We start from the raw sequence: 56,349 nt of genomic DNA on the forward strand, positions 1-56,349 counted from the left end.
CAAGCGGGACTGGTACTGGTGGCGGCCGCCGCGCGAGCGTGCCGAGCCGGGCGCGCCTGCTGCTGGAATGCCCGGTGCAGAACCCAACAACTGGGGCTCTGCCTTCTCCGGGCCCGCCTGGGAGTACGACCCGGAGACGGGGGAGTATTACCTGCACCTGTTCTCCAGGAAGCAGCCGGACCTCAACTGGGAAAACCCGGAGGTGCGGGCCGCCGTGTACGACATGATGAACTGGTGGCTGGACCGCGGCGTGGACGGCTTCCGGATGGATGTCATCAACTTTATCTCCAAGGAGCAGTCGCTGCCGGACGGTCCGCAGGCCGAAGGCATGCTCTACGGCGACGGCGGCCCGCACTTCATCTGCGGACCGCGCATCCACGAGTTCCTCCAGGAGATGCACCAGGAGGTCTTCGCGGGCCGGGACAAGGACCTGCTCACCGTCGGCGAGATGCCGGGCGTCACCGTAGGGGACGCCGCCCTCTTTACCGATCCCGGCCGCGGGGAGGTGGACATGGTGTTCCAGTTCGAGCACGTGGCCCTCGACCAGGAGGGCGGCAACAAGTGGCGGCCCAGGAAGCTGCTGCTCACCGACCTCAAGAAGTCCCTGGGCCGCTGGCAGGAAGGGCTCGCGGAGCGCGGCTGGAACAGCCTCTACTGGGGCAACCACGACCAGGCCCGCGCCGTTTCCCGGTTCGGCGACGACGGCCAGTACCGTGAGCTGTCGGCGAAGATGCTGGCCGCCGTCCTGCACCTGCACCGCGGCACGCCGTACGTCTACCAGGGCGAAGAGTTGGGCATGACCAACATGGCGTTCGGCGCCATCAGCGACTACCGCGACATCGAAGTCCTCAACCACAACCGCGAAGCCACCACGCATCTGGGCCACACCGACGCGGAGGTTCTCGCTGCGCTGGCGCCGCTGAACCGGGACAACGCCCGGACACCCGTGCAGTGGGACGCCAGCCGGCATGGCGGCTTCACCACCGGGGCGCCCTGGATCGCCGTGAACCCCAACGCCAACACCATCAACGCAGCCGCCCAGGTTGACGACCCCGACTCCGTTTTCAGCTTCTACCGCAAGGTGATCGCGTTCCGGCACGCGGACCCCGTTGTGGCGTACGGGGATTTCAGCATGCTGCTGCCCGACGACGAACACGTCTACGCGTTCAAGCGCTCGCTTCCGGAAGCGGAACTGCTGGTGCTGGGCAACTTTTCGGGGACCGCCCGGACGGCCGGGCTCGACGACGGCTGGCTTAGCGGCGGCGGCTTGAACGGCCGGGCAACCGCGGAGCTGGTGCTGGGCAACTATCCGCCGGACGCCGGCGAACTGCAGCCGTTGGAACTGCGCCCGTGGGAGGTGAAGGTGTTCCGCCGGAACCTTTAGGTCCGAAGGGCCTGGCGCCCTTAGGGTGCCAGGCGGTCGCCGGGCCGGTGGACGCGGAACCAGCGGTAGCCGTACCGTCCCAGCTCAACGGTGAACCCGCCGTCGGCCTCCAACGGTACGTTCCCGGCGTCGAACAGATCCAGCAGGATGGCGTCCCGGAAAGCCCGCGGCGGACTGTCCCCGGATCCGACGTTCGCGGCGACCTTGACCGGCGCCTCGCCGAAGTTGTGCAGCAGCACCACCGTGGCCTCCGCCGAGCTGCAGCGGTGCGCAAACACGGTCGGCTCCGGCTGCTCAAGGACGGCGAACTCGCCCCAGCCCAGCTCCGGTGATTCCCGGTACCGCTGGATCAGCGTGACCATGAAGTTCCACAGCGACTCCGGGTCCCGTTTGGCGCTGGCAGCGTTGACCTTTTCGGGACCGTACTCCCCGCGGGCCAGCGGGACCACCAGCTCGGACACCTTCGCGCTGGAGAAGCCGCCGTTCTTCTCGCCGTTCCACTGCATGGGTGTGCGGACGGCGGCGCGGCCCTTCTGCCGCAGGTCCTCGCCCATGCCGATTTCCTCGCCGTAGAAGAGCACCGGCGTGCCCGGCAGGGAAAACATCAGGGAGTAGACCATCCGGATCCGGTCGGCGTCGCCGTCCAGCATCGGAGGCAGCCTGCGCCGCAGTCCACGGCCGTAGAGCTGCATGTTCTTGTCCGGTCCGAAGGCGGCGAAGACCTCCTCCCGCTCGCCGTCGCTGAGCTTGTCCAGGGTGAGCTCGTCATGGTTGCGCACGAACATTGCCCAGTGGTTGTCCGGATGCAGCTGCGGGCGCGTCTTCAGCGTCTCGGCCAGCGGGCGGGCGTCCTGCCTGGCGAGCGACAGGTAGATGTGCTGCATGGACATGAAGTCGAACTGCATGTTCAGCTCGTTGCCGTCGGCGCCGCCGAAATACTCCAGTTGGTCCTTGTACGGCAGGTTCACCTCGCCCAGCAGCACCGCCCCGCCGTTGCGCCGGTTGACGAAGCTGCGCAGGGCCCTGAGATAGTCATGCGGGTCGATGGCGGCCGCCTCGTCCTTGGGCGCCCCACGGGTCTCCAGGAAAAACGGCACCGCATCCAACCGGAACCCGTCGAGCCCGAGCTCCAGCCAGAGGCCCATAGCCTTGGCGATCTCGTTGCGGACCTTGGGGTTGATCACGTTGAGGTCCGGCTGGTGCTCCATGAACATGTGCAGGTACCACTCGCCGGTGGCATCGTCCTGGGTCCAGATGGAGGTCTGCTCGCCCGGGAACACCACCTCGGAGGACGTGTCCGGCGGCGGATCGCTCCGCCAGACGTAGTAGTCCCGGTACGGGTTGTCCACCGATTTGCGGGCCTCGACGAACCAGGGGTGCTGGTTGGAGGTGTGGTTGACCACGAAGTCCGCGATCACCCGGATGCCGCGGTCCTTCGCGGTGCGGATGAACTCCACAAAGTCGCCCAGCGTGCCCAGCCGCCGGTCGACGTCGAAGAAGTCCGTCACGTCGTAGCCGTCGTCCCGGTCCGGTGACGGATAGAAGGGCATCAGCCAGATGCAGTTCACGCCCAGCGCCGCCAGATAGTCCACGCGCTGGGTCAGGCCGCTGAAATCACCGGTGCCGTCGCCGTCGTGGTCAAAGAAGGTTTCCACGTCCAGGCAGTAGACGACGGCGGTCTTCCACCACAGGTCCGATGTCTCTGCGATGTTCATGCCACCGGCACCTTCCGCAGCTGCGGCAGGACGCTGTCCGCGAAGGCGTCGATGAACGGCGCCTGGTCCTGCCCCACGAAGTGCAGGTACAGCTCGTCGAAGCCGAGTTCCAGGTACTCACCCAGCCACTCCACATGGCGGTCCAGGCTGGCGGAGACGTTCACCGATTTCCGGACCTGGGCCTCCCCGACGTCGGTGCTCACGCCGTCGAAGTGCGCCGCCGTCGGCAGGTCCCAGGGAACGGGCGGGGCGAAGACGTTCGAACGCCACTGGTCCAGGGCAAGGGCGACGGCGTCCTCCTCCCGGGGAGCCCAGGACAGGTGGATCTGCAGTACGGCCTTCCCCTGGCCGCCCTCGGATCGGTACGCCGCCAGCATTTCTTTGAGCTTTTCGGCGGGCTGGTTCACTGTCACCAGGCCGTCAGCCCAGCCGGCAGCCCGGCGGGCCGTTTCCACACTAATGGCCGGTGCGATCAGGGGCGGCGGGGGCGATGGCACATCCCAGATCCGCGCTTGCTCCACGGTGACGAGGCCGTGGTGGGTGACTTCCTCGCCGGCGTGCAGGCGGCGGATGACGTCCACGCACTCCTCCAGCCGCTGCTGCCGTGTCTCCTTCTGCGGCCAGGGGTCGCCGGTGACGTGCTCGTTCATGTTCTCGCCGCTGCCCGGGGCCATCCAGAACCTGCCCGGAAACATGGACGCCAGCGTGGCCGAGGCGTGGGCAATGATGGCCGGGTGGTACCGCTGTCCCGGTGCGGTGACCACGCCGAAGCGCAGGTTGGTGCTGGCCAGGGCAGCCCCGAGCCAGGACCACGCGAAGCCCGAGTGCCCCTGCCGCGCCGACCACGGTTCGATGTGGTCCGAGCACATGGCGGCGTCGAAGCCCGCCTCCTCGGCGAGCCGGACGTCCTTCAGGAGCTGGCCGGGGCTGATCTGTTCGTGCGATGCGTGGAAACCGATAGCTGCCATCGTTAATGTCTACCGGCGAGGCGGGGGCCATGTCGAGGGTGGTGGCTGGTCGCGGTGGATGGGCCGAGGGCGGCCAAGGGGGTGGCGCCGGGGACGGGTGCCGGGCAAGAATGGGGCCTATGCAGCTGCCGGTCATGCCCCCCGTCGCCCCCATGCTGGCCAAATCGGTCGGCGCCATCCCCGAAGGCCGCCTGAGCTACGAGCCGAAGTGGGACGGATTCCGCTCCATCATCTTCCGCGACGGCGATGACGTGGAGATCGGTAGCCGCAACGAGAAGCCGATGACGCGCTACTTCCCCGAACTCGTGGAGGCGCTGAAGGCCAACCTGCCGCCCAAATGCGTGCTCGACGGCGAGATTGTCCTGGTGGGCTCCTCCGGTGACCGGCTGGACTTCGACGCCCTGCAGCAGCGGATCCATCCCGCCGCCAGCAGGGTCAAGATGCTCTCCGAGCAGACGCCGGCGAAGTTCGTGGCCTTCGATTTGCTGGCCCTCGGCGATGAGGACTTCAGCGGCCGTCCCTTCGCCGAGCGGCGCGCCGCCCTGGAACAGGCCTTCGCCTCCGCCAGCGCCCCAGTCCACCTGACCGCCGCCACGCAGGACCCGGAGCTGGCCGGAAAGTGGTTCCACCAGTTCGAGGGCGCCGGCCTGGACGGGATCATTGCCAAGCCGCTGGACGGGCCGTACCAGCCGGACAAGCGCGTGATGTTTAAGATCAAGCACGAACGGACCGCCGACTGCGTCCTGGCCGGCTACCGCGTGCACAAGAGCGGTCCGGACGCGATCGGCTCGCTGCTGCTGGGCCTGTACAGGCCCGACGGCGAACTCGCCAGCGTTGGGGTCGTGGGGGCATTTCCGATGAAGCGGCGCAAGGAGCTTTTCGAGGAACTGCAGCCCCTGGTCACCAGCTTCGACGAGCACCCGTGGGCCTGGGCCAAGCAGGAGGACGGCACCCGGACACCCCGCAACGCGGAGGGCAGCCGCTGGAGCGCGGGCAAGGACCTGTCCTTCACGCCGCTGCGGCCGGAACGGGTGCTGGAAGTGAAGTACGACCACATGGAAGGCGAGCGGTTCCGCCACACCGCCCAGTTCGTGCGCTGGCGGCCGGACCGGAATCCGGAATCCTGCACCTATGAACAGCTCGAGGAACCAGTGAAGTTCGACCTCGCCGAAGTGCTTGCCACCTAAAACGGCTTAAAGCCCGACGGCGGTCCGCCCGTTCAGAAAAGGGGTGGACCGCCGTCGTAATTCTGGTTGTTACTTGAGCCCGAGCTCCTTGGTGGGAACCTTGAAGGTTTCCTTGGCCGTCAGGGCCGAGATGGCGGCGACGCCGCAGATGACCGCGGTGAAGATGCTGATCTGCACCCAGCCGCCGGGCTTGATGCCGCCCATGGCCGCGACGATGGCCGGAGCGAAACCGGCCATCAGGAAGCCGAGCTGCGTGCCGATGGCCAGGCCGGAGAAACGCACCTTGGTGCTGAACATCTCGGCGTAGAAGGACGGCCAGACGGCGTTCGCTGCGGCATAGCCGCAGGAGAAGAAGGCGATGGCGGCCAGGAACATCAGCGGAACGTTGCCCGATTCGAGGCTCAGCAGGAACAGCGGGGCAAGGGCCGCGCTGGACAGTGCGCCGTAGATGTAGACCGGCTTCCGGCCGATCCGGTCGGCCAGCTTGCCGAAGAGCGGCTGGGTGCCCAGGGCCACGAGGTTGGCGCCCACCACGAGCCAGAGGGTGGTGGTGCCGTCCACGCCGGCGACGGTCTTGGCGTAGCTGATGGCGAGGGTGCCGAACACCGTGGAGACGGCGGAGATGAAGGCGCAGCAGATGACGCGGAGGACGTCGCGCCAGTGGGCCTTGAGCAAATCTGCCACGGGCAGCTTGGCGATCTGCGCCGACTTCTGGGCGGCTTCGAAGGCCGGCGGCTCGTGCAGGGTGCGGCGGATGAAGAACGCGACCATCACAACCACGGCGCTGAGCCAGAAGGGGATGCGCCAGCCGATGCCGTACTTGATCTCGTCCGGGAGGGCGAGGACCGGAATGAAGACGAGGGCCGCCAGGATCTGGCCGCCCTGGGTGCCGGTGAGGGTCCACGAGGTGAAGAAGGAGCGCTGGTTGTCCGGAGCGTGCTCCAGGGTCATGGAGGATGCGCCGGCCTGTTCACCGGCCGCGGAGAGGCCCTGGCAGAGGCGGGCCAGCACCAGCAGCGCCGGAGCCCACCAGCCCACCGTGTTGAAGTCCGGCAGGCAGCCGATCAGGAAGGTGGAGGCACCCATGAGGACCAGGGTGAACATGAGGACCTTGCGCCGGCCCACCCGGTCGCCGAAGTGGCCCAGGATGACGGCGCCGACGGGCCGCGCGACGTAAGCAAAGCCGAAGGTCGCAAAGGACATGATGGCGGCATTGGCGTCTGCGTTCGGGAAAAACACGTGCGGGAAGATCAGCGCGGCTGCCGAGCCGAAGATAAAGAAGTCGTAATACTCGACGGCGCTGCCGAGGAAACTGGCAAGGGCTGCCTTCTTCGGTGTCCCGGCCGGGGCAGCAGTGCCCGCCGTAGTGGACTGGGTGGTCTGGCTCATGGGTGTTCCTTCAGGGGGACGACGTTGTCGCGGGACAGATCAGGGTCGCGGCCGCAGTCCTTTTGGGGGAGGGGCGGCTGGAGGTCCTTGGAAAGACCCGGACTCAGTAGCCACATGGTGAGAGCTACTTGCGCGATACAGCAATGATGGCTGTGAGGGCAGTCACCTGTCAACAAACTTGCTCGCGATCTAGAAATAGCTCTCACATTATGGCAACATCAGACTATGAGTGTGAAGGAAGCCACAGGCGAAGACGCCTCCCCGGATACCCCCGCCGCGGCCGCAAATACCCCCGCCGAAGAAGTGAAGCCCGCCAAGGGGGAATCCCGCACCGACATGGTGGGCAAGGCGCTGGGCTTGCTGGTCCTGCTGGGGGATGAGCCCCGCGGCGCCAGCGCGGCCGAGATTTCCCGCCGCGCGGACCTCCCCTTCAGCACCACCTACCGGCTCCTCGGCTCGCTTACCCGCGACGGTTTTGTGGACTACGAGCCGGACGGGCGCCGCTACCACCTTGGCCTGCGCATCTTCCAGTTGGGCCAGCGGGTCTCCAACCACCACGGCTTTGCCGGCACGGCGCTGCCCATCCTGCGCCGCGTCACCGAGGAGACGGGGGAGGCCACCATCCTGTCCGTCCGTGACGGCATCCACCACCTCACCGTAAACAAGGTGGACGGCCCGCAGACGTTCCGCGTCACCAGCGACCCCGGCTTCCTCGGCGCACTCCACACCACCTCCGTCGGCAAGGCGCTCGTCGCCTTCGCCGAGGACGAGGACCGGGAAAAGCTGCTTGAGGAGCTTCCGCTGGAGCCGCTGACCGCCCTGTCCATCACCGACCGGGACGCCTTCCGCGCGGAGATTGAGAAGGTTCGGCGGCAGGGGTACGCGGTCATGGATGAGGAAAACGAGCTGGGCATGCGTGCCGTGGCGGTGCCCGTCTTCAATTCCCAGGGCGTCGCCTTTGCGTCCCTGGCCACGGCCGTTCCGGTGTTCCGGCTCAGTATGGAGGCGCTGGTGGCGCTGGTTCCCCTGCTGCAGGCGGCCGCCGTCGAGCTTTCCGCACGGCTGCCCCAGCGCTAAGACGCACCAGGAACAGGTGCCCCACACACCCCTTGTTCGTATGCAGAACAAGAGTGCATAATATGAACTTCTGCTGTACTGTTATCCGTATCACCCGGCCAGCACGGGGCGCAGCAGGCGCCCGAGCCGGCAGAGTGCCGTTGTCAAAGGAGCCGCACGCATGAGCAATCGAACCGAGTCCTACCTGATAGGACTTGTGGGGGACGGCGTGATGCCGTCGCTCTCGCCCTCCATGCACGAGCGCGAAGGCGACGTCCAGGGCGTCCGCTACCTGTACCGGCCCATCGACCTGCACGAGCTCGACATGCCGGCCACCGCCGTCGGCGACCTGCTGCAAAGCGCCTACCGGATGGGCTTCAACGGGCTGAACATCACGCACCCGTGCAAGCAGCTGGTCCTCGAGCACCTCGACGAGATCGCCCCCGACGCCGAACGGCTGGGCGCCGTCAATACCGTGGTGATCCAGGACGGCCGGTTCATCGGCCACAACACCGACTTTTCCGGCTTTGCCGCCGCCCTTGCCTCCGGACTTCCGGACGCCAAGCTGGACCGCGTGGTGCAGCTGGGAGCGGGCGGCGCCGGATCCGCGGTCGCCTACGCCCTGCTCACCGCCGGCGTGCAGACGCTGGAGCTCGTGGACATGGATCCGGCGCGCTGCGCCGAACGCGCCGCCGAACTGGCCGGCTTCTTCCCGGACCGCACCGTCACCGCGCGCACGACGGCGGAGCTGCCGCTGCTGATGGCCGCCGCCGACGGGCTGGTGCACTGCACCCCCGTGGGCATGGCCGCCCACCCCGGCACCCCGCTGGACATGGCGCTCGTCGAGCCCCGGCACTGGGTGGCGGACATCGTCTACCGCCCGATCGAAACCGAGCTGGTCCGCGAGTCGCGCGCCAAGGGCTGCCAGGTGCTCGACGGCGGACGCATGGCCGTGGGCCAGGCCGCCGACGCCTTCCGGATCTTCACCGGACTCGAGCCAAACGTCGAACGGATGCGCGCCCACTTCCTGGATCTCATCGCCGCGGAAGAGGTGGCCGTCTGATGCGCACCGGAATCGCCACCGTCTGCCTCTCCGGCACGCTGAAGGAAAAGATGCGGGCCTGCGCCATCGCGGGCTTCGACGGCATCGAAATCTTCGAGCAGGACCTGGTCACCTCCTCGCTCAGCCCCGAAGACGTCCGCAAAATGGCCGCTGACCTGGGCCTCACGTTGGACCTTTACCAGCCCTTCCGGGATTTCGACAGCGTGACCGAGGACCTGCTCGCCGCCAACCTCCGCCGGGCCGAGGCCAAGTTCCGGCTCATGTCCCGGCTGGGCATGGACACCATCCTGGTCTGCACCAACGTCGCCACCGCCACCATCGACGACGACGACCTCCGCGCCGCGCAGCTCGCCGCCCTCGCAGGCCTCGCTGGCGAGCATGGCGTCAAGGTTGCCTACGAGGCGCTCGCGTGGGGCAAGTACGTCAACGACTACGAGCACGCCCACCGCCTCGTGGAGAAGGTGGACCATCCCAACCTCGGCACCTGCCTGGACTCCTTCCACATCCTGTCCCGGGACTGGAACACCGCGCCGATCGAGAGCATCAGCGCGGACAAGATCTTCTTCGTGCAGGTGGCCGACGCCCCCAAGCTCTCCATGGACGTGCTCTCCTGGAGCCGGCACTACCGTGTCTTCCCGGGCGAGGGCCAGTTCGAGCTCGCCAAGTTCATGGGCCACGTGGTCCGCGCCGGCTACACCGGACCGGTGTCGCTTGAGGTCTTCAACGACGTCTTCCGCCAGTCCGACGTCGAACGCACCGCCGTCGACGCGATGCGCTCGCTGATTTGGTTGGAGGAGCAGAGCGCCAAGTGGCTGGACACGAACGCGCCGGGCGTCAACAGAGGTGCCACAGGCGCTGTGGCTGGTGGTCCTTCAGCCCCTGGCCGCCGTCGTTATCCCATGGAACTGGCCACCCTCCCGCAGGTGGCAGAGCCCGCCGGCTTCAACTTCGCCGAAGTCAAGGCGGCGGACACCGGAGTGCTGGAAAAGGTACTCGGCCAGCTCGGCTTCGAGTTCAACGGACGGCACCGCACCAAGGACGTCCAGCTGTGGACCATGGGGCACGCCCGCGTAATCATCAACGAACAGGCCCCCGCGGCGGCTGAACCCGCCATTGCCGCCTTGGGGTTTGACGTGGACTCTCCGGTGATTGCCTCCGCCCGGGCCCAGCAGCTCAAGGCTCCCGTAGTTCCCCGGAAGAGCCAGGCCAACGAGGAAGTGTTCCAGGGCTTCGCCGCCCCCGACTCCACCGAGATCTTCCTGTGCCAGGGCAACCCGGACGGGACGGCTGCTTGGACTGCTGAATTCGGGCAGGGGTTGGAGGTTCCGTCCGGCGCCCGGACCGCGGTGATCGACCACGTGAACCTGGCCCAGCCGTGGCAGCACTTCGATGAGGCCGTCCTCTTCTACACGAGCGCCCTGGCGCTGGAGCCGCAGCCGTACGCCGAGGTCGCCAGCCCCAGCGGGCTGGTCCGGTCGCAGGTCATGCAGACCTCCGACCGGGACGTGCGCCTCGTCCTGAACCTGGCCCCGGTCATCCAGCAGGACGGCGCGGACGCGGGGACCGCCCCGCGGAAGACGTACCAGGAGCACATCGCCTTCGCGGTGGATGACCTGGTCGCAACAGCCCGCGCCGCCCGCGACCGCGGACTGGCCTTCCTGCAGATCCCGGAGAACTATTACGAGGACCTGGACGCCCGCTTCGGTCTCGAGTCCGGTTTCCTGGACACGCTCCGGGACCTCAACCTGCTGTACGACCGCGACGCCGACGGCGAGTTCCTGCACTTCTACACCGCCACGGTGGGCAGCGTGTTCTTCGAAATGGTGGAACGCCGCGGCAACTACGACGGCTACGGGGCGCCCAATGCGCCGGTGCGCCACGCCGTCCAGTACGACCACCTGCACCAACTGACCAAGTAACCAACCGCTGCCCAGTCCACAAAGATCGCCCAACCACAGATTGAAAGGAGGCTGCTGTGCCTGAAGACGTGAATCTCGCAACGTACAACGCCGACGCGCTGACCGAGGACCTGTCGGACGCAGTACCCGCAACCCCGGCCGCCCCGACGGCCGTCCCCGCTGAAGCGCCGCGCGTGGAAACCCAGCAGGATCTCACCGCGGAGATCAAGGCCATCGGAGACGCCTACGCCCGGGCGCTGAAGGACGGTGCAGCGCCGGAAACCCAGCCGCGCCTGGACTTCGCGCCGTACCGCAGCAGCCTCCTGCGCCACCCCACCAAGAACCTGCACCACGCGGACCCGGAAACCATTGAACTGTACTCCCCGGCGTTCGGCCACCAGGACGTCCACGCCCTGGAATCGGATCTGACCATCCAGCACAACGGGGAACCTCAGGGCGAACGCATCATCGTCGCCGGCCGCGTGCTCGACGGCGACGGCCGCCCGGTAGCCGGCCAGCTGGTGGAGATCTGGCAGGCCAACTCCTCCGGCCGCTACATCCACAAGCGCGACCAGCACCCCGCACCGCTGGACCCCAACTTCACCGGTGTGGGCCGCTGCATCACCGGCCCGGACGGCTCCTACCGCTTCACCACCATCAAGCCGGGCGCCTACCCGTGGAAGAACCACGTCAACGCCTGGCGTCCCGCGCACATCCACTTCTCGCTGTTCGGCCAGGAGTTCACGCAGCGGATCGTCACGCAGATGTACTTCCCGGGCGACCAGCTGTTCCCGCTGGACCCGATCTACCAGTCGATCGTGGACCAGGATGCCCGCGACCGCCTCGTGGCCACCTACGACCACGATCTGACCCAGCCCGAATGGGCGCTGGGCTATAGATGGGACATCGTCCTGACGGGCTCCAAACGGACCTGGACCGAGAACGAGGCGCTGGGCGCGGAAGGTGACGACCATGAGTAACTCCACCAAGCTGGTTCCCACCCCCGGCCAGACCGTAGGCCCGTTCTACGGCTACGCCCTGCCCTACGACAAGGACCGCGAGCTGCTGGCCCCCGGATCTGCGGGCTCCATCCGCCTCCAGGGCACCGTCTACGACGGCGCCGGACACACGATCCCGGACGCCATCCTCGAAATCTGGCAGCCGGACGCCGAGGGCAACGTCGTGCACAAAACCGGTTCATTGGTCCGGGACGGTTACACCTTCACCGGCTTCGGCCGCAGCGCCGTGGGCAACACCGGCGTCTATACCTTCACCACGGTGAACCCGGGCCCCACCGAACACGGCGCAGCAGCGTTCATCTCCGTCGCCGTCTTTGCCCGCGGCCTGATGAACCGCCTGTTCACCCGCGTTTACCTGCCGGAGAACGAGGAAGCGCTGGCGAAGGACCCGCTGCTGTCCTCGCTTGACCCCGAGCGCCGCAAGACGCTGATCGCACGCCGCGACGCCGATGGCGGGCTCACGTGGGACATCCGACTTCAGGGTGAGGGCGAAACCGTCTTCCTCGACTTCGAGGGAACCGGAACCAGGGGCGCCGCAAAGTGACCGGCTTCCAGGCAGCGGGCACCGGCGGTGGCCTTCACGGGGGTGCCGCGCTCCACGGCGATGCTGGACTGAACGGCGACGTTGGCCTGCTCAGTCCTGTGTCGGCGTCGCCCCTGGTGGCCGCGCTGGCCGGTGACCGGGCCGTCCTCGCGGCGATTCTCGCCGTCGAGGCCGGCTGGGCCGCAGTGCTGGAGCAGCACGACCTCGCTCCCGCCGGTTCCGCTGCAATGGTGGCCCACGCTGCCGATGCCTCCCGGTACGATCTTGCCGGTATTTCCCGGCGGGCGCAGGGCGGCGGAAACCCGGTCATCCCGCTGCTGGCCGACCTCCGGGCCCAGGTCAAGGCGCTGGACACTGGGGGTGTGGGCGCAGCAAAAGCCGTTCACACGTCGCTGACCAGCCAGGACGTGCTGGACACGGCCCTGATGCTGGTAGCCCGCAACACCGTCGCGGCGCTGCTCGCCGACGTGAAAGGCACGACGAGGGCGCTCTCCCGCTTGGCGCAGCGGTATGCAGACACGCTGTGCGTCGGCAGGAGCCTGACCCAGCACTCGCTGCCCTTCACGTTCGGGCTTCGGGCGGCGCAGTGGTTCCATGGGCTGGCGGCCGCGGCACGCCGGCTCGAGGCACTGGAGCTGCCCGTGCAGTTCGGTGGTGCGGCGGGCACACTGGCGGCTGGGTCTGTTCTTACGTCAGGCTCCGCCACCGACCCCTTCGCACTCTCCGACGCGCTGGCCACCCAGCTGGGCCTGGCCGGCGCTCCGGCACCGTGGCACACCAACCGGCTGGCCGTGACGTCGCTCGGCGACGCCGTCGCCTCCGTGGTGGACGCGCTCGGCAAGATCGCCGCGGATGTCCTGTTCCTGAGCCGTCCCGAGGTGGCCGAAGTGGCCGAACCGCGCGCCCCGGGCCGCGGAGTTTCCTCGGCGATGCCGCAGAAGCAGAACCCCGTGCTGTCCGTGCTGGTCCGCAGCGCCGCCCTCCAGGCCCCCGGCCTGGCTGCGCAGCTGCACCTTGCCGCGGCAACCTTCAACGACGAACGCCCTGACGGAGCATGGCACACCGAATGGCCGGCCCTGCGCCAGCTGCTCGCACTGGCCCTCGGCGCCGCCGGCCCCATTCGGGAACTCGCGGAGGGGCTGCAGGTCTTCCCTGACGGCATGCGACGGAACCTGGACCTGTCCGGTCCGCTGCTGCTCAGCGAGGGCGTGTCCGCCGCGGTCGCACCGCTTCTTCCCGCCGGAGAAGCCGGACTGGACGGAAAGCAGCAGCTGCAGGCCGTCGTCGACAAGACGCTCCAGTCACCGGTAGCCGAACAGGCCGCCACCTACCGCCGGCTGCTGCGCGAGGCCGTCCCCGCGGACACGCTTTCCGACACCCAGCTGGAGGAACTGCTCGATCCCGCCAACTACCTGGGTCAGGCAGCCGGGATCTCGCGGCGGATCCTGGCGGCTTTCCCGGAATTTGCGCTTACTTCAACCGAACCAGACGGAAACGGAGATTCCCGTGGTTAAACCAGCAGTTAAGGCAGTGCTGCTTTCCCCCCAGCGTGCGCTGGGGGACAAACCGCTCCTGATCGTCGGCCCGTCGCTCGGCACCTCATCGGTGCTGTGGACCCAGGCCGGCTCGCTCCTGGGCAACGATTACGACGTCGTCGCCTGGGACCTGCCCGGCCACGGCGTCTCTGCCCCGGCCGCCGAAACGTTCAGCGTCGCTGACCTGGCTGACGCCGTCGTCGAGCTTGTCGACTCGATCGCCCCCGGCGAGAGGTTCCACTACGCCGGCGTGTCCCTCGGCGGAGCCACCGGCCTGCAGCTGGGCATCAAGCACGGCGACAGGCTCAAGAGCCTCTCCGTGCAGTGCTCCGGTGCCAAGATCGGCACCCCCGAAGGCTGGCTGGAACGCGCCGAGACCGTGCGCACCCAGGGCACTCCCGTGATGATCCAGGGCTCCGCCGAACGCTGGTTTGCCCCCGGGTTCATGGACCGCGAACCCGAACTCAGCAGCCGTCTCCTGCACTCCCTGCGCGACGCCGACCGCTACAGCTACGCCTTTTGCTGCGAGGCCCTGGCCGCCTTCGATGTGCGCGACCAGCTCGGCAGCATCACCGTCCCGACGCAGTTGGTGGCGGGTGCGCTGGATGGCGTGGCCCCGCCGTCGTTCGCCGAAGAGGCGGCCGCCGGAATCACCGCCGGCGGCGGCACCGCCTCCGCAGCCACGCTGGAAGGTGTGGCGCACCTGGCGCCCGCCGAGGCGCCCGCCCACGTGGCCGAGCTGATGCGGAGCCTCATTTCCTGGACCGAAACCCGCGGAGCTGCCAAGTGAGCGGCGCCGAGCGAAACGGTGTGGTCCAGCCGGACGCCACCAGCCAGGAGATCTACGACGGCGGCATGGTGGTCCGGCGCGAAGTGCTCGGCGACGCGCACGTGGACCGGGCGAACGGCAAGAAGGACGCCTTCACCGAGGACTTCCAGGACATGATCACCCGCATCGCGTGGGGCGGCATCTGGACCCGTCCGGGCCTGCCGCGCCAGATACGCTCCGCCGTCACCATCACCGCAATGGTTGCGCACGGGCACTGGGAAGAGCTGGCCATGCACATCCGCGCGGCCATCACCAACGGGCTGAGCAGGGACGAGATCAAGGAAATCCTGCTGCAGACCGCCATTTACTGCGGAGTTCCCTCCGCCAACACGGCCTTCAAGACGGCCCAGCAGGTCTTCGATGAAATGGACGACCCTGCCATGGACGGCGCCGGGCCGACAACACCCCCACCCCACCCAACTAAGTAGCAGCTGAGGGCGTTCTGAGCCCTCAGAACGCCCTGAGGTGCTACCTAGTTGGGCCCAGAGAACTCGAGGAATTCATGAATCAGGCTTTTGTTTACGACGCTGTACGCACGCCGTTCGGGAAGTTCGGCTCCGGCCTTGCCGGGGTCCGTCCCGATGACCTTGCCGCGCATGTGATCGCCGAGTCCGTTCGCCGGGTGCCCGGGCTGGATGTGGAGCGCATTGACGAGGTGGTCTTCGGCAACGCCAACGGCGCCGGCGAGGAGAACCGCAACATCGCCCGGATGGGCACACTGCTTGCCGGGCTGCCGGTCTCGATCCCCGGCACCACGGTCAACCGTTTGTGCGGCTCATCGCTGGACGCGGCGATCATCGCGTCCCGGCAGATCAACGCCGGCGACGCCGACCTGGTCCTGGTGGGCGGGGCCGAGTCGATGTCCCGGGCGCCGTGGGTGCTGCCGAAGACGGAGAAGCCCTACCCGGCCGGAGACATGACGCTGGCGTCCACCACGCTGGGCTGGCGCCTGGTCAACAAGGCCATGCCCAGGGAGTGGACCATTTCCCTGGGCGAGGCTACCGAACGCTTGCGGGAGAAGTACGGCGTGACCCGGGCCCAGCAGGACGAGTTCGCCGCTGCCTCGCACAACCTGTCCGCCGCGGCGTGGGACGAAGGGTTCTACGACAACCTGGTGGCCCCCGTGCCGGGCACCGACTTGGTCCGTGATGAGAGCATCCGCCCGGGTTCCTCCGCGGAGAAGCTGGCCGGGCTGAAGACAGTGTTCCGCGCCGAGGCTGCCGACGCTGCATCGGGAAGCACCAGTGGCGGCACGGTCACGGCGGGCAACGCCTCGCCGCTGTCCGACGGCGCGTCCGCGGCCTGGATCGGGTCCGAGAACGCTTCATCGCTCCTCGGCCTGGAGCCGCTGGCCCGGATCGCGGGCCGCGGAGCGCACGGCAACGATCCCCAGTTCTTCGGCTTCGCACCCGTGGAGGCGGCAAACAAGGCCCTCGCGAAGGCGGGCATCGGCTGGGACCAGGTGGGCGCCGTCGAACTTAACGAAGCGTTCGCCGCACAGTCCCTGGCCTGCATCAACGCCTGGGGCATCGACCCGGCAATCGTGAACCGGCACGGCGGCGCGATCGCGATGGGCCACCCGCTGGGCGCGTCCGGCACCCGCATCCTGGGCACCCTCGCCCGGTCCCTTCAGGCCTCCGGTCAGCGCTGGGGCGTGGCGGCGATCTGCATCGGCGTCGGCCAGGGCCTTGCCGTTGTACTCGAAAACGTCACCGCTGGAAAGGCGTAGGGAAATGCTGAACTTTGTAGATTCCGTCCAGGCGGCCGTCTCGGCCGTCAGGGACGGCTCCACGGTGATGATCGGCGGGTTCGGCAACGCCGGCCAGCCGTTCGAACTGATCGACGCGCTGCTGGAGTCCGGCGCCACGGACCTGACCGTGGTGAACAACAACGCCGGGCAGGGCGACCAGGGCCTCGCGCTGCTCATCAAGGAGGGCCGGGTCCGGAAGATGATCTGTTCCTTCCCGCGGCAGTCCGATTCCTGGCACTTCGATGCCAGGTACAAGGCCGGGCAGATCGAGCTGGAGCTGGTGCCGCAGGGCAACCTGGCCGAGCGCATCCGCGCCGCCGGAGCCGGGATCGGCGGGTTCTTCACGCCCACCGGGTACGGCACCATGCTGGCCGAGGGCAAGGAAACCCGCATTATCGAGGGCCGCGGCCAGGTGTTCGAGACGCCCATCCATGCCGACGTCGCCCTGATCAAGGCGCTGAAGGCCGACGGCGTCGGAAACCTGGTCTACCGCAAGACGGCCCGGAACTTCGGCCCGATCATGGCCGCCGCGGCCAAGCACACGGTGGTCCAGGTGTCCGAGATCGTGCCCACCGGTGCGCTGGACCCGGAGAACATCGTGACCCCCGGCATCTACGTCAACAGCATTGTCCGTATTGATTCCAGCGGTGCTGCCGCCGCCGGCACCGCAGAACAGGTGGCCTGAGATGAGCCTTGTAGAGACGAGCATCCAGACGTCCGAAACGCCGCTGGGCCGCGACGACCTCGCCCGCATGGTGGCCCGCGACATCGCCCCGGGATCCTTCGTGAACCTCGGGATCGGCCAGCCGACCCTGGTGTCCAACTACCTCAAGCCGGAGCAGAACATCACCCTGCACACCGAGAACGGCATGCTGGGCATGGGCCCGGTGGCCACCGGGGACCAGATCGACGGGGACCTCATCAATGCCGGCAAAATCCCCGTCACCGAGCTCCCGGGGGCGTCCTACTTCCACCACGCCGACTCGTTCGCGATCATGCGCGGCGGCCACCTGGACATCTGCGTCCTCGGCGCGTTCCAGGTCTCCGCGACCGGCGACCTCGCCAACTGGCACACCGGAGCACCCGACGCGATCCCCGCCGTCGGCGGCGCCATGGACCTCGCCACCGGAGCCAAAGACGTCTTCGTCATGATGACCCTCCTCACCCGCGAAGGCGCCTCCAAAATCGTGGAGGCCTGCACCTACCCGCTCACCGGGGTGGGCTGCGTGACCCGCGTGTACACGGACAAGGCCGTCTTCCTCACCGGCCCCGACGGCGTCCGCGTCCGCGAAACCTTCGGCTGCACCCTCGAAGAACTCCAGGCCCTGGTGCCCGTCCCCCTCACAGCAGCCCCCGCCGTCGAGCAGTAACGCTTTCCCCACGTCCCGGCGAACCGGCAGCAAATGACCGCAAACCCGGGTTTTGAGGGCATCAGCTGCCAGTTCGCGCGTGTGTGGGCGGGGCCGGAAGTGTCCGTTCGCGGCGATTAGGATTGGTAACCATGACCGACGCAGCAACAGGGACCACGCCTCGTGCGGGCCGCCCGTCGAAGGACGGGGCGCCTCCGGCGGCGAGTGACCAGTATGTGCAGTCGCTCGCGCGCGGGCTGGCGGTGATCCGCGCGTTCGACACCGAACATGCCGACATGACGCTCACCGAGGTGGCTGCCCGCACGGATCTAACTCGCGCCACGGCCCGGCGTTTCCTGCACACGCTGGTGGAGCTCGGCTACGTCCGGACCGACGGCAAGACCTTCGCGCTTACGGCCCAGGTGCTGCAGCTCGGCTACGCCTACCTTTCAGGTCTCTCCCTGCCGCAGCTGGCCCAGCCGCACCTTGAAGAGCTGTCCCTGAAGCTGGGGGAGTCGACGTCGGCAGCGGTGCTGGACGGAACCGACATCGCCTACATCGCCAGGGTCACCACCCGCCGGATTATGACCATCGGCATCACTGTGGGGACCAGGTTCCCGGCGTATGCGACCTCGATGGGCAGGGTGCTGCTCGCCGGGCTCCCGCCGGAGCAGCTGAAGGAGTACCTGGCCGCGGCGGAGATCAAGCCGCTCACCCCGCGCGCGGTTGGCACGGTGAAGGACCTGCTTGCCGTCCTGGATAAAGTCCGGGCTCAGGGCTGGTGCCTGCTGGACCAGGAGCTCGAACTGGGCCTGATGTCCGTGGCCGCGCCTGTTTATCACGGCCCGAAGGTGGTGGCCGCCGTCAACGTCTCGCTGCAGGCACAGTCAGTGGCCGCCAAGCCGGACCGCGAGGCCTACCTCGAGTCCGTGCGGAAGGAAATCGTGGCCACGGCAGAGCGAATCTCTACGGACTTCTCCAGCGGGCGCTAGGTCCGGCAACCAGCGCGGACTATTCCGCGGATACCTCTAAGCGGCCCGCCACCCTCCCGCCACGCGCCCTTGGGCCATAGACTCTAGCCAACTACGTGCAGCAGCGCCGCTCCGTCAACCCCGCCCCGGCGGGAACCCAAAAGAGCAGAAGCGCCGCTGCATCCGTTGGAAGGGATGTGGCGGGTGAAGCTGGGGATAGCGCGGGAGCGCCGGGAAGGTGAGCGGCGGGTCGCTGCGACGCCGGAAACCGTAAAACAGCTGGCCGGACTGGGCCTGGAGGTGCTGGTCGAATCCCGGGCGGGTGTTTCCGCCGGGCATGCCGACGACGATTACCGCCAGGCCGGCGCCCACATCGTTGACGACCTCGATCCCGCCCGGCTGGACATCCTCGCCCACGTCCGTCCGCTGGAACTTCCGACGGCGACAGCCCTGAAGCGCGGTGCCGTCACCGTGGGCCTGGCCTCGCCGTCGTCCGAACTCGCCACCGTCAGGGCGCTCGCCGAAGGCGGGGTCACGTCCTTCGCACTGGAACTCGTGCCGCGCATCTCCCGGGCCCAGTCCATGGACGCCCTGTCCTCGCAGGCCCTCGTGGCCGGCTACCGCTGCGTCCTCGAAGCCGCCATCCGCCTGCCCCGCTTCTTCCCGCTCTACATGACAGCCGCCGGAACCGTCCCGCCCGCGCGGGTGCTGGTGCTCGGCGTCGGCGTGGCCGGGCTGCAGGCGATCGGGACGGCGAAGCGGCTCGGCGCCCGCGTCTCCGCCAACGACATCCGGCCGTCCTCCGCGGAAGAGGTCACGTCCATGGGCGGCACCTTCATCAAGCTGGATCTGGAGACCGCAGAGGCGTCCGGCGGGTACGCCCGCGAGCTCACCGCCGACCGCGGTGCCCTGCAGCGGCAGCTGCTGGCACCGCACGTCGCCGATGCCGACGTCCTGATCACGACGGCGGCCGTTCCCGGCAGGCACGCCCCGCTCCTGGTGACCCGTGAAATGGTGCAGGGCATGCGCCCCGGGTCCGTCGTCGTCGACCTTGCCGCGGAGTCCGGCGGCAATGTCGAGGGGTCCGTGGCCGGCCGGGACATCCACGTCCCCACGGCCGACGGAAAGGGGACCGTGGCCGTCGTCGGCCTCAAGGACGCGCCGTCGGCCATGCCCACGGACGCCTCCCGGCTCTACGCGAAGAACGTGGCCAACCTGCTGGCACTGATGACGCGGGACGGGACGGTGGCCCCGGATTTCGACGACGACGTGATAGCAGGTGCGTGCCTGACGCACGACGGCGTGGTGCGGCACCCGTCGACGGCGGAGGCTCTAGCGGTGCTCGCCGCGGAGAACGCGCCCGGGAACGCACCGGACGGCGCGTCAGGCGAGGCGCCACAAGCGACGCCCGAGGAGGGCACTGCCGACGTGCCGGACAACGAACTCGCCGACGAGTTGGCGAATGACCCAGTGAAGGCGTCGGAAAACGAAGGGGTGGTCTGATGGACGGCATCAGCCTGCTGACCATCACCGTGCTTGCGGTGTTTGTCGGCTTCGAAGTGGTGTCCAAGGTTTCCAGCACCCTGCATACGCCCCTGATGTCCGGTGCGAACGCGATCCACGGGATCATCCTGGTGGGCGCCATCATCGTCGCCGGCCAGGCCACGCACCCCTGGGTCCTCGCGGTGGCGCTGCTGGCCGTGGTGCTTGCCACAGCGAACCTGGTGGGCGGCTTTGTGGTGACGGACCGCATGCTCGAGATGTTCCGCGGCCGCAAGCCGGATAAACCGGCCAAGCCAGGTGCCAAGCCAGGTGCAGGCGACACCCGCGGTGAGACCAAGGAGAACACGGAGGCCACTCGGTGACCCTCCTCGACCCCAACGTCACCGCCCTGCTCTACCTCGCGGCCGCCGTCTTCTTCATCCTGGCGCTGAAGGGCCTGAATTCCCCGCGCACCGCCCGCCGGGGCAACCTCATCGGCGCCTTTGGTGCGGTGGTCGCCGTCGTCACAGTCTTTTTCTCGACCCGGCTGGACAACGTCCCCCTGATCCTTGGGGCCATTGTGGTGGGCTCCGGCGTGGCAGCCCCCGTGGCCAGGCGCGTCAGGATGACCCAGATGCCGCAGCTCGTCGCCCTCTTCAACGGGGTGGGCGGCGGCGCCGCCGCCCTCGTGGCGCTGCTGGAACTGCCGCATGCGGAGGACGCCTGGGTGCGTGTCGCCGTCGTGTTCACCCTGCTGGTGGGGGCGGTGTCCTTCGCGGGTTCTGCCGTGACGTTCGCGAAGCTGCAGGAGCTCATGACCACCCGCCCCGTGGTGTTCCCCGGCCTGCCGGTGCTCATGGGCGCGGTGCTGCTCGCAGCGGTGGGCGCGGCTGCCGCCGTCGTGCTTGGGGGTTCGCTGGTCCTGGCCCTCCTGCTCCTCCTGCTGGGCCTGGTGGCAGGCGTGCTGCTGGTGCTGCCGGTGGGCGGCGCCGACGTGCCGATCGTCATCTCGCTGCTCAACGCCTTCACCGGCCTGGCGGTTGCGGCTTCCGGCCTGGTGCTGGGCAACGTGCTCCTGGTGGTCGCCGGCACCCTGGTGGGGGCGTCCGGCACCATCCTCACCCGGGCGATGGCCGCGGCCATGGGCCGCAGCGTGGCCGGCATCCTGTTCGGCGCGTTCCGGGGAGGTTCGACGGCGGGATCCACCGCCGTGAGCGACCGTCCGGTCCGCTCGTCGAGCCCGGAGGACGTGGCCGTGCTGCTGGGCTACGCGCAGCGCGTGATCATCGTCCCCGGTTACGGGCTGGCCGTCGCACAGGGACAGCACACCGCCGCGGAGCTGGCGCAGGCCCTGGAGTCCCGGGGTACCCGCGTGGACTTCGCCATCCATCCCGTGGCAGGACGAATGCCCGGGCACATGAACGTGCTCCTCGCCGAAGCCAATGTGCCCTATGAATCGCTCAAGGAAATGGGCGAGATCAACTCCGAGTTCCGCACCGCCGACGTCGCGCTGGTGGTGGGCGCGAACGACGTCGTGAACCCCGCCGCCAAGACGACCGCCGGCTCGCCGATCTACGGGATGCCGATCCTTGAGGTGGCGGACGCGCGGCAGGTGGTGTTCCTCAAGCGCTCCATGCGCCCCGGGTTCGCGGGGATCGAGAACGATCTCATGTTCGAACCGCAGACCACCCTGCTGTTCGGCGACGCCAAGGAGTCCCTGACGAAGGTGCTGGGGGCGGTGAAGGCCCTCTAAGGTGCAGCATCCGTGGGTCGTCCACACGTTTGCCGACACACCCGCGTTACTGAAATGTGACTTTTGGGGCATGAGTGCGATAGCCTCGGCCGGTGCCCTGGTTCCGCTCAGGGCATTCCCGTGCAGAATGCCGAGCCCTGCCGCTGACCGGGATCCGTTCGCTATAACCAACAGGCAGGGACGGGGGAACCACCTTTGTACCGGCCTTGCAAGCCAAGGCCTAGGGGTTAAGTCCAGACGCACCGCCTAGCGGCGGACAGGACCGGGTGACTCCCATCCGAACCCGACAGCTCACCCCGCAGGCATGGGAGAGGCACATCAACCATGTCACGTAAGTACACCGCGGCGCGCCATCGCGCCACCCCGACGACGTCCATCGCTTTGCAGGGCCTGCAGTATTCCCTCAAGTCCAACGCTGCCTCGGTTGCCAAGCCGGCGGCCGCCGCCGCTGTCGCTTCCGGACTCCTCTTCGGCGCCGGAGCACCCGCACACGCAGGTGCCTACGCTCCGGAGACGCCGGATGCCGCCGCTGCTGTCCAGTCCGCAGCTGGCCAGGCGCTGGCAGCACCCACCCAGGCCGTCCCCGCCCCGGCAGCCCCAGCGCCGGCAAGCGGCGGATCTGCTGTTGCCGGCGCGTCGCACACCGTTGTGTCCGGCGACACCCTTGGTGCCATCGCAGCACGCCATGGTGTCAGCCTCGATGCACTCCTCGCAGAGAACGGCCTGTCCTTGGCGTCTGTCATTTACCCCGGCGACCAGATCCTCATCCCGGGACCGGGTGCAGTCGCGGCTCCCGCAGTACCTGCGGCTCCGGCAGCACCGGCCGTGCCTGAGGTTCCTGCCGCTCCGGCAGTTCCCGCGGCTCCGGCACCGGCAGCCCCCGCGCCCTCCGGTATGGGAATCTACAACGCCTCCGCCTCGATTACACCGGCGGCTGCAACCCAGTCAGCCAGTGGTGTGGGCGGAGCCATTGTGGCCTCTGCCAGGGCACAGCTCGGCGCCACCCAGGACTGCACCATCCTGGTGGAACAGGCACTGCGCTCCGTCGGCAAGTCCGTCGGAGACCTCGCGCCCACGCAGTTCTACCAGTACGGCACTCCCGTCTCCGCCCCGCAGCCCGGCGACCTGATGATCAGCGCCGGACACGTCGGCGTCTACATCGGCGGCGGCCAGGCCATCAGCAGCGGCATGAATGGGGTCAACGAAACCATCGTGCACCCGGCCTCCTGGCTCACCGGCTCCACCTACGTGCGGGTGAACGCCTAACTACGAATGAACGCCTGACGGGCGGTACGGAACACACAACAGCGGCGGGTGCATCAGCACCCGCCGCTGTTGCGTTTGGCGGCTAGTGGATACCTGTGGCCCCGCTGGAGCACTGGGACAGACGCGCGGGCGTGCGGTGAGAACCCTCCGGATCCGACAATGCGATCAACCAACAGCATCGCGCCACAAAAGTCACTTCCACGCAACAAATGTTGACTAGAAGATACCCGTCCGGTTAACTGGCAACCTGACCGGATGTGAGCTGGGCCACGTCACGGCTGAAACCTTGCAAGCAACGCCGAGAGTGAGCTCCCGTGGACTTAATCACCACCGCCGAGGTCGAGTCAGCAGCGCAGAGGCTGATGACCGCCTTCGCGGCCACCGACACTGACCGCTACTTCGACTGTTTCGCGCCCGACGCGACTTTCGTCTTCCATTCCGAACCAGACCGCCTGAGTTCGCGTGGAGAATACCGCTCCCTGTGGCAGAGGTGGCTCGAGGATGGTTGGCGGGTCGCAGAATGCGCAAGTTCTAATGCACACATCCAGATTGCTGGCCCATTGGCCGTGTTCAGCCATGATGTCGAAACCGTCATCGACGTTTCTGGCACAAAAGAGACCCTTCTTGAGAGGGAGACCATCATTTTCGCCAGGACGGAGACTGGCAGAGTGCTCGCCATTCACGAGCACCTTTCTTCGTCGCCTGTTAGCTCGAAGGCGATCTAATGACATCAAATTCCAAAGCCCCTGCCGTGACTGAAGTCGAAAAGCATGGCATCGAACCGATTCCCGCCGCCGACAGGACGGCGAAACCGCTGGACTTGTTCCGTCTGGTGTTTGGCGGTGCAAACACCTTTGCCACGGTGGTCCTGGGATCGTTTCCGATCCTCTTTGGGCTGTCCTTCAAGGACGCACTGGTGGCCACGGTCCTGGGCGTAGTGGTTGGCGGCCTGATACTGTGCCCGATGGCTGTTTTTGGCCCGACCAACGGGATGAACAATGCCGTTTCGTCGTCCGGGCATCTGGGCGTGCATGGCCGTGTTGTGGGGTCCTTTTTGTCACTCCTGACGGCGTTCGCGTTCTTCTCGATCTCTGTGTGGAGTTCAGGGGACGCGCTGGTAGGGGGTGCGAACCGCCTCGTCGGCCTGCCCCAAAACGCGGTGACGCTAAGCCTCGCCTACGGCGTCTTTGCTGTTCTGATCCTGACCGTGTGCATCTATGGGTTCCGTTTCATGCTCTGGGTCAACAAGATCGCGGTGGTAGCCGCGTCCCTGCTGTTCCTGCTCGGCATCGTTGCGTTTGCGGGTGCGTTTGACCCGTCCTACGCCGGGACGTTCGGGCCGGGGGCGGACTCCGCTGCCAGCGCCCTGTTCTGGCCATCCTTTATAGGATCGGCGCTGATCGTCATGTCCAACCCGGTCTCCTTCGGCGCGTTCCTGGGCGACTGGTCCCGGTACATCCCGGCCGAGACTCCTAAGCGAAAGGTCATGACTGCTGCTTTCCTCGCCCAGGTTGCCACTCTGGTGCCGTTTGGCTTCGGGCTGGTCACGGCCACCATCATTGCCACGAAGGCGCCGGCGTTCTTCGAGAACTCAGACTACGTGGGCGGGCTGCTGGCTGTTTCCCCTGCGTGGTACTTCCTGCCGGTGTGCCTCATTGCGCTGGTAGGGGGCATGTCCACGGGCACCACCGCGCTTTACGGAACGGGCCTCGACTTCTCCAGCGTCTTTCCCAGGTTCTCCCGCGTCCAGGCCACGTTGTTCATCGGGTCCATCGCCATCGTCTTCATCTTTGTGGGCCGCTTCGCCTTCAACATAGTGCAGAGCATCGCCACGTTCGCGGTGCTCATCATCACCTGTACGGCTCCTTGGATGATCATGATGATGATCGGGTACGTGACGCGGCGGGGCTGGTACGACGCCGACTCCCTCCAGGTTTTCAACCGCCGCCAGGTCGGTGGCCGATACTGGTTCAACGGTGGGTGGAACTGGCGTGCTATGGGCGTCTGGATCTTCTCCGCAGTTATGGGAATCATGTTCGTGAACGTTCCAAACCAGTTCGTCGGTGCTCTCGGCAACCTCGCCGCGGGAGTGGACCTAAGTATCCCCGTTTCCATTGGCTTGGCTGCGGTTCTTTATCCCGCGGTGCTGTGGCTCTTCCCGGAACCCGCTGACGCCTATGGCCCGGCCGGACCAAGGTTCGTTAGGGCGGCGGCACCGAAGAATATCCCGATTGTTGACGAAAAGAAGGATCTGGAATCCGCACTGTTCTGACAGGACCGCCGCACAGAAACTAGTTTCGGTGCGGCGGCAGGGTTTGGGCGGCGCGGACGACGGCGTTTGTCACCTCCGTGAGGCCCGGCGATTCCAGCGTCCACACCTGCCAGTAGAGCCGCAGGTCCTCGCTCCAGGCCGGGTCGAGCTCAATGAGCGAGTGCTCGGGATCCTGCTGGTCGGGCACCATGCCCCAGCCCAGGCCTGCATGAACTGATTCGACGAACTGCACGGAATCCGGGATGTAGTGCTGTGGGGGAGTGGCATCCGGGGCCGCGCCCGCGAGGACCGCCAGCTGGTGGGTGTCCTTCCGGTCGTACTGCATGACGGGGGCCGCGGCGAGGGCTTCCGGGGTGGGCCCGTCGGGGAACCAGCGCGCCACGAAATCGTGCGACGCTTTGGCCCGGTACACCATGGTGCCGAGGGGGCGGATTGTGCATCCCTGCACCGGCCGGGGATCCGCGGTGATCGCGCCTACGGCGTCGCCGGACCGCAGGAGGTCGGCGGTGGCGTGCTCGTCGTCGCGCAGCAGCTCGAGGGCCACCCGGCCGCCGAGAGCAATTTCCTGGTAGGCCGCGGGGAGCCACGTCGCGATGGAGTCCGCGTTGGCCACGATGGGAACCCGCAGCCGCTCGGCGCTGGGCAGTCCGCCGCCGTCGTTCTCTTCTGCAGATGCTGGCCCGCGCAGGGCAAGGACCGCCTCGTCCGCGAGGAGCAGGAGCTGGCGCGCGGAACGGAGGAGCTGTTCGCCCGCAGGCGTCGGCCGGACCGGCTTGAGGCGCCGCACCAGCACGCTGCCCACGGAGCGCTCAAGCGCCTTGATGCGCTGGCTCACGGCTGAGGGCGTGAGCCGCAGTTCGCTCGCGGCGGCGTCGAAGGTCTCGTGATCGACGACGGCGGCAAGCGCGCGGAGCTGGTCGAGGTCCATGAAGATATTCTAATGAATCTACAGAAATAGTGAATTGCATTTCACCTTCTCCGATCGTACCTTCGAAGAATGCTCACCTTCCTGACCGGGCTCGGCGCCGGGCTCGGCCTCATTATCGCCATCGGCGCCCAGAACGCGTTCGTCCTGCGGCAGGGCCTCAAGCGGGAGGCGGTCCTGCAAGTTGTCCTGGTGTGCCTCGCCAGTGACGCGGTCCTGATCCTGGCCGGAGTCGCCGGAATCGGGGCACTCGTCCAGAACGCTCCCGCCCTGCTCGCCGTGGTGCGGTGGGTCGGCGCCGCGTTCCTCCTCGCCTACGCAGCTTTCGCCGCCCGGCGCGCCCTGCGGCCCGGGATCCTCGAGGCCGCGGACTCCCCGGGCAGCGGGACGGTCTGGTCGGCGGTGCTCACCGCCGCCGCCCTCACCTGGCTCAACCCTCACGTGTACCTCGACACGCTGGTGCTGCTGGGCTCGCTGGCCAACACCCACGGCGATTCCGGCAAGTGGCTCTTCGGGGCAGGGGCGGCCGCCGGCAGCGCACTCTGGTTTCCCCTGATCGGCTACGGCGCTCGCGGCCTCAGCGGCTTCTTCGCGCGGCCGGCGTCGTGGCGCTTTCTTGACGGCGGCGTCGCCGTGCTCATGCTCACTCTCGCGATCGTCCTCGCGGCCGGCCACTGACGCCCGCACTCGGGCAGCGACGCTGGGCGGCGCAGCGGCGGCGGCCGCGCTGGTGGTGACGAGCTACGTTGTTTACGGGGAGCCGCCGGCCGTGCGGTCGAGTATCCCCGCGATGATGTCCAGCGCACGGGCAAGCTGAAGATCGGTCGGGGCGCCATACCCGATGACCAGGCCGTTCTCCGGCGTCCGCTCCGCAAAGTAGCTTGCCAGCGTCACGACCCGAACCCCCAGTGCCAGTGCTTCCTCGGCCAGGCGCCCGGCAGGAACGCTCGGCTGGAGACGGATGACGGCGTGCAGGCCGCCGTCCAGGGCCGCCAACTGGACATCTCTCCGTCCTCCAAGGCGGTCGAGAAGCAGTTCGCGGCGGTGGGCGTACTGGCGCCGGGCCCGGGCGATGTGCCGTGCGAGGCCGCCGCCGGCAATGTAGGTGGCCAAGGCCGACTGCATCACCCCGGGAACGGGTGTGCCGAGGTCAAGCCGCGCGTCCTTTAGGCGCTGCCCGGAAGCACCGCGAACCACGAGATAGCCGCAACGCAGCCACGGGCTCAGCGACTTTGAGAAGGTGCCTACCAAAACGACTTCGGCCGCGGAAGGCAGTGAGGCAAGGGCGGGCAGGAGCATCCTGCGGTGCCGGAACTCGCTGTCATAGTCGTCCTCGAGAATGATCACGCGATTGGCTTCGGCCCATGCCAGCAGGGCAAGCCGTTCCTTCACGGGCATCCGGCCGCCCAGGGGGTACTGGTGGCTGGGCGTTACCAGGATGGCCTCTGGATGGCGACCAAGAGCCGCAAGCTGTGCTGCCTCCAGCCCGTCGTCAGCAACCGGAAGGGTTTCCACCGCGGCTCCCGCCGCGGAAAGCACCCGCCTGGCCGTGGGATAACCGGGGTCCTCCATCAGCACGCGGGGCGCGCCCGCCTGGCCACGGAACGCTGCGACGATCAGCTGCAGGGCGTCACTGGTGCCCGCTGTGATGATGACGTCCTCGGCACTCACCGTAAGTCCGCGGGACGCGGCGAGGTGACCTGCCACGGCAGAGCGGAGGACCGGGGTGCCCAAGGCGTCCGGAAGCTCAACCTCCACCGGCTCGGCAACAGCCTTCCGCCAGGCGGCCCGCCAGTCACGGTCACGGAACGGGGCGCCGGACGGCCGCCCCGGCGTGAGGTCGATCGTTACGGTCTGCTCGGTGCCGGCTGCCTCTTGGGTGCCTTCGGACGCCATGCCCCGGCCGTCGGCGCGCACTGCCACGCGGGTACCACCCGAGCCCTGGCTTTCCAGGTAGCCCTCGCCGGCAAGCTGTTCGTAGGCGCGGACCACCACTCCGCGGGAGACGCCCAGCCCGGTGGCAAGGCGCCGCGATGCCGGCAGGCTGTGATCCTGACTCAGGGTGCCGTCCAGGATCGCTTCCCGGAGGCGGCTGACCAGCTGGGCGGCAAGCGGAACGCGGCTTTGGTGGTCCAGAACGAGCGGCAGTTCGGCTTCGATCTTGGTCCTCCTGATTTAGGGATTCTTGGATCTATGCTAGGACCAATCCGGCTGTGAGCATGAAGGAAAACCAAAGCTCAACTGAAGAGAGGACACGCCTCGTGTTTACCGGCCTCTGTGCATTTCCCCTTACTCCGCTCGCCGGGGACGACGTCGACGAAGCCGCGTTTGTGCGGCTGGTCTCCCGGTGCGCCGGTGCCGGGGCGGATTCGATCGGTGTGCTGGGTTCGACGGGCATCTACACCTACCTGCTGCGCGAGGAACGCCGCAAGGTTGTAAGAGTCGCCGTCGAAGCTGCCCAAGGGACGCCCGTGGTGGCAGGTGTCGGTGCCATGCGCACCCGTGATGTGCTGGATTGCGTCGAAGATGCCGAGAGTGCGGGCGCCTCCGGTCTGCTGCTGGCGCCGGTATCGTATCAGCGGCTGACCGAAGAAGAGGTCTACGGCCTCTACCAAGAGGTCTCATCCGCATCCGATCTTCCGATTGCCGTCTACGACAATCCGGCCACCACAGGCTTCACTTTCTCCGATGAACTCCACGGCCGCATCGCCGAACTTCCGGGCATCGCGTCGATCAAGTTCCCGCCCCCGGCGCCGGGCCTGGCCGCGGACCGCATCGCCCGGCTCCGGGCGGCCGTTCCTAAGAGTGTTTCCCTGGGCATCAGCGGCGACTGGGCCGCGGCAGAGGCGCTGCTCGCTGGGTGCGATGTTTGGTACTCGGTCATCGCCGGCCTGTTTCCCAAAGCTGCCAGGGGAATCGTTGACCTTGCCCAGACCGGCCAGACCGGCCAGGCCGACCCGGCGCTGAAGGCATCGGCCGTGCTGGAGCCAGTGTGGGCGTTGTTCCGCACCTACGGGAGCCTGCGCGTCGCTGCCACCATGGCCGAAGTGCTCGGCTTCGTGAAGGCGCCATGCCTGCCCCGCCCATTGCAAAGCCTGGACGCCAAGGGCCGCACCAGGGTCGAGGAAGCCCTGCACCTCAGCGGACTGGGCGCCTGAGCAGGTGCGGCATGGGTAGCCTGAACCGCGGCGCGGCGGAGCAAAAACCACGGGCAGAGCAAGAAGCGCCGGGGTGGCGGACAGCCCAGCGCGGTCAGCCGGCACCCGACCCGGCCCGCGCCGGAAGCGGCGGACTGGCCCGTTACGTGGTGGCCGCGACGCTGGCGCGCACCGCGGACGGAGGGGCCGTCGTGGCCATTGTCCTCATGGTCACAACCAGCGGGGCACCAGGTTGGCTGGCGGGCCTGCTCGGCGCCTGCATCACCGCCCCGCACCTGCTGGGGCCGCTGGTGGCGCGGGGCCTGGACTCCTGCCGCGACGGCCGCGTCCTGATCGCGTGGGCGTGCGTCGTGCACGGCGCCACCCTGGCGGCTGCCGTGCTGCTGTACCCGGTGACGTGGCCGGCGGTGACTGGGGTTCTGCTCGTGACGTCCGGCCTGGTGGGCCCCCTGCTGACCGGCGGCATCAGCAGCCGCCTTCCGGCGATCGCCGGCCCGGACCAGGTCAGCCAGCGCCGGGCCCAGGGGTGGGATGTGGCCACCTACGGGATCGGCGGGACCATCGGCCCGAGCGTCGTGGCCGCAGTCTCCGCCTTGGCTGGACCCACAGCGGCCGCGCTCATCCTGGCGGCGGCCACATTCGTTGCCGCCGCCGTCGTGCGGTTGTTGCCGTACGCGCCTCCTGCAGCGCGGGCAGCCGATGTTCCGAAGCCGGTTCAGACCCTTCGGCTGATGGCCGTAACGGGCCGCCTGAGGAGGATGCTGTACCTCACCGTGACCGTGGCGTTCTCAGTTGCCGCCCTGCCAATCGCGGCCGTCGCCTCCACCGCAATGTTTCAGGTGCAGCCAGCGGCCGCTGGCGTCCTGACGGCCGCTTACGGGCTGGGCGGCCTGGCCGGTTCGGCCGCAGTAATGTGCCGCCCGCTGCGGGGCAACGCGGACCGGCTGGTCACGCGCCTCGCGGGACTGGTGGCCGCGGCGCTCGCGGTGGCCGCCTTGTCCGGGTCCTTTGCGCCCGCAGTCGCCGCGTATGCAGCTGCGGGAGCCATGAACTCGTACTTCTTCGCGGCCACCCTCGCCGCCCGCAGCGAGTTTGCTCCGCCGCGGGTCCGGGGGCAGGTGTTTGTTTGGGTTGGTGCCCTCAAGATCACCGCGGGGTCGGCCGGAACAACCGCGGCCGGCGTCGTCATTATGGGGGAGCCGCAGCTCCCACTGTTCCTTGCCGCCGCACTCATTGTGACCGTTGCCGGGGCATCGGTCCTGGACCGCCGCAGCGCTGGTGGCCTGGAGCCGGGGTGATGACAGCAGGGTGCTGAGGGCCGCCGGCTGCGCGTCGATGGACTTAGGTTCGTGCCCATATCCCGGGAACGCGGTTACGATTTGAGTTCCGGGGCTTTCGGGCCCGCCCGCAGCAGCCGAAGGACACCATGACCGCCCAGAATGCTTCCTCGCCGCCACGGGCCGCCGTGGTCGTGAATCCCGCCAAGGCTGTTGGCGCCGACCTCCGCGCCGCGCTGGTCCGGCTGTGCGACACGCAGGGCTGGGCCGAGCCGTTGTGGCTGGAAACTACCGTTGAGGACCCGGGCGTGGGCCAGGCCCGCGAGGCGCTGGAGGCGGGGGTCGACGTCGTTATTGCCGCCGGCGGCGACGGTACCGTGCGGTGCGTGGCTGAGGCGCTGGCCGGGACCGATACGCCGATGGGGATGGTGCCGCTAGGCACGGGCAACTTGCTGGCCCGCAATATGGGCGTGGATATCTCCGATCCCGTCTCCGCCGCGTACGACGTCCTGAACGGCACCGTCCGCACGATTGACGTCGCCAGGAGCACCTTTGACGGGTCCGACGGCGAGAACGTCTTCCTGGTGATGGCCGGCGTGGGCTACGACGCCGCGATCATGGCGGACACGGTGGACGCACTGAAGGACCGCATGGGCTGGCTCGCTTACGTTGAAGCCGGCATCCGCAAGCTGCCGGGCAAGCCGGTCAGGGCCACGGTCAAGGTGGACGGCAAGCACCCCGTCAAGCGGCGGATCCGCAGTGTCATGGCCGGCAACTGCGGTCGGATCATGGGCGGCATCGAGATTTTCCCGGAGGCGAAGGTCGACGACGGCATCCTGGACCTGCTGATCCTGGCCCCCCGGGGGCACTTCGGCTGGCTGGGCGTCGCGGCAGGCATCTTCGGCCGCAAGAAGAACCAGAAGGAATCCGCCGAGTACTTCCAGGGCAAGAAAATTGAGGTGACCTTGGAGCACGAGGAGGAGTTCCAGCTCGACGGCGACCACATGGGCACCGTCAAGAGCCTGTCCATCTGGGTGGAGCCCGGGGCGCTCAAAATCCGGATGTAGACCTGCTCCGACAGAGGACGGCATGGCAGGGAAAGGAAGTACCGAATGAAGACGGTCCGACTTGGAAACTCCGGGCTGGAAATCAGCGCAGTGGTCCTGGGCATGATGAGCTACGGCGATCCGGAGAAGGGGTCGCACGGGTGGAGCGTGGGACTCGATGAAGCCAGGCCTTTCGTGCGGCGCGCTTACGAGGCGGGGATCACCACCTTCGACACGGCAAATGTGTACTCGGCCGGCTCGAGCGAGGAGATCACCGGCACCCTGCTCAAGGAACTGGCCCCCCGTGAGGAGGTCCAGATCGCCACCAAGGTCCACGGCCGGATGCGCCTGGCCCGCAACGGGGGTGGCCTCAGCCGGGCCGCGATCATGCATGAGATCGACGCGTCCCTCACCCGGCTTGGCACCGACTATGTCGACCTGTACCAGATCCACCGCTACGACCCGGTGACACCGGTCGAGGAGACGATGGAGGCCCTGCACGACGTCGTGAAGGCGGGGAAAGCCCGGTACATCGGGGCGTCAAGCATGTGGGCCTGGCAGTTCGCCCGGATGCAGCATGTGGCGGAGCTGCATGGCTGGACCAGGTTTGTGTCCATGCAGGATCAGTACAACCTCCTCGAGCGGGAGGAGGAACGCGAAATGCACCCGTTCTGCCAGGCCACGGGTGTGGGAGTCATCCCCTGGAGCCCGCTGGCGCGCGGAAACCTGACCCGGCCGTGGGGTGCTGCCGGCTCAGGGATCCGGCAGGACACGGACGAGTTCGGCAAGGGGCTGTACAAGCAGGACGAGGACGCGAACAGGGCCATCGTCGACGCCGTCGCCGCCGTGGCCGATGAACGCGGCGTGCCGATGGCGCAGATCGCTTTGGCCTGGAGCGCGGGCAAGTCCGCCGTCACCGCCCCCATCATCGGGGCGACGAAGGAACGCCATATTGACGACGCCGCTGCCGCCGTCGGAATTGCCCTGACCGACTCGGAGGTCCGGCGCCTCGAAGAGAGCTACACGCCCCGCAACCCCTCCGGGTTCTGACTGGACCGCGCTCTATCGGGACTGCGTCCTGGTTGGTGAACGCGGGTAATTCTGTGGCTGAGGGGGTACGGGTCACCACAACACCGGATGCAGGGCGTTGAGGGACTCGGGAGGATCGGCGATGGCGCAGGCTTCATTGCTGGAGCGAATGAAAAGCCAATGGCACGGGCTCGGGGCCGGTGTGTATGCGGCTGCCCTGGTGATCGTGGTCCTGGGAGTCTGCGGAGTCGTCGGCGCGCTCCTTCATCTCCCGAGCAGGAGGCGTCGAGGCCGGTCAACGCGCTCGCCGGCCACGGCGTCGGGTTGCTGGCAGGGGCCCTGTGCCTCTATGCCTTTGGGTTGCAGGACCAGCCCTCGGCTCCCGTGGGCGGACTGACGCCGCTGCACGTCATCAGCGGGGCCCTGTCCGTGGCGCTGACCACGCTCGCGCTGACGTGGATCGGCATGCCGCATCCGCCGGCGGGAGCGACGACGCTGATCATCAGCCTCGGCATCCTCACCACGCCGGTTCAGTTGGCGTCTGTCGCTGCCGCGGTTGTCATGACCACCCTCATCGGCTGGGGGCTGAACATGCTGCTGGGGACCCGTCCTGCGCCGAAGTGACCCTGGCTCCTTGAGCGTCCCCGGATTCTTGAGCGTCCCGGTGTGCCAGGATTTCGGCGAGCTCCGCGAGCCGGTGGGCGCGGGCTGATTCGGCCGGCGTGAACGGCTCGCCGGGACGGAAAAAGGTGATGGGTCCGTGCCAGGCGGTCGGGATCTTCAGCATGGTGCCGGCGTCGTTCGTTGCCGTGCCATTCATTAGGGCGTGGCGGGCTGACTCGCTGCCGGGGTCGAGGATCCGGGCGGACAGCAGCTCGGCCACGGCCAGTGGCAGCTCCCCGGGAGCGGCGGCGATCCGGGCGGCCAGGCTCAGGGCCTTGGTCTGCCCGTCGGCCATGGCCAGGGCGGTGGTGGGCCAGACCTGCGCGTTCCATCCGCCGCCGTCCGCCAGGGCCTCCAGCAACTGGCGCTCGCTGACTTTTCCCGGGGCGGACAGCACGAATTCATCCAACACCCCGCCCCGGACCGGATGCACGTGGATGCCCAGGATGTTGGTGTCCAGCAGCGCCAGGGACCTGGTGATCCGCTTGAGGGCGCCGGGCTCGTCGCGGAGCACGGTTCGGGCCCGCCACAGAGCCGGAGCCGTGCCAAGGTGCCGGCGGTGACGGAGCGCGGGTGCGTGGAGCCACCGCCGCAGGATCCGCGCGGCCGAGGGCTCGGCCACCCAGATCACCAGGACGGTGGCCGTCAGGGTCAGGACGAGCACCTTGGCGACATAGGGCAGGTGCGTCTGCACCACCAGCGCGTGCACCAGCAGTTCGATCGGGAGCATGACGGCGACATTGGCCACCGTGAGGCGCGTCTTGGTGGGCTCGGGCATCTGCCCGCAGACTTCACAGCTCAGTTCGGCGGGGGATGGGGCAGTCGCGTGGCGCTTCATGCTTCCAGCCTGCCCCGCCGCTGTTACAGGGGGATTGCCCACGCGTTCCGATCCTGCGAACCATCCCCCGAATGCCTGGAGTCTTGGTCCAGATAATGGCCGCTGATGGGGCTTTTGCGCCCAATAGCTGGACAAAAACTCGGGCTATGGCCCGGGCGTGGCTTCCCCGTTCCGGGGCTATGGCCAGCCTCCGGCCCGGTCCTTACACTGAAAAGACCAGCGTGCGGAGCTCCCGTACAACGGCCTGCTCGCACGGAAAAGTCCACTCGTGGAGAGCACCGCCATGCCCATCAGCATCAGTTCAGGCCGTACCAGCCGCCTTGCAGCCGCAGGGTTCCTCGCCCTCGCCGCGCTTCTGGTCCCCGCACCCGTCGCCTCCGCCGGAGAGGCCCGGACGGTGCAGTCCCGTTCGGACGACGTCGCCCCGGTCATCCTGCTGGACGGGGCCAAGGGCGCCGAAGGCATCGCGGCCGCCGGCAGCACCAAATTCTTCGCCGGCGACCTCGTCACCGGGGACATTTACCGCGGCGACATCCGCCGGGACAAGGCCACCAGGTTCATCGACGCGCCTGCGGGCAGGATTGCCGTGGGCATGAAGGTAGACCGGCACAACGATCTGCTGTTCGTGGCCGGCGGCCCCACAGGCCAGGCCTACGTGTACAACACCGACACGGGAAAGACGGTCAAGACCTATCAGCTGACCAAGAAGAAGGACGTATTCATCAACGACGTGGCGCTCACGGACCACGGCGCCTGGTTCACCAACTCCCGGCAGGGTGAGCTGTACTTCATTCCCGTTGACGACGACGGCGACCTCGGCAACGTCCGCACGCTGACGCTGAAGGGCCCCGCGGCGGATACCAGCAAGCAGTTCAACCTCAACGGCATCGCCTACTCACGCGACGCCGGCCGTCTGGTGGTGGCCCACTCGGGCAACCAGGCGCTCTACACGGTCAGCCCGCGGAGCGGAGCCAGCACCGCGATCAAGGGCGTGAAAGTGCCCAACGTCGACGGCATCCTGGTTAAGGGCAAAACCGTCTGGGCCGTGCAGAACATGTCCAACCAGATCAGCAGGCTTCGGGTGAACTTCCATGAATCGACCGCAAAGCTGCGGGAGGTCATCACCAGCCGGCACTTCAACATCCCGACGACGGCCGCCCTCTTCGATGACACTCTCGCCGCGGTCAACGCCAAGTTCGGAGTGCTAAACGCCAAGACCTTCGAAGTGGTCACCGTGGACGCACGCACCAACGCCACCAGGTAGGCCCGCCGAGTAGGCCCCCGGCCGAGGGGCCCGGTCGGGGAGACGAACGCAACAGGACAACAGACGGCCTCCACGGGAAAGGCGGGGGCCGCCCCCGTTAAGCTGGTGAGCGGACGCCAATGCCGCCGTCGTCAGTTCCAAACTGCAACGAAAGGCGCGAAACCCCCGTGAAGCTGCTGGCCGAGATGTTCACCCTTGCCCCGGCAAACAAGGATCATCACGTCGCCGTGCGGTGCGCCGTGGGCGTCTTCGTGCCGCTGATCACCCTGGTGCTGCTGGGCCGCCTGGACCTGGCGATCTTTGCTTCCTTCGGTGCATTCACCGGAATCTATGGCCGTGGCGAGCTGCACCGCAAGCGGTTCTTCATCCAGATCCGTGCGGGTGCGCTCATGCTGCTGGTGATCCTGCTCGCCACGCTGACCGCCCGCGCGGTGCACGCGGGCGGCCTGTCCCAGGCGGCGAGCATCTGGCTGCAGGTGCTGGCCACCACCCTCGTGGCCGGTGGCTGCTCGCTGGTGATCGCCCGGTGGCGCCACCGGCCGGCGGGCTCGCTGTTCCACATTTTCGCCTTCGCCGCGATCGCGTCCATCCCCAACCAGCCGCCGTTGTGGCAGTGCATGCTGGTATCCGTCCTGACCACGCTTTTTTGCCTGGCCGTCGGGCTGTCCTCCCGGGTGCTGCGGAGCCGCCGGACCCCGTGGGAGATGCCCCCGCCCGTCCGGCTTACCGCGGACGAGAAACGTGCGGCAGGGCTCGAGGCGTTGGGCTACCTGGTGGCAGCGGGGCTCGCCGGCATCATCGCCACCCTCGTGGGCCAGCTGCTCGGCTTTGGCCACAATTACTGGGCCATGGTGGCGGCCGTGGTCCCGCTGGTGGGACGCACCACGCGGAACCGCATCGCCCGCGGCGTCCAGAGGATCATCGGCACCGTGCTGGGCCTCATCCTCCTCGCGGGCATCCTGCTGCTGCAGCCCGTGCCGTGGCAGACGGTCCTGGTGATCGCCATCTGCCAGTTCGGCGCCGAACTCTTCATTGCCCGGAACTACGTGCTGGCCCAGCTCTTCGTGACGCCGCTGGCGCTGACCTCCACGCTGCTCGTCTCCCCGGCCGCACCGGGCATCCTGCTCCGGGACCGGATCGTGGAAACGGTCATCGGCGCCACCGTCGGAATCGCCGTGGTGCTGGCCCCCGCGGTGTGGTCCCGGATGCTGCGGCGGACTCCGGCGGGCGTGCCGGCGCGGTAGGCGCTATCCAGCCACGGTTCACTCAGCCACCAGGAGCGCCTGCGGCGCGGCCTGTTTCATCCTGGTCTGCAGCCAGCGGATTTCCACCTCCGAGTCGCCCTCGCACTGCTCCACGACGCCCTGGAGTTCCTTGTCCCGGTCCCCCTTGGCGGCCTGCCCCACCATCATCCAGGTGACGTCGATGTGGTTGACCAGCACGTACAGGTCCTGCAGGTCCAGCATCAACGCCAGCGGCCCGGAGCGGACCTCCTTCACGCCGTTGGCCGTCAGCCGGTGCTCCTCCTCGCCCTCGATGTCCTCGCCGTAGCGGTCGATGACAGGCTTCAGCGCCTCCCGGTGCGCGTCGCATTTCTTGGCGAACGTCTGCAGGATGAAGTGGACGTCGGGCTCGTCACCGTGGCCGTCCGCCACCACCCGGAACGACGACGCGAGCGTGGCCTCCGCCTCGTCCAGCAGGCCGATGTAGACGGGAAGTTTCATCACTGGGCTCCTGTTGCTCGGCGGGAAGCGGTGGTGTCCGGGGCCTTCGACGGGCCGTCGCCGCTGCGCAGCTTTTCCACCCGGACGGCGGCGTTCTTGAACAGCGGCTGCTTGGACACCGGGTCCCATTCGGTGACGGTGAGTTCGTTCGCGGCCCGGTGCGGGCCGCCGTCGGACTTAAGAACGACGGCGGGATCCCCGGTCCCGCTGCCGGCGGCAGCGCCGCCGTCGGACGTGTCCCAGTACCCGTAGTGGAAGGGGGCGAAGACGGTGCCCGGGCGGATGTCGCCGACCCGCACCGGCACTTCGAGGCTGCCGCGGCGCGACGTCACCCGGGCGATGTCACCTTCCTGGCAGCCGGCGCGCGCGGCGTCCTCGACGGACATCTCGATCCACGGATCGGGCGCCGCGGCGTTGAGCCGGCGGCTGCGGCCGGTCTTGGTGCGCGTGTGGAAGTGGTAGGCCGTCCTGCCCGTGGTGTAGCGCAGCGGGTACTCGGCGTCGGGTTCCTCGTGCGGCGGGGTGTAGTCGATGGCCTTGAGCCAGGCCTTCCCGGGCTGCACCGTTGCCTTGTACCGGGTTTCGCCCGTGGTGGCGCCGGTGAGGAGGTCGTGGCCGAAGGACTCGCAGTACTCCGGCGCGGTGGGAAACTCGCCGTCGGTGTACAGCCGCTCGGTGCCGCCGGGCCGACCATCGGTGCACGGCCACTGGATGCCGCTGCCGCCGCGGAGCTTGTCGTAGCTGAGGCCGGTGTAGTCGCAGGGGCGGCCGCGCGAGCATTCCTTCCACGCCTCGAAGCCGTCCTCGGGGCCGGACCAGTCCAGCAGCGGTTGCCCGTCCTTGTCCGTGAACCCCATCCGGCGGGCATAGTCGAGGAACACGTCGAGGTCGCTCCGCGCCTCCCCCGGCGGATCGACGGCCTTCTCGGACAGGTGGACGGTCCGGTCAACGTTGGTGAAGGTGCCGGTCTTCTCGCCCCAGGCGGCGCAGGGGAGGACGACGTCGGCATACTGCGCGGTTTCTGTGAGGTAGATGTCCTGCACCACCAGGAACAGGCTGTCCTTGTCCAGGATGTGCCGGATGCGTTCGAGCTGCGGCATGGACACGGCCGGGTTCGTGGCGGAAATCCACAGCAGCTCGATGGAGCCCTGTTCGACGTAGCGGAAGATCTGCAGGGCGTGCGTCGGCGGGGCCCAGTGCGGGATGATGCCAGGGTCCACGTTCCACAGCCGGGCCAGGTCCTGCACGTGCTGCGGGTTCTCCCAATTACGGAAGCCCGGCAGGTCGCCGTCGGCCCCGCATTCCCTGTTGTTCTGGGCGGTGGGCTGGCCGTTCATCTGCAGCAGGCCGCAGCCGGGCCTGCCCAGCATCCCGCGGAGCAGGTGCAGGTTATTGACCTGGCAGGCAGACGCCGTCGCGTGGGCCGACTGGTAGAAGCCCTGCAGGACTGTGGATAGCACTCTGTCTTCAGTGCCGAAGATCTCGGCCGCGCGCCGCACGTCGGCCGCCTGCACGCCACAGGTTTCCGCCACCTTCTCCGGGGTCCAGGGCTCCACCACGCTGCGCAGCTGCTCCACGTTGGCGGTGTGTTCGGCGATGTAGTCCTCATCGATCCAGCCGTTGGCGAAAAGCTCGCGGACCAGGCCGTTCATCAGCGCCAGGTTGGTGCCCGGATGAACCGGCAGGTGCACGTCGGCGCGCCGGGCCACCTCCGTGTCGCGCGGGTCGACACACACGAGCTTTGGCGGGTTGGGCCCGTCGAGCCGGTCCAGCACGCGCGCCCAGAGGACCGTCTGCGTCTCGGCCATGTTGTGGCCGTAGAGGAAGATGGCGCTGCATTCATCGACGTCCGTGTAGCTGCCCGGCTGGCCGTCGGCACCGAAGGATTCCTTCAGCGCCGCCGCGGCCGTGGCCGTGCACAGCCGCGTGTTGCCGTCCATGTGCGGCGTACCGATTCCGGCCTTGCCGAGCATGCCCAGCGCGTAGTACTCCTCCAGAAACAGCTGCCCGCTGGTGTAGAAGCCGTGGCTGAGCGGGCCCTTGCTGGCCAGCAGCTCTTTGCTGCGCTCCACGATGCGGCCCATGGCGGTGTCCCAGTCGGTTTCCACCAGCTCGCCGTCCACCCTGATCAGCGGCCGGGTCAGGCGGTCCCGGTGCTGCTCGCCCTGCCAGCTGCCGTAGAGCCCTTTGGGCCCCAGTCGGCCGCGGTTCACCCGGTCCTGCGCGCGGCCGCGGATGCCCACCATTTTCCCGTCCTTGACGGCAATGTCGCAGCCGCAGCCGTTGCTGCACAGGACGCAGGCTGACTGCACCCAGCGGTCCACGTCGCCGTCGGTCAGCCCCTCCGCCAGAACCTGGTCCACGCGCTCGGGCCACGCCTGCCCGCTTCCGTGCGGTGTCCGCTCGCCCCAGATGTCTGCGATCCGGTCCGTCATGAGGTCAGCCTCCAAGGATGGTAAGTGAACTTACTGTCCTTAGGTTACCCGCCGCCGTCGCCAGCGGAAGGGCGGAATAACGAGCGTTCGACGCTGGCCTGCCGGCCGGGTGCCGGATGACCGTCCCTGGCCCCGCGGGCGGCCCCTCCCCGCCCCGGGCCGGTTATGTGGGGAAGGGCCAGTCTTGGTTCCGATAACGCAAGCCCACGAGTACTCTGGGACAACTCAAACCATTCAATGGAAGCAGGACCTTGGCCAACTCTGTCTCCGGGGATTCGGTGGTGGACCGCGTGGTGCGCGTCATCGCGGCATTCCCGTCCGGCGTCTCTGTCCTGCAGCTGTCCGAGCTCGCGGATCGCGCCGATCTGCCCCTCAGCACAGCACACCGCCTGGTACGTCAGCTCGCGGCGCACGGGCTCCTGGAAACCAGCCCCGGCGGATCGGTGCGGCTGGGCCTGCGGCTGTGGGAGCTGGTGAACCGCAACTCGCCCACGCTGGCCTTGCGCCAGGCAGCCATGCCCTTCATGGAGGACATCCAGCACGTGCTCAACCAGAACGTGAACCTTGCGGTGCTCGACGGCTGGGAAGCACTCTTCGTGGAGCGGCTGTCCCGCCGGGGATCCGTTGCCAACCGGGCCCAGATCGCCGGCCGCATGGACATCCACGTGTCGTCGGCCGGGCTGGCCCTGTTGTCGCACCAGCCCAAGCATCTCCAGGCCGAGTACCTGGACCAGTTCGCGGATCCCGCCGGAAAGGTGAGCCGGGACGAAGTGCGCGCCTTGCTGGCCGAGGCGGCGAACCAGGGCTTCGCCGAGCTGGCAGGCGTCATCGACCCCGACACCTGGGGTATCGCCGTCCCCGTGCTCGACGGCCACAAGCGCGCGGTGGCGGCCATCGGCGTCGTGGTTCCCCTGCGGGAGATGCGCATGCAGGCGCTGGTTCCCGCGCTCCAGACGGCGGCGCGCGGCATCGCGCGGCGGCTGGCTGAGGGCTCCGGTTAGGCTAACCGGGCGGAACCTGCTTCCATTCAGCGGAATTGATGTAACGCCAAGCACACTCCCCGTCGCACACTGTTGACCAGCAACCACCTTCCGCCCGGATGTCCGGGCCACGCAACGGAGCGAGGAATACCATGGCACGACAGATCATCACCACCCAGGTGGCCATCCTGGGCGCGGGCCCCGCGGGACTCATGCTGTCCCACCTGCTGGCCAAGGCGGGCATTGAATCCACCGTGATCGAAATCCGCAGCCGCCAGGAGATTTCCGAGACGGTCCGCGCCGGCATCCTCGAGCACGGCACGGTGAACATGCTCGTGGACGGCGGCGTGTCCGACCGTGTGCTGCGCGAAGGCGACCGACACGACGGGATCGAGCTGCGGTTTAACGGCGAGAGCCACCGCATCGACTTCAAGGAACTCGTGGGGGAGTCCGTCTGGCTGTACCCGCAGACTGACGTCTTCATGGACCTCGCGGCCCGCCGGGAGGCCGACGGCGGCGACGTGCGCTACAGCGTCACCGACACCACCATCCACGGCATCGAGGAGAGGCCCAAAGTCTGGTTCACTGACGCCGACGGCGTGGAGTACGAGCTCCAGGCCGACTTCATCACCGGCGCCGACGGCTCCCGCAGCCACTGCCGCTTCCAGATCCCCGAAGCGCACCGCAAATGGTACTTCCACGAGTATCCGTTCGCGTGGTTCGGCATTCTTGCCGAGGCGCCCCGCAGTTCCGACGAGCTGATCTACGCCAACTCCGAGAACGGCTTTGCCCTCATCAGCCAGCGCACGGAGACCGTTCAGCGCATGTACTTCCAGTGCGACCCCAAAGAAAACGTGGCCGGCTGGACGGACGAGCGGATCTGGGCGGAGTTCCGCAGCCGGGTCAACGGCAACGGTTTCGAACTGAAGGAAGGCCCGGTCATCGACAAGATGGTCCTGCCGTTCCGCAGCTTCGTGCACATGCCCATGCGGCACGGCAAGCTGTTCCTGGCCGGCGACGCCGCACACACCGTGCCGCCGACCGGCGCCAAGGGCCTGAACCTGGCAATCCACGACGTGAAGGTGCTGTTCGAGGGGCTCGACAGCTACTACAACAGCGGCTCCACGGCCCTCCTGGATTCGTACAGCGACCGCGCCCTGGACCGGGTGTGGAAGGCGCAGCAGTTCTCCTACTGGATGACCACCATGCTGCACACCCCAGCCGATGCCGGCGACTTTGCCCGGGCCCGCCAGCTGGGCGAGCTGCACTCCGTGGTGTCCTCGCGGCACGGCCAGGCGTACCTTGCCGAGGCCTACACCGGCTGGCCGACGCGCTAAACCCTCGGGCCCCGCGCGAATGGGGAGGAGCCGAACCCAGCGTCCCGCCGTCGGGCTTAAGATCGGGTCCATGGAAGCCATAACGATCATCGGCGGCGGCATCGCTGGCCTCGCACTCGCGGCAGGCCTCGACCCGGAGCGCTTCGACGTCGCCATCCACGAGCAGCGGCCCGGAGTGCCGGCCGTGGAGACGTCGCTGGCCATGTGGCCGGAGGCGCAGGCGGCGCTGGCGGTTCTGGGGGTACTGCCGCATATCCGGGAGGCGGGTACGGCCTTCGGCGGGATGGCCCTGCGCGACTCGACTGGCACAGCCCTGGTGGCACCCGAGGTGCGCGGGGTCATGGGCGTCTCACGCGCGGACCTCATCCGGATCCTCGACGCCGCCGTGCCGGCTTCCGTGCAGCGCGTCGAGGGCAGGGTGGATGACATTCCGGTTACCGGCCCGCTGTCGTCGGGCCTGCTGGTGGGGGCCGACGGCGTCCACAGCGTGGTGCGCCGCTCCTTCTGGGGAGCCCGGTCACAGGCAAAGCTGACGCCGTACCTGGCCTTGCGGGGCGTTCTGCCCGTTCCCGTCCAGGCCGATGCCGGCGGGGAATACTGGGGACGAGGGCAGCTGTTCGGCATCACGCCCGCGTCCGGCGACAGGACCTACTGGTATGCCTCGTTCCGCTCAAGCCTCGGTCCGGCGGGCGTTGACGCAGCCGAAGCGCTGAAGCAGGCAAAGGAGCGCTTCTCCGGACGCGCGGCGGCCGTCCGGACAGCGCTGGAGCAGGCCACGCCGGACGCCACGCTGGCGCAGCGGATCTGGACCACGCCCACCCTCGGCAGCTTCGTGCGGCCGGGCGCCGTCCTGGCCGGCGACGCTGCCCACGGCATGACGCCCAACCTGGGCCGCGGCGCCTGCGAGGCGCTCGTGGACGCCGTCACGCTGGCCGAACTCCTCAACGCCCGTCCGATGGACGACGCGCTCAAGGCCTACAACCGGCAGCGCGCCCTCCGGACCCAGCTACTGCGGCTGGCCTCCTCCGCCATCGCGGGTGTGGCGCTGACCGAACGTGCACAGCCGCTGCGCGACGGGCTGCTGAGGCTGGTTTCCCGTTAGCGCCCCGGCCCTTCGGGTAAAAACCAGGACGACGGCGGTGCGTCAGTCCTGCTGCAGCGTTTCGGTGAGGTGGTGCGTGGGGATGCGGTCGCGGTCGTAGGTGATTTCCGTGTAGCCGTGCGGCTCCGGCTTGCCAGTGGAGCTGAGGTTCACGAAGACAATTTCTTCAATGGTGAGGATGCTCTGCCGGGTGATCATGTTGCGCACTTCGGCACGCATGGTCATCGACGTGCGGCCGAAGCGCGTGGCGGTCAGGCCCATCTCAATGAGGTCGCCCTGGACCGCAGAGCTGACGAAGTTGATTTCGGAGATGTATTTGGTGACCGCGCGGCCGTTGCCCAGCTGGAGGATGGCGTAGATCGCGGCTTCCTCGTCAATCCATTTCAGCAGGCTGCCACCGAACAGGGTGCCGTTGGCGTTGAGGTCCTCGGGGCGTACCCACTTGCGCGTGCGGAACGTAATGTCTTTGGTTTCCATAGCGCGAGATTAGCCGACGGCGGCCTGCCCCACCGGAGTGTGACGGCCGCCGTCGGTCTGCCAGGATGCCCGCTCACGCCATGGCGGTGTGCGCCGCGCTGTGGCAATCGATCCGCTTTTCGAAGCAGTACGAGTGCTCGGCGCCGATGTAGGGGCCGAAGTTGGGAACCGGGTCGAAGCCGGAACTCGCGTAGAAGATGCGTCCGTCAGTCTGCGCCGAGCCCGCCTCCGCAGTGATCCGGGTGATGCCCTGGGCAAAGGCCTCGGCCTCGAGGGCGGCCAGGATGGAGCTGGCCACGCCTGAACCGCGGGTGTACGGCAGAACATAGAGGCGCTTGATTTCCGCCGTCTCGGAGTCGAGCAGCCGCAGGCCCCCACAGCCCACCGGCTGGCCCGACCCCTTGTCGTAGGCCACGAGGAACACGGCCGTGTCCACTTCGGAGGGCTTAGGCCCAGGCTCATGGTCGGGGCACCCGAAGCGGGCGTCCAGTTCCGCCTGCTGTGCCGCGCGCAGATCAGCTCCCACAGGGTTCGACCAGCTGACTTTCCGGATGTTGAGCCTGGGATTGGTCTGCATCTGTGCCTCGATTCGCCGAAGGGTTATGCGAATCAAGGCTAGAAGCGCGCCGTTACCGCGGTGTTTCCTGCCGGTAAGCGCTGTGGGAACAGTTGGCGCCGCCGGACCTAGCCCGTGGTCTTTCCCATCGGGTCCTCGGCGGTGGGGTCGGCCAGGGCAAGGCCGCCGACGGGGCTGGCGTCCCAGTGGATCAGGTTCCAGCCGGTCTCGGGGCCGCCTTCCAGCGCCACGATGCCGGTGTTGGCGAGGACGTGCCGGGCGGCGAATTCCATGTCGATGTTGCCCGCCCGGTGGCCTGCCCAGACGCGGATCGCGGCGCCGTGACTCACGACGGCGACGGTGCGGGCGGCTTCCGCGGTTACCTTGGCGATGGCGGCGTCATAGCGTTCGAAGAACTCGTGCCCGTTGGGCCCGGCGGGCATCCGGCGGTCGAAGTCGCCGTCGGTCCAGGCGAACACGGTGCTCATGTACCGCCGGTGGGACTCGTGGTCTGTCAGCTTTTCCAGCGCGCCCGCCTCGATCTCGTGGATGCCGTCCAGGATCTCCACATCGAGGCCGAGCTCCCGGCTCAGCGGCTTGGCGGTGATCTGGGTACGGACCAGGGTGGAGGCGTACAGCGCGCTGATCGGCTCGTTCACCAGGGCCCGCGGCAGGGCCTCCGCCTGGCGCTCGCCCAGTTCGGTCAGGCCGGGGCCGGGGTGGGCGGTGTCCAGCTGCCCCAGCACGTTCCCGGGAGTTTCGCCGTGGCGGATGAGCAGCAGCCTCATGGTGTCGCGTTCCTTGTCGTCGTCGGGGAGGTAGGCGGACGGGCCGCCTTAGGCGGGGCCGGCCGCTTTGCGCAGGAGCTGCCTTGCGGAAGCCGCCGGAAACGGAAGCGGTGCCGGGCAGCATAGCCCGGCACCGCCGTCGTACTTATTTCAGGTGGTCAACCAGCTGGTCCGCGATGCCGGTGTACTTGCCCGGCGTCAGGGCGAGCAGCCGTGCCTCTGCCTCTGCGGAGAGGCCCAGGCTCTGGACGAACTCCTGCATCCGGGCGGCGTCCACGCGCTGGCCGCGGGTGAGGTCCTTGAGCCGCTCGTAGGGGTTTTCCATGCCTTCCACACCGGCGATTGCCTCTGCGCGCATCACCATCTGGATGGCTTCGCCCAGGACTTCCCAGTTGGTGTCGAGGTCCCCGGCGAGAACGCTCTCCGCGACATCGAGCCGCTCCAGGCCCTTGGCCACATTGGAAATGGCCAGCAGGGAGTGGCCGAATGCCACGCCGATGTTGCGCTGGCTGGAGGAGTCCGTGAGGTCGCGCTGCCAGCGGGAGGTGACAAGTGTGGAGCCCAGCACGTCCAGGAGACCGGAGGAGATCTCCAGGTTGGCTTCTGCGTTTTCGAAGCGGATGGGGTTGACCTTGTGCGGCATCGTGGAGGAGCCGGTGGCGCCTGCCACGGGGATCTGCGCGAAGTAGCCGATCGAGATGTAGCTCCAGATGTCCGTGCAGACGTTGTGCAGGATCCGGTTGAAGCGGGCGACGTCGGCGTACAGCTCCGCCTGCCAGTCGTGGCTTTCGATCTGCGTGGTCAGCGGGTTCCAGGTCAGGCCCAGCTTCTCCACGAACGACTTTGCGACCTGCTGCCAGTCCGCGCCGGGGACGGAAGCCACGTGGGCGGCGTACGTGCCGGTGGCGCCGTTGATCTTGCCAAGGTATTCGGTCCTGGCGACGCGCTCCAGCTGCCGGTTCAGGCGGTGCGCGATGACGGCGAGCTCCTTGCCCAGGGTGGTGGGCGTGGCGGGCTGGCCGTGCGTGCGGGACAGCATCGGAACGGCGCGGTTGTCTTCGGCCATCTTGCTGATCTGGGCCACGAGGGCACGGGCTGCGGGCAGCCACACGTCCTCCACAGCACCCTTCACGCCCAGGGCATAGGACAGGTTGTTGATGTCCTCGGACGTGCAGCCGAAGTGCACCATGGCGGTCAGGTTCTCGATGCCGATGGCGGGCAGGCGGCGGCCGATGTAGTACTCCACAGCCTTCACGTCGTGGACGGTGACGGCTTCGATTTCGGCCAGCTCGGTGACGGATGAGGCATCGAATTCGGTGACGATCGCACGCAGCTGCTGCTGCTGGTCCGCGCTCAGGGGGCCGGCGCCCGGGAGGACGTTGTCCCCGGTCAGGTGGATAAGCCATTCCACCTCGACGGCCACGCGGTCGCGGTTGAGGGCTGCCTCGGACAGGTAGTCAACGAGGGGGGCGACGGCGGACTTGTAGCGGCCGTCCAGCGGGCCGAGCGCGATTTGTTCCCCTGACGCGGCGAGGGCGAGGCGTCCGGAGGGCGTACGGGTGTCAGCTGTGGCGGCAGTTTCAGGCATGTCCTGATTCTTTCATGAAGTTCTGTGCCCGCTGAAGCACGGGATTCCGTGTGACTTCTCCTCCACAGCCCCGGCCCCGCGCACTTCTCCACATGGACGACGCCGGCCGTTCCGTCGGCGGCGGGCGGCACCTTAGCGTCGTGGGCAGGGAGCAAGGAGAGGGCTGACGCCGGAGCGCCGGCCCGTAGCGGATGGGGGTATCCGGATGAGCGCCAGCGTGACGGCGACGAGCGCCAGCGTCACAGCGAGCAGCGCCAGCGTCATGGCGGCCGACGCCGCGGCATGTTCGTCGCGCAGTTTTGAAGTCCAACTGTTGGCAGGGCGGGTGGAGGCCTGCGCGGAACAGGTCGATGCCGTCCAGGGAAGGCTTGGGCAGCTCCAGCTGATGGACTGGCAGTCCCCGGCTGGGCTGGCTTACAGGTCCAGCCTCCGAGTACAGGCCGTTGCCCTTTGCCGGGCCGGGGAAGGGGTGCTTGCCGCCGCCCTCGCCCTGCGGCGGCACTCCGTCCGTGTCGCCGAGTCCGCCCTTACCGCAGCCGGGGGCTACTGATGGCCGAGGCCGCGCCGGGCGCAGGCGGCGGGCAGCTCCGCCCCCTCGAACCGGCCTCCAACGCTGTCCTTTCCGTGCGCGGTGGAGTAGGCGGGATCGCCTTCCAGCTCGAGGAACTGGATTCGGGGGCGCGGGAACTGGATGCACTCGCCCGGGATTTGGCGGCTGCCGAGCTCGGTATCTACAGGGTCTGGGAATCGCTGGGAAGCTACCAGCGGGATGATCCGGCCAGCGGTGCCGGGGCCCTCACTGCCGTCTGGGAAGGGCAGCGTTCCGTGGCGGCGGTGCGGGAGGAGCTGGAGCGCCTTGCCGGGGGTGTGCGCGCCTGCCAGCTCGAGTACGAGGCCGCCGAGACGGCGAACCTGCTCATCACGCAGCTCCACTGGGACGCGCCATGGTTGTGGGGACGGCAGGCGGTTGACCTTGCCCTGGCCGGGGACTGGCGCCCCAACACGGCGAGCACCGAGGCGATCGCCTCGAGTTACCCGGTCGAGGCCGCTGCCTTCCTGGCCGCGCTTCTGGGAATACGGTCCGGTGAGATGGATGCCGCCGTGAAAATGGCGCTTGCCTCCGGCGGGGGTTCCAGTGCGCCGGTCCTGGTCCGCATGCTGCTGGACCGCGTAAGGCCCGACCTGAAACCGCGGCCGGTGAAGGCGCTGCAGGAAAGCTCCGACGAGAGTGCCCTGGACGCCTCTCCGGCAGGTCTCCTTGCCCGGGCAGGCCAGCTGGAAGACGCCGGCCCCGGCCGGATCGAGGTCATCCAGACAACGGCCGGGGGTGGGGATGCGTTCATCGTCATCATTCCCGGAACAGAGCCCGGCAACATGGGTGGCCCAAATCCTTTCGACGAGGCCGGCATCGGCGAAGCGCTGGGGTACGGGTCCGAGTACACTGCCCAAGCCATCCGGGAAGCCCTGCGCCAGGCCGGGGCGGCGGCAGGGGACCAGGTGGTGGCCGTGGGCTACAGCCAGGGCGGCATCCACGCGATGAACCTGAGCCAGGACAAGGCCTTCCTTGCCGAGTATGACCTCAGGTACGTGCTGACCGCGGGATCGCCTGTCGGCGCCATAACTCCAGAGCCCGGAGTCAGCAGCCTGCATCTGGAGCACCGGCAGGACTGGGTTCCCGGCAGCGAGGGCCTTCCCAACCCGGACACCAAGGACCGGGTGACGGTGACGCTCAACGGTCTGGTCCGGACACCTCGCGGTGAGGACTCCGGGCTCGGTCCCGGGCACAGGCTCACCAATTACGAGGCGGGGGCCCGGGCAGTCTCGGCGAGCCCGGATCCTTCGCTGGCGGCGTCCACCGCCGCGCTTGCCGGGGTGGTGGGCGCGGGCGGAACGGCGAGGGTCACCCGCTTCCAGCTGGTCCGTGCACCGAGGCCGCCCGTGCCCACTCCGCAGCCGTCACTGCCCGGTCTGGGCAACTCCGGTCTGGGCAGGCCTGGCCTTGGCCAGTCCGGTTCGGCCCACCTCGCTCCGGGCCGGGCGATCCTTCCCGGCCAGTCAGTCCGCCCGGAACTCCACGGAGCCCGCGAGCTGCCGGGCGGGGGCGTCAGCGGTGGCGGGCGCCGGGGACCCGGTCTGCCACCAGCGAAATGACGGTGATGATGATGGCGGCCAGCACGGCGGTCCAGAAGAACGAATCGATGGTGAAGTGCACGGGCGTGTAGCCGCTTATCCAGGAGGTGAGGTAGAGCATCGCGGCGTTGATCACAACGGTGAACAGGCCCAGCGTCAGGATGGTGATGGGCAGGGAGAGGAAAGTGACGATCGGCCGCACGAAGGCATTGACCAGGCCGAAAATCAGTCCGATGAACAGGTACGCGAGCACAATGCCGGCGGCGTCAGTTCCCTGGTTCACCCCTGTCTTGGCTACAGCTTCCGTGGTGGCTGTGGTGGAGATATCCAGGCCGGGCAGAAGCCAGCTGGCAATCCACAGCGCCAGTCCATTAATGATCACGCGCATGATGAAAGACCGCATGCGCCCATGCTGTCACACCGCAAGGTGGGGCAGTCAGTCAGGGGCATAGGCTAGGTGGCATGACTTCATCAGAGACTATGGCGGGGGGCCTGAGGCCCCGACCGGTGGTTGACCGGCTGCCCCGCTACGCTGCAGGTAAGCCGCCCGTCGCCGTCGACGGCCTTGCAAGCTACAAACTGTCGTCCAACGAGAACCCGCTGCCGCCCATCCCGGCCGTGGTGGAGGCCATTGCCGCCCAGACCGACTTCAACCGCTACCCGGACCCGCTCAGCACCAAGCTCCGCACCGCGCTCGCCGGATTCCTCGACGTCCCGGCCGAGGACATCGTCACCGGTGCCGGCAGCCTCGGCGCCCTCACCCAGCTGCTGGCCACGTTCGCCGGCCAGAATGACGACGGCAAGCCCGACGAAGTGATCTACGCCTGGCGGTCCTTCGAGGCCTATCCCATCTGCGTGGGGCTGGCCGGGGCAGAGAGCGTGCGGATCCCCGTGACCGCCGACGGGCGCCATGACCTTGACGCGATGGCCGCGGCCGTGACCGCGCGAACCAGGGTGATCCTGCTCTGCACTCCCAACAACCCCACGGGCCCCATCCTGACCGCCCAGGAAACTGAGCGCTTCATCCGGGCGGTGCCGTCAGACGTTGTAGTGGTCATCGATGAGGCCTACCAGGAGTTCGTCCGGGCGGAAGACGCGGTGGACGGCATTCGGATGTACCGAAAGTACCCCAATGTGGTGGTGCTTAGGACGTTCTCCAAGGCGCACGGCCTTGCCGGCCTTCGGGTCGGTTACAGCGTTTCCCAGCCCCAGCTCACCCAGCACCTGCGCGTCGCCGCCACCCCGTTCGCGGTCTCGCAGATCGCCGAACAGGCCGCCGTTGTGTCCCTGCAGAATTTTGGCCAGGTTGTAGAAAGGGTACAAAGCCTGGTGGCGGAACGGGACCGTGTAACGGCAGGACTCCGGGACCTCGGCTGGTTCATTCCGGACGCCCAGGGAAACTTTGTCTGGCTCAATCTTGGCGAGAACAGTGCGGAGTTCGCCCAGCTCGCCGGGGAACGGGCGCTGTCCGTACGACCCTTCGGAAACGAAGGTGTCAGGGTCAGCATCGGCGAAGTGGAAGCGAACACGCGATTCCTGGACCTCTGTGCGGTTTACACAAAACCGCCACGCCGTTCCTAGCGCTTAACAAACAGCCGGCGCTACCTACGCCGGATAAAGTAAGGGACAGTAAGCCAAATATATATGCCTCGCCAGGAATGCATACCTTGTGAGGCATATATCCCAGCGACATTGCAACGCATCCGGATGCGGCAGGCAAGGAGACGGTATGGGCGCAACACATCTGCCCTCCACCGAGTTCGATGGAACGGAACTGGACGACCAGCTCGAGGCGCAGGCCGAGGCGGCCCTGGGCGTGCCTTCGACTGAAATGGTCCAGCTTCTGGGCCCCGATGGCACATTGGGCACCGACTCCGTGTTCTCCGAGTATGCCGAGCGTCTCGACGCCGAAAAACTCCGGGGTTTCTACGCGGACATGGCGGCCATTCGCCGTTTCGACCAGGAAGCCACGGCCCTGCAGCGGCAGGGCCAGCTGGCCCTGTGGGTTCCGCTGACTGGCCAGGAAGCAGCCCAGATCGGATCCGGGCGTGCCAGCCAGCCGCAGGACTACATCTTCCCCACCTACCGCGAGCACGGCGTCGCCCTGACCCGCAACGTGGACCTGGCCGAACTGCTGAAGCAGTTCCGCGGCGTCTCCAACGGCGGGTGGAACCCCAAGGACACCAACTTCCACCTGTACACACTGGTGCTCGCTGCGCAGACGCCGCACGCCGTCGGGTACGCCATGGGCATCCAGCGCGACCAGCGGCTGGCAGCGGCCCAAGGAGTGGAGGGTGCCCAGGGCGTCGGCGGCCCGGCCGAGCCGAAGGCCGCCGTCATGGTCTACTTCGGCGACGGTGCAAGCTCCGAGGGCGACGTCCACGAGTCCATGGTGTTCGCGTCCTCGTACAACGCCCCCGTGGTCTTCTTCTGCCAGAACAACCACTGGGCAATCTCCGTGCCAACCGCTGTGCAGACCCGGATCCCGCTCTCCAACCGGGCCAAGGGCTACGGCTTCCCGGGCATCCGCGTGGACGGCAACGACGTCGTGGCCGTGCACGCCGTCACCGAGTGGGCGCTCGAGCACGCACGCCAGGGCAACGGCCCGGTGCTCATTGAGGCCTTCACCTACCGCGTGGGCGCGCACACCACGGCCGACGACCCCACGAAGTACCGCGAGTCCTCGGAAGAGGCCCTCTGGCGGGAAAAGGATCCGCTGGACCGGCTGGAGAAGTACCTGCGGGCTGAGGGTATGGCCGATGACGCCTTCTTCGCCCAGGTTGACGCCGACGGCGCCGAACTCGCCGCGTACATCCGCAAGTCCACCTATGAGTCGGACGCACCGGATATCAGGACCGCCTTTGCCAACACCTACGTCGAGGCGCACCCGCTCGTGGCCGAGGAACTGGCATGGTTCGAAGAGTACAGCGCGGGCTTTGCCGGCGGGGACGAGGGAGAAGGGGCAGACCGCTGATGACCACCATGACCATTGCCAAGGCAATTAATGAGGGCCTGCGCGCCACGCTCAGCAACACCCCCAAGTCCCTGCTGATGGGCGAGGACATCGGTCCGCTCGGCGGCGTCTACCGTGTCACGGACGGCCTGATCGGCGAATTCGGAGCGGACCGGGTGGTGGACACCCCGCTCGCCGAATCCGGCATCATCGGCACCGCGATCGGCCTGGCGCTGCGCGGCTACCTCCCCGTTGCCGAGATCCAGTTCGATGGCTTCGTCTTCCCCGGCTTCAACCAGATCACCACCCAGCTGGCCAAAATGCACTCGCGCAGCAACGGCAACCTCACCGTGCCCGTGGTCATCCGCATCCCCTACGGCGGCGGCATCGGCTCCATCGAGCACCATTCCGAGTCGCCGGAGGCGCTGTTCGCACATACCCCCGGGCTGCGCATCATCACTCCGTCCAACCCCCACGACGCCTACTGGATGATCCAGCAGGCCGTGAACTGCCAGGACCCGGTGATCTTCTTCGAACCGAAGCGCCGCTACTGGCTCAAGGGCGAGGTTGACACCGAATCAGCCGGCCCGGCCGAGGATCCGTTCAAGGCACATGTGGTCCGGGAAGGAACCGACGCCACGGTGGTGGTCTACGGCCCGCTCGTCCCCGTGGCCCTCGCTGCCGCCAACGCCGCGGCGGAGGACGGCCGCAGCATCGAGGTGATCGACCTGCGCTCCATCTCGCCGATCGACTTCGACGCCATCGAAACCTCCGTCAAGAAGACGGGCCGTCTGGTCGTGGCGCACGAGGCTCCCACTTTCGGCGGCATCGGCGGTGAAATCGCCGCGCGGATCAGCGAACGGGCCTTCCACTCGCTGGAGGCGCCGGTCATCCGGGTGGGCGGCTTCCACATGCCGTATCCCGTGGCCAAGGTCGAAGAGGACTACCTTCCGGACATCGACCGCATCCTTGAGGCGCTGGACCGCGCCTTCGCGTACTGACAGCGCCGCGCACCAGCACCTGCTGACTCTCTCGCCTACCGGCTCCGCACCTCCCGGAGCGCCCCAGCATTCGAACCCGAGGATCCCATGACGCTTAACAAGTTCAACCTCCCCGACGTCGGTGAGGGCCTGACCGAGGCAGAGATCGTTTCGTGGAAGGTCAAGCCCGGCGATGAGGTGGCCATCAACGACGTCCTGTGCGAGATCGAGACGGCCAAGTCCCTCGTCGAGCTCCCGTCGCCATTTGCCGGTACCGTCACCGAACTGCTGGTTTCGGAAGGAGCGACGGTCGACGTCGGGACCGCCATCATCAGCGTTTCTGACACCATGCACGGCGACCCCACACCGGCCGACGCACCGGTGCCCGCCGTCGAGGCCACTGAGCCTGCGCTGATGTACGGAAAGCTCCCAACCGACGGCGAAGCTGCCGACGGCGGAGCCGCTGCCGGCGGCCTGGCCTCCGGTCCGCTGGTGGGTTCAGGCCCCAAGGCTGACGCCGTGAAGCGGCGCCCGCGCAAGACCAGGCCGGCGATTCCGGCAGATGCAGTCCACGGCGCCCCGGAAGTCGAGCCTGTCCAGCCACGGTCGGCGAAGGATGCGCTTCTGGACGGTCCGCCCAGCGCCGGGGCGGTGGCCGGGCCTGTCGTGACGAGGCGGCCCGAGTGGACGCCCGCTCTCGAAACTGACAAGCCAACGCTGGGCGGGGCCATTTCCGGGCTCATGAACAGGGTCCTGGCCAAGCCGCCGGTGCGGAAGATCGCCCGCGACCTGGGCATTGACCTGGCCGACGTCGTGGCCACGGGTGCACGCGGCGAGGTGACGCGCGAGGACCTGGTCAGCTACCAAGCACAGCGGGATGCAGAACTGGACAAGGCGGACACCTTCTGGGGCATGTCAGGCCGTCCCCAGGAACAGCGGATCGAACGGGTCCCGGTCAAGGGAGTCCGCAAGGCCACCGCGAAGGCCATGGTGGAGTCGGCGTTCGCCGCGCCGCACGTGAGCATCTTCGTGGACGTGGATGCCAGCCGCACCATGGAATTCGTCAAGCGGCTCAAGGCTTCGCGCGACTTCGAGGGCATCAAGGTCTCCCCGCTGCTGATCCTCGCGAAGGCTGTCATCTGGGCCGCAGCGCGGAACCCGAGCGTGAACGCCACTTGGGTGGACAACGCGGACGGCAGTGACACCGCGGAGATCCACATCAAGCACTTCATGAACCTGGGCATTGCCGCGGCCACGCCCCGCGGGCTCATGGTACCGAACATCAAGAACGCCCAGGACCTGTCGCTCAAGGAACTGGCGCTGGCCCTCAATGAGCTCGCCACCACCGCGCGTGCCGGCAAGACCCAGCCGGCGCAGATGCAGGGCGGCACGCTGACGGTCACCAACATCGGTGCCCTCGGCATCGACACCGGAACCCCCATCATCAACCCCGGTGAAGTGGCCATCGTGGCGTTTGGAACCATCAAGCAAAAGCCATGGGTCCTGGACGGCGAGGTCATTCCGCGCTGGATCACCACGCTCGGCGGATCCTTCGACCACCGCGTGGTGGACGGCGACTTATCAGCCCGCTTCATGGCCGACGTCGCCGCCATCCTGGAGGAGCCGGCACTGCTGCTCGACTGACCTTCCCTGCTGCTCGACTGACGGTCCCCGGAGCGGTACCCTCCGGGGAAGGGGGGAAGGCCGGACAGTCAGGGACGGGGTTTCCCATGGGTGAGGATCGCGGGATCATGAGCATCCGCGTGAAGAACCGCGTGGCCCGGGTGATCACGGAGGCCCTTCAGCCGCCGATCACCGTAGCTCTGCTGCTGCTCCTCAGCCCCGCACTGGAACCCGGCTTTCCGGGCACCGTCTGGTTCGGCGCCGTGGCGGTGCTGTTTGTGTGCGTGCTGCCCCTGGCCGCCGTCGTCCTTCTGGTCCGTCTGGGCAAGGTGACTGACCACCACGTCAGTAACCGCAAGCAACGAGCACCGGTGCTTGCCATGACGGTGGTGTCACTGCTCGCGGGGCTGGCAGTGCTCCTGGCCATCAACGCGCCGTACAGCGTCATTGTGGTGGTGCTGGCCATAGTGGGCGGCGTGGTGGTGCTCGCCGCCATCAGCCTGTTCTGGAAAATTAGCGGCCACGCCGGGGCGATCGCGCTGACAACGGTTATCGCGGTGCTCATCCTGGGCGTCCCGTGGATTCCGCTGCTGCTGCTGATTCCCGCTGTCGGCTGGTCCCGGGTGGTGCTGCGCGCCCATACGGTGGCGCAGGTTGTTGCGGGCGCGCTGGTGGGCGGTGGCGTCACCGCCGGGCTGTGGTGGCTACTGCGTGAGGTGCTGGTCCGGATCGGCTGACGCCGGGGAACGGCTTAGTAGGCGGCGTAAGAGCTGGCCAGCAGCTGGGCCATTGCAGGATCGGCGGACATGCCTGCCATGCTCACCGCGGCGGCCAGCATGACGCCGGATACGGCGGCGATGCCGGAGCTCACGAGCGTGAGGAACTTCCAGTCCTCGCGCAGGACGCTCTTCAGCGTGTCCGGCAGCTGCAGGTCCGGGGAGATGAGGTTCGGGGCGCTGTCCACGGAACCGTCGTCGAGAAGGGCGATCACACGGCCCGCGGAGCGGTCCACGCGCATGGCGCTGATGTGGTTGCCGTGGCGGGCAAGGAGGATGTCGTGGCCGACAAGGTGGCGACGCTGGAGAGTAAGCACAGTGTTCCCCTGAAAGGTAGATTTGGGTTTGTCCGCACCATCGGGGGCACCTCCAATTTTATCTTTCAGGCCACGCCGGATTGCCGGAAAACGTGGTGAGACTGCCCACCCGCCGGAGTGATCCGCGTCAAGTCAGGCTTGTGCTGGGCAGGCCCGCGGTGACCAGGCCTGCCCGAGTCAGGCCGGGGCTGGGGCTAGTCCGCTCCGTAGGTATTTGCGATGTAGACGTCGCAGGACGCACTGTGCGCCACGGTGTTCGCCACGCTGCCCAGCACGCGCCCAAGGCCCTGCATGCGGCGGTTTCCCACCACGATCATCCTCGCCTCAAGGCGGTCCGCCTCCTTGACCAGGGCCTCCGCCGGCTTACCCCGAGCCGCGGAGTAGGTGATCTTGAGTTCGCCGCCGGCCAAGGCAGCCGCCACCTCCCGGGCCACCCTTTCGGCTTCTCCGGCGTCTGACACGATCCACCGGTCACTGCCGCTGCCGAAGACTTCGGTCCGGTCGGTATCGAAAGCGGACACGACATGGAGCCGGGCGCCCAGCGCGCCGGCCAAATCCCGTGCCACCTCCGCTGCCTTGCGCGCGGTACCGCTTCCGTCCACACCCACAACAATGGTTTCCGCCATGGCCTTATCTCCTTTGAATATCCCGAATGATCTGATGTCCCCGCCGGCCGCAGCTCAGGCCAACGCGTCTATGGCTTCCTGCAGCACCGGAGCCAGCCGCCGCACGCCCTCGGCGATGGCCTCCGGCGGAACGGCGCTGAAAGCAAGGCGGAGTTTGTTCGACGGGGCGTCCGAGTGAGTGAAGGCTGCGCCGGGAATGAAGACGACGCCGGCATCAATCGCCTTGCGGAGGAGGGGGTACGTGTCTACGCCCTCGGGCAGCGTCACCCAGACGAAGAATCCGCCCTGCGGCCGGGTCCAGCTGAGCCCTTCGGGCATGTGTTTCTC

54 protein-coding genes and 1 riboswitch (2 of these 55 only partly in view) are annotated in these 56,349 nt (G+C 67.8%); of the genes, 38 read left to right on the forward strand and 16 right to left on the reverse strand.

Going from position 1 to position 56,349, the window contains the following annotated elements:
• Window positions 1-1,384: the 3' portion of a glycoside hydrolase family 13 protein gene (locus tag G9E11_RS03415; RefSeq protein ID WP_190602911.1), read on the forward strand. Its footprint begins 401 nt before the window's first position; the window shows 1,384 of its 1,785 coding nt (coding positions 402-1,785); the start codon falls outside the window, past its left edge; its stop codon occupies window positions 1,382-1,384.
• Window positions 1,385-1,404: 20 nt separating this feature from the next.
• Here G9E11_RS03415 and G9E11_RS03420 read toward each other — a convergent pair whose 3' ends face one another.
• Both G9E11_RS03420 and G9E11_RS03425 read right to left on the reverse strand, forming a co-directional pair.
• Entirely contained in the window at window positions 1,405-3,099 is a 1,695-nt protein-coding gene (locus tag G9E11_RS03420; RefSeq protein WP_190602913.1) for an alpha-amylase family protein, read from the reverse strand.
• Window positions 3,096-4,067 carry a TIGR03885 family FMN-dependent LLM class oxidoreductase gene (locus tag G9E11_RS03425; protein WP_190602915.1) on the reverse strand — a complete coding sequence of 324 codons (972 nt, stop codon included), beginning with the start codon at window positions 4,065-4,067 and terminating at the stop codon, window positions 3,096-3,098. Before G9E11_RS03425 ends, G9E11_RS03420 begins: the two co-directional genes overlap by 4 nt.
• A gap of 119 nt (window positions 4,068-4,186) precedes the next feature.
• Between G9E11_RS03425 and G9E11_RS03430 the strand changes: the two genes are divergently transcribed.
• Complete coding sequence (locus tag G9E11_RS03430) at window positions 4,187-5,254, forward strand: ATP-dependent DNA ligase (protein ID WP_190602917.1); 1,068 nt, start codon at window positions 4,187-4,189, stop codon at window positions 5,252-5,254.
• 69 nt (window positions 5,255-5,323) lie between these two features.
• Here G9E11_RS03430 and G9E11_RS03435 read toward each other — a convergent pair whose 3' ends face one another.
• A complete protein-coding gene (locus G9E11_RS03435) occupies window positions 5,324-6,643 on the reverse strand; it encodes an MFS transporter (RefSeq protein ID WP_190602919.1) in 1,320 nt (439 codons plus the stop codon).
• A 225-nt stretch (window positions 6,644-6,868) separates the two neighbouring features.
• Between G9E11_RS03435 and G9E11_RS03440 the strand changes: the two genes are divergently transcribed.
• The 18 genes from G9E11_RS03440 (at window position 6,869) to G9E11_RS03525 (ending at window position 25,430) form a co-directional block, all read left to right on the forward strand.
• Window positions 6,869-7,720 carry an IclR family transcriptional regulator gene (locus tag G9E11_RS03440; RefSeq protein ID WP_190602921.1) on the forward strand — a complete coding sequence of 284 codons (852 nt, stop codon included), beginning with the start codon at window positions 6,869-6,871 and terminating at the stop codon, window positions 7,718-7,720.
• 160 nt (window positions 7,721-7,880) lie between these two features.
• Window positions 7,881-8,762 (forward strand): shikimate dehydrogenase, encoded by an 882-nt coding sequence (locus G9E11_RS03445; protein ID WP_190602923.1) that lies wholly within the window; start codon window positions 7,881-7,883, stop codon window positions 8,760-8,762.
• Window positions 8,762-10,681 carry a bifunctional sugar phosphate isomerase/epimerase/4-hydroxyphenylpyruvate dioxygenase family protein gene (locus G9E11_RS03450; RefSeq protein ID WP_190602925.1) on the forward strand — a complete coding sequence of 640 codons (1,920 nt, stop codon included), beginning with the start codon at window positions 8,762-8,764 and terminating at the stop codon, window positions 10,679-10,681. The genes G9E11_RS03445 and G9E11_RS03450 overlap by 1 nt, the downstream gene beginning before the upstream one ends.
• Before the next feature lie 110 nt (window positions 10,682-10,791).
• Complete coding sequence (gene pcaH / locus G9E11_RS03455; protein ID WP_194717878.1) at window positions 10,792-11,640, forward strand: protocatechuate 3,4-dioxygenase subunit beta; 849 nt, start codon at window positions 10,792-10,794, stop codon at window positions 11,638-11,640.
• A complete protein-coding gene (gene pcaG / locus G9E11_RS03460) occupies window positions 11,633-12,223 on the forward strand; it encodes a protocatechuate 3,4-dioxygenase subunit alpha (protein ID WP_190602928.1) in 591 nt (196 codons plus the stop codon). Before pcaH ends, pcaG begins: the two co-directional genes overlap by 8 nt.
• A gap of 68 nt (window positions 12,224-12,291) precedes the next feature.
• The gene (locus G9E11_RS03465) at window positions 12,292-13,737 is read left to right on the forward strand and encodes a lyase family protein (RefSeq protein ID WP_190603612.1); all 1,446 of its coding nucleotides are present in this window, start codon (window positions 12,292-12,294) and stop codon (window positions 13,735-13,737) included.
• Window positions 13,730-14,548 (forward strand): alpha/beta fold hydrolase, encoded by an 819-nt coding sequence (locus G9E11_RS03470; RefSeq protein ID WP_190602930.1) that lies wholly within the window; start codon window positions 13,730-13,732, stop codon window positions 14,546-14,548. Before G9E11_RS03465 ends, G9E11_RS03470 begins: the two co-directional genes overlap by 8 nt.
• Complete coding sequence (gene pcaC, locus G9E11_RS03475) at window positions 14,545-15,015, forward strand: 4-carboxymuconolactone decarboxylase (protein ID WP_190602931.1); 471 nt, start codon at window positions 14,545-14,547, stop codon at window positions 15,013-15,015. Before G9E11_RS03470 ends, pcaC begins: the two co-directional genes overlap by 4 nt.
• Window positions 15,016-15,089: 74 nt before the next feature.
• Complete coding sequence (locus G9E11_RS03480; protein ID WP_190602933.1) at window positions 15,090-16,316, forward strand: thiolase family protein; 1,227 nt, start codon at window positions 15,090-15,092, stop codon at window positions 16,314-16,316.
• A 4-nt stretch (window positions 16,317-16,320) separates the two neighbouring features.
• Window positions 16,321-17,022: a 3-oxoacid CoA-transferase subunit A gene (locus tag G9E11_RS03485; RefSeq protein ID WP_190602935.1), complete on the forward strand. Its 702-nt coding sequence runs from the start codon at window positions 16,321-16,323 to the stop codon at window positions 17,020-17,022.
• A 1-nt stretch (window position 17,023) separates the two neighbouring features.
• Window positions 17,024-17,707, forward strand: coding sequence for a 3-oxoacid CoA-transferase subunit B (locus tag G9E11_RS03490; protein WP_190602937.1), 684 nt, complete (start codon window positions 17,024-17,026; stop codon window positions 17,705-17,707).
• Between the two features lie 131 nt (window positions 17,708-17,838).
• A complete protein-coding gene (locus G9E11_RS03495) occupies window positions 17,839-18,678 on the forward strand; it encodes an IclR family transcriptional regulator domain-containing protein (protein WP_190602939.1) in 840 nt (279 codons plus the stop codon).
• Between the two features lie 183 nt (window positions 18,679-18,861).
• Window positions 18,862-20,160, forward strand: a complete 1,299-nt coding sequence (locus G9E11_RS03500; protein ID WP_190602940.1) for a Re/Si-specific NAD(P)(+) transhydrogenase subunit alpha — start codon at window positions 18,862-18,864, stop codon at window positions 20,158-20,160.
• Window positions 20,160-20,522: an NAD(P) transhydrogenase subunit alpha part 2 gene (locus tag G9E11_RS03505; protein ID WP_190602942.1), complete on the forward strand. Its 363-nt coding sequence runs from the start codon at window positions 20,160-20,162 to the stop codon at window positions 20,520-20,522. The genes G9E11_RS03500 and G9E11_RS03505 overlap by 1 nt, the downstream gene beginning before the upstream one ends.
• A complete protein-coding gene (locus G9E11_RS03510) occupies window positions 20,519-21,892 on the forward strand; it encodes an NAD(P)(+) transhydrogenase (Re/Si-specific) subunit beta (RefSeq protein WP_190602944.1) in 1,374 nt (457 codons plus the stop codon). Before G9E11_RS03505 ends, G9E11_RS03510 begins: the two co-directional genes overlap by 4 nt.
• A 149-nt stretch (window positions 21,893-22,041) precedes the next feature.
• Window positions 22,042-22,212: riboswitch (cyclic di-AMP (ydaO/yuaA leader) on the forward strand.
• Between the two features lie 4 nt (window positions 22,213-22,216).
• On the forward strand, window positions 22,217-23,158 hold the full coding sequence (locus G9E11_RS03515) for a C40 family peptidase (protein ID WP_190602945.1): 942 nt from the start codon (window positions 22,217-22,219) through the stop codon (window positions 23,156-23,158).
• Between the two features lie 314 nt (window positions 23,159-23,472).
• The gene (locus G9E11_RS03520; protein ID WP_190602946.1) at window positions 23,473-23,883 is read left to right on the forward strand and encodes a YybH family protein; all 411 of its coding nucleotides are present in this window, start codon (window positions 23,473-23,475) and stop codon (window positions 23,881-23,883) included.
• Window positions 23,883-25,430, forward strand: coding sequence for a purine-cytosine permease family protein (locus G9E11_RS03525; RefSeq protein ID WP_190602947.1), 1,548 nt, complete (start codon window positions 23,883-23,885; stop codon window positions 25,428-25,430). Before G9E11_RS03520 ends, G9E11_RS03525 begins: the two co-directional genes overlap by 1 nt.
• Window positions 25,431-25,449: 19 nt before the next feature.
• Here G9E11_RS03525 and G9E11_RS03530 read toward each other — a convergent pair whose 3' ends face one another.
• Window positions 25,450-26,358 carry a LysR family transcriptional regulator ArgP gene (locus tag G9E11_RS03530; RefSeq protein ID WP_190602948.1) on the reverse strand — a complete coding sequence of 303 codons (909 nt, stop codon included), beginning with the start codon at window positions 26,356-26,358 and terminating at the stop codon, window positions 25,450-25,452.
• Between the two features lie 69 nt (window positions 26,359-26,427).
• On the opposite strand from G9E11_RS03530, the gene G9E11_RS03535 reads away from it, so the two are divergent.
• Complete coding sequence (locus G9E11_RS03535; RefSeq protein ID WP_190602949.1) at window positions 26,428-27,033, forward strand: LysE/ArgO family amino acid transporter; 606 nt, start codon at window positions 26,428-26,430, stop codon at window positions 27,031-27,033.
• A 72-nt stretch (window positions 27,034-27,105) separates the two neighbouring features.
• Here the strand turns inward: G9E11_RS03535 and pdxR are convergent, their stop codons facing one another.
• A complete protein-coding gene (gene pdxR / locus G9E11_RS03540; protein ID WP_311764300.1) occupies window positions 27,106-28,530 on the reverse strand; it encodes a MocR-like pyridoxine biosynthesis transcription factor PdxR in 1,425 nt (474 codons plus the stop codon).
• Window positions 28,531-28,616: 86 nt separating this feature from the next.
• On the opposite strand from pdxR, the gene G9E11_RS03545 reads away from it, so the two are divergent.
• The 5 genes from G9E11_RS03545 to G9E11_RS03565 all read left to right on the forward strand — a co-directional run bounded on the left by G9E11_RS03545 (window position 28,617) and on the right by G9E11_RS03565 (window position 33,489).
• Entirely contained in the window at window positions 28,617-29,513 is an 897-nt protein-coding gene (locus G9E11_RS03545) for a dihydrodipicolinate synthase family protein (protein ID WP_190602950.1), read from the forward strand.
• Between the two features lie 11 nt (window positions 29,514-29,524).
• Window positions 29,525-30,811, forward strand: coding sequence for an MFS transporter (locus G9E11_RS03550; RefSeq protein WP_190602951.1), 1,287 nt, complete (start codon window positions 29,525-29,527; stop codon window positions 30,809-30,811).
• A 128-nt stretch (window positions 30,812-30,939) separates the two neighbouring features.
• Window positions 30,940-31,857, forward strand: a complete 918-nt coding sequence (locus G9E11_RS03555) for a diacylglycerol/lipid kinase family protein (RefSeq protein ID WP_190602952.1) — start codon at window positions 30,940-30,942, stop codon at window positions 31,855-31,857.
• Window positions 31,858-31,902: 45 nt separating this feature from the next.
• Window positions 31,903-32,886 (forward strand): aldo/keto reductase, encoded by a 984-nt coding sequence (locus tag G9E11_RS03560; protein ID WP_190602954.1) that lies wholly within the window; start codon window positions 31,903-31,905, stop codon window positions 32,884-32,886.
• A 159-nt stretch (window positions 32,887-33,045) separates the two neighbouring features.
• The gene (locus G9E11_RS03565) at window positions 33,046-33,489 is read left to right on the forward strand and encodes an HPP family protein (protein ID WP_190602957.1); all 444 of its coding nucleotides are present in this window, start codon (window positions 33,046-33,048) and stop codon (window positions 33,487-33,489) included.
• Here the strand turns inward: G9E11_RS03565 and G9E11_RS03570 are convergent.
• Complete coding sequence (locus G9E11_RS03570) at window positions 33,437-34,366, reverse strand: ACT domain-containing protein (protein ID WP_246468661.1); 930 nt, start codon at window positions 34,364-34,366, stop codon at window positions 33,437-33,439. The two genes, G9E11_RS03565 and G9E11_RS03570, sit on opposite strands and share 53 nt — an antisense overlap.
• A gap of 268 nt (window positions 34,367-34,634) precedes the next feature.
• Between G9E11_RS03570 and G9E11_RS03575 the strand changes: the two genes are divergently transcribed.
• Window positions 34,635-35,630 (forward strand): SMP-30/gluconolactonase/LRE family protein, encoded by a 996-nt coding sequence (locus G9E11_RS03575; protein ID WP_190602959.1) that lies wholly within the window; start codon window positions 34,635-34,637, stop codon window positions 35,628-35,630.
• 167 nt (window positions 35,631-35,797) lie between these two features.
• Window positions 35,798-36,874 carry an FUSC family protein gene (locus G9E11_RS03580; protein WP_190602960.1) on the forward strand — a complete coding sequence of 359 codons (1,077 nt, stop codon included), beginning with the start codon at window positions 35,798-35,800 and terminating at the stop codon, window positions 36,872-36,874.
• 18 nt (window positions 36,875-36,892) lie between these two features.
• Here the strand turns inward: G9E11_RS03580 and G9E11_RS03585 are convergent, their stop codons facing one another.
• Window positions 36,893-37,354 (reverse strand): hypothetical protein, encoded by a 462-nt coding sequence (locus G9E11_RS03585; protein ID WP_190602963.1) that lies wholly within the window; start codon window positions 37,352-37,354, stop codon window positions 36,893-36,895.
• Complete coding sequence (locus tag G9E11_RS03590; protein WP_190602965.1) at window positions 37,354-39,789, reverse strand: molybdopterin oxidoreductase family protein; 2,436 nt, start codon at window positions 39,787-39,789, stop codon at window positions 37,354-37,356. Before G9E11_RS03590 ends, G9E11_RS03585 begins: the two co-directional genes overlap by 1 nt.
• Window positions 39,790-40,040: 251 nt before the next feature.
• Between G9E11_RS03590 and G9E11_RS03595 the strand changes: the two genes are divergently transcribed.
• The 3 genes from G9E11_RS03595 (at window position 40,041) to G9E11_RS03605 (ending at window position 43,208) form a co-directional block, all read left to right on the forward strand.
• On the forward strand, window positions 40,041-40,790 hold the full coding sequence (locus G9E11_RS03595; protein WP_190602967.1) for an IclR family transcriptional regulator: 750 nt from the start codon (window positions 40,041-40,043) through the stop codon (window positions 40,788-40,790).
• Between the two features lie 131 nt (window positions 40,791-40,921).
• Window positions 40,922-42,106, forward strand: coding sequence for a 4-hydroxybenzoate 3-monooxygenase (locus G9E11_RS03600; protein WP_190602969.1), 1,185 nt, complete (start codon window positions 40,922-40,924; stop codon window positions 42,104-42,106).
• Window positions 42,107-42,176: 70 nt separating this feature from the next.
• On the forward strand, window positions 42,177-43,208 hold the full coding sequence (locus G9E11_RS03605; protein WP_190602971.1) for an FAD-dependent monooxygenase: 1,032 nt from the start codon (window positions 42,177-42,179) through the stop codon (window positions 43,206-43,208).
• A 42-nt stretch (window positions 43,209-43,250) separates the two neighbouring features.
• Here G9E11_RS03605 and G9E11_RS03610 read toward each other — a convergent pair whose 3' ends face one another.
• The 4 genes from G9E11_RS03610 to purB all read right to left on the reverse strand — a co-directional run bounded on the left by G9E11_RS03610 (window position 43,251) and on the right by purB (window position 46,617).
• Entirely contained in the window at window positions 43,251-43,685 is a 435-nt protein-coding gene (locus G9E11_RS03610) for an acyl-CoA thioesterase (RefSeq protein ID WP_111903068.1), read from the reverse strand.
• A 73-nt stretch (window positions 43,686-43,758) separates the two neighbouring features.
• Window positions 43,759-44,262 (reverse strand): GNAT family N-acetyltransferase, encoded by a 504-nt coding sequence (locus tag G9E11_RS03615; protein ID WP_190602974.1) that lies wholly within the window; start codon window positions 44,260-44,262, stop codon window positions 43,759-43,761.
• A 107-nt stretch (window positions 44,263-44,369) separates the two neighbouring features.
• The gene (locus G9E11_RS03620; RefSeq protein WP_190602976.1) at window positions 44,370-45,029 is read right to left on the reverse strand and encodes a histidine phosphatase family protein; all 660 of its coding nucleotides are present in this window, start codon (window positions 45,027-45,029) and stop codon (window positions 44,370-44,372) included.
• A gap of 145 nt (window positions 45,030-45,174) precedes the next feature.
• Window positions 45,175-46,617: an adenylosuccinate lyase gene (gene purB / locus G9E11_RS03625; RefSeq protein ID WP_190602978.1), complete on the reverse strand. Its 1,443-nt coding sequence runs from the start codon at window positions 46,615-46,617 to the stop codon at window positions 45,175-45,177.
• Between the two features lie 205 nt (window positions 46,618-46,822).
• On the opposite strand from purB, the gene G9E11_RS03630 reads away from it, so the two are divergent.
• Window positions 46,823-47,167 (forward strand): hypothetical protein, encoded by a 345-nt coding sequence (locus G9E11_RS03630; protein ID WP_190602980.1) that lies wholly within the window; start codon window positions 46,823-46,825, stop codon window positions 47,165-47,167.
• The gene (locus G9E11_RS03635) at window positions 47,167-48,768 is read left to right on the forward strand and encodes an alpha/beta hydrolase family protein (protein ID WP_190602982.1); all 1,602 of its coding nucleotides are present in this window, start codon (window positions 47,167-47,169) and stop codon (window positions 48,766-48,768) included. Before G9E11_RS03630 ends, G9E11_RS03635 begins: the two co-directional genes overlap by 1 nt.
• Here the strand turns inward: G9E11_RS03635 and G9E11_RS03640 are convergent.
• Entirely contained in the window at window positions 48,722-49,150 is a 429-nt protein-coding gene (locus tag G9E11_RS03640) for a phage holin family protein (protein ID WP_190602984.1), read from the reverse strand. The genes G9E11_RS03635 and G9E11_RS03640 overlap by 47 nt on opposite strands.
• A gap of 59 nt (window positions 49,151-49,209) precedes the next feature.
• Between G9E11_RS03640 and G9E11_RS03645 the strand changes: the two genes are divergently transcribed.
• The 5 genes from G9E11_RS03645 to G9E11_RS03665 all read left to right on the forward strand — a co-directional run bounded on the left by G9E11_RS03645 (window position 49,210) and on the right by G9E11_RS03665 (window position 55,040).
• On the forward strand, window positions 49,210-50,328 hold the full coding sequence (locus G9E11_RS03645) for a histidinol-phosphate transaminase (RefSeq protein ID WP_190602986.1): 1,119 nt from the start codon (window positions 49,210-49,212) through the stop codon (window positions 50,326-50,328).
• A 148-nt stretch (window positions 50,329-50,476) separates the two neighbouring features.
• Window positions 50,477-51,721, forward strand: a complete 1,245-nt coding sequence (gene pdhA, locus G9E11_RS03650; protein ID WP_190602988.1) for a pyruvate dehydrogenase (acetyl-transferring) E1 component subunit alpha — start codon at window positions 50,477-50,479, stop codon at window positions 51,719-51,721.
• A complete protein-coding gene (locus G9E11_RS03655) occupies window positions 51,721-52,701 on the forward strand; it encodes an alpha-ketoacid dehydrogenase subunit beta (protein WP_190602990.1) in 981 nt (326 codons plus the stop codon). Before pdhA ends, G9E11_RS03655 begins: the two co-directional genes overlap by 1 nt.
• 87 nt (window positions 52,702-52,788) lie before the next feature.
• Window positions 52,789-54,324 (forward strand): dihydrolipoamide acetyltransferase family protein, encoded by a 1,536-nt coding sequence (locus G9E11_RS03660; RefSeq protein ID WP_190602991.1) that lies wholly within the window; start codon window positions 52,789-52,791, stop codon window positions 54,322-54,324.
• Between the two features lie 107 nt (window positions 54,325-54,431).
• On the forward strand, window positions 54,432-55,040 hold the full coding sequence (locus tag G9E11_RS03665) for a phosphatase PAP2 family protein (protein WP_246468663.1): 609 nt from the start codon (window positions 54,432-54,434) through the stop codon (window positions 55,038-55,040).
• Between the two features lie 14 nt (window positions 55,041-55,054).
• On the opposite strand, the gene G9E11_RS20940 is transcribed toward G9E11_RS03665, so the two are convergent.
• From G9E11_RS20940 to G9E11_RS03680, 3 genes are all read right to left on the reverse strand, one after another.
• Window positions 55,055-55,396 (reverse strand): hypothetical protein, encoded by a 342-nt coding sequence (locus G9E11_RS20940; RefSeq protein WP_190602994.1) that lies wholly within the window; start codon window positions 55,394-55,396, stop codon window positions 55,055-55,057.
• A gap of 194 nt (window positions 55,397-55,590) precedes the next feature.
• The gene (locus G9E11_RS03675; protein WP_190602996.1) at window positions 55,591-56,022 is read right to left on the reverse strand and encodes a universal stress protein; all 432 of its coding nucleotides are present in this window, start codon (window positions 56,020-56,022) and stop codon (window positions 55,591-55,593) included.
• A gap of 54 nt (window positions 56,023-56,076) precedes the next feature.
• Window positions 56,077-56,349 carry the final stretch of an aminotransferase-like domain-containing protein gene (locus G9E11_RS03680; RefSeq protein WP_190602998.1) on the reverse strand. It continues 1,023 nt past the right edge of the window, so only the last 273 of its 1,296 coding nucleotides appear in the window; its start codon lies off the right edge, out of view; it ends in the stop codon at window positions 56,077-56,079.

The organism is Arthrobacter ipis, from assembly GCF_014694315.1.
In the GTDB taxonomy this organism is placed as follows: Bacteria; Actinomycetota; Actinomycetes; order Actinomycetales; family Micrococcaceae; genus Arthrobacter; species Arthrobacter ipis.

Bases quoted from the DNA above. Each gene is read 5' to 3' on its own strand.
- G9E11_RS03420 (WP_190602913.1), bottom strand. From the start codon at position 3,099: ATGAACATCGCAGAGACATCGGACCTGTGGTGGAAGACCGCCGTCGTC.
- G9E11_RS03425 (WP_190602915.1), bottom strand. From the start codon at position 4,067: ATGGCAGCTATCGGTTTCCACGCATCGCACGAACAGATCAGCCCCGGC.
- G9E11_RS03430 (WP_190602917.1), top strand. From the start codon at position 4,187: ATGCAGCTGCCGGTCATGCCCCCCGTCGCCCCCATGCTGGCCAAATCG.
- G9E11_RS03435 (WP_190602919.1), bottom strand. From the start codon at position 6,643: ATGAGCCAGACCACCCAGTCCACTACGGCGGGCACTGCTGCCCCGGCC.
- G9E11_RS03440 (WP_190602921.1), top strand. From the start codon at position 6,869: ATGAGTGTGAAGGAAGCCACAGGCGAAGACGCCTCCCCGGATACCCCC.
- G9E11_RS03445 (WP_190602923.1), top strand. From the start codon at position 7,881: ATGAGCAATCGAACCGAGTCCTACCTGATAGGACTTGTGGGGGACGGC.
- G9E11_RS03450 (WP_190602925.1), top strand. From the start codon at position 8,762: ATGCGCACCGGAATCGCCACCGTCTGCCTCTCCGGCACGCTGAAGGAA.
- pcaG (WP_190602928.1), top strand. From the start codon at position 11,633: ATGAGTAACTCCACCAAGCTGGTTCCCACCCCCGGCCAGACCGTAGGC.
- G9E11_RS03480 (WP_190602933.1), top strand. From the start codon at position 15,090: ATGAATCAGGCTTTTGTTTACGACGCTGTACGCACGCCGTTCGGGAAG.
- G9E11_RS03485 (WP_190602935.1), top strand. From the start codon at position 16,321: ATGCTGAACTTTGTAGATTCCGTCCAGGCGGCCGTCTCGGCCGTCAGG.
- G9E11_RS03490 (WP_190602937.1), top strand. From the start codon at position 17,024: ATGAGCCTTGTAGAGACGAGCATCCAGACGTCCGAAACGCCGCTGGGC.
- G9E11_RS03495 (WP_190602939.1), top strand. From the start codon at position 17,839: ATGACCGACGCAGCAACAGGGACCACGCCTCGTGCGGGCCGCCCGTCG.
- G9E11_RS03505 (WP_190602942.1), top strand. From the start codon at position 20,160: ATGGACGGCATCAGCCTGCTGACCATCACCGTGCTTGCGGTGTTTGTC.
- G9E11_RS03515 (WP_190602945.1), top strand. From the start codon at position 22,217: ATGTCACGTAAGTACACCGCGGCGCGCCATCGCGCCACCCCGACGACG.
- G9E11_RS03525 (WP_190602947.1), top strand. From the start codon at position 23,883: ATGACATCAAATTCCAAAGCCCCTGCCGTGACTGAAGTCGAAAAGCAT.
- G9E11_RS03530 (WP_190602948.1), bottom strand. From the start codon at position 26,358: ATGGACCTCGACCAGCTCCGCGCGCTTGCCGCCGTCGTCGATCACGAG.
- G9E11_RS03535 (WP_190602949.1), top strand. From the start codon at position 26,428: ATGCTCACCTTCCTGACCGGGCTCGGCGCCGGGCTCGGCCTCATTATC.
- G9E11_RS03550 (WP_190602951.1), top strand. From the start codon at position 29,525: ATGGGTAGCCTGAACCGCGGCGCGGCGGAGCAAAAACCACGGGCAGAG.
- G9E11_RS03555 (WP_190602952.1), top strand. From the start codon at position 30,940: ATGACCGCCCAGAATGCTTCCTCGCCGCCACGGGCCGCCGTGGTCGTG.
- G9E11_RS03560 (WP_190602954.1), top strand. From the start codon at position 31,903: ATGAAGACGGTCCGACTTGGAAACTCCGGGCTGGAAATCAGCGCAGTG.
- G9E11_RS03565 (WP_190602957.1), top strand. From the start codon at position 33,046: ATGGCACGGGCTCGGGGCCGGTGTGTATGCGGCTGCCCTGGTGATCGT.
- G9E11_RS03570 (WP_246468661.1), bottom strand. From the start codon at position 34,366: ATGAAGCGCCACGCGACTGCCCCATCCCCCGCCGAACTGAGCTGTGAA.
- G9E11_RS03585 (WP_190602963.1), bottom strand. From the start codon at position 37,354: ATGAAACTTCCCGTCTACATCGGCCTGCTGGACGAGGCGGAGGCCACG.
- G9E11_RS03590 (WP_190602965.1), bottom strand. From the start codon at position 39,789: ATGACGGACCGGATCGCAGACATCTGGGGCGAGCGGACACCGCACGGA.
- G9E11_RS03600 (WP_190602969.1), top strand. From the start codon at position 40,922: ATGGCACGACAGATCATCACCACCCAGGTGGCCATCCTGGGCGCGGGC.
- G9E11_RS03605 (WP_190602971.1), top strand. From the start codon at position 42,177: ATGGAAGCCATAACGATCATCGGCGGCGGCATCGCTGGCCTCGCACTC.
- G9E11_RS03610 (WP_111903068.1), bottom strand. From the start codon at position 43,685: ATGGAAACCAAAGACATTACGTTCCGCACGCGCAAGTGGGTACGCCCC.
- G9E11_RS03615 (WP_190602974.1), bottom strand. From the start codon at position 44,262: ATGCAGACCAATCCCAGGCTCAACATCCGGAAAGTCAGCTGGTCGAAC.
- G9E11_RS03620 (WP_190602976.1), bottom strand. From the start codon at position 45,029: ATGAGGCTGCTGCTCATCCGCCACGGCGAAACTCCCGGGAACGTGCTG.
- purB (WP_190602978.1), bottom strand. From the start codon at position 46,617: ATGCCTGAAACTGCCGCCACAGCTGACACCCGTACGCCCTCCGGACGC.
- G9E11_RS03630 (WP_190602980.1), top strand. From the start codon at position 46,823: ATGAGCGCCAGCGTGACGGCGACGAGCGCCAGCGTCACAGCGAGCAGC.
- G9E11_RS03635 (WP_190602982.1), top strand. From the start codon at position 47,167: ATGGCCGAGGCCGCGCCGGGCGCAGGCGGCGGGCAGCTCCGCCCCCTC.
- G9E11_RS03640 (WP_190602984.1), bottom strand. From the start codon at position 49,150: ATGCGGTCTTTCATCATGCGCGTGATCATTAATGGACTGGCGCTGTGG.
- G9E11_RS03645 (WP_190602986.1), top strand. From the start codon at position 49,210: ATGACTTCATCAGAGACTATGGCGGGGGGCCTGAGGCCCCGACCGGTG.
- pdhA (WP_190602988.1), top strand. From the start codon at position 50,477: ATGGGCGCAACACATCTGCCCTCCACCGAGTTCGATGGAACGGAACTG.
- G9E11_RS03655 (WP_190602990.1), top strand. From the start codon at position 51,721: ATGACCACCATGACCATTGCCAAGGCAATTAATGAGGGCCTGCGCGCC.
- G9E11_RS03660 (WP_190602991.1), top strand. From the start codon at position 52,789: ATGACGCTTAACAAGTTCAACCTCCCCGACGTCGGTGAGGGCCTGACC.
- G9E11_RS03665 (WP_246468663.1), top strand. From the start codon at position 54,432: ATGAGCATCCGCGTGAAGAACCGCGTGGCCCGGGTGATCACGGAGGCC.
- G9E11_RS03675 (WP_190602996.1), bottom strand. From the start codon at position 56,022: ATGGCGGAAACCATTGTTGTGGGTGTGGACGGAAGCGGTACCGCGCGC.